Annotated in this window: 56 protein-coding genes (2 of these 56 running past the window's edge); 30 read left to right on the top strand and 26 right to left on the bottom strand. The window is 42.2% G+C overall.

Annotated elements, in window-relative coordinates; translation table 11 throughout:
- A protein-coding gene (locus ACEN2L_RS13370; protein ID WP_441744358.1) for a GAF domain-containing sensor histidine kinase crosses the window boundary here: on the bottom strand, positions 1-524 show its beginning. Its footprint begins 1,000 nt before the window's first position; 524 of the gene's 1,524 nt are visible here — the first part of the coding sequence; it begins with the start codon at positions 522-524; its stop codon lies beyond the left edge, outside the window.
- Between the two features lie 345 nt (positions 525-869).
- Here ACEN2L_RS13370 and ACEN2L_RS13365 point away from each other — a divergent pair, with 345 nt between their 5' ends.
- On the top strand, positions 870-2,306 hold the full coding sequence (locus ACEN2L_RS13365; RefSeq protein ID WP_441744356.1) for an NAD(P)-binding protein: 1,437 nt from the start codon (positions 870-872) through the stop codon (positions 2,304-2,306).
- Positions 2,307-2,320: 14 nt separating this feature from the next.
- Here ACEN2L_RS13365 and ACEN2L_RS13360 read toward each other — a convergent pair whose 3' ends face one another.
- The 5 genes from ACEN2L_RS13360 to ACEN2L_RS13340 form a co-directional block, all read right to left on the bottom strand.
- Positions 2,321-2,746, bottom strand: a complete 426-nt coding sequence (locus ACEN2L_RS13360; RefSeq protein ID WP_441744354.1) for an ion channel — start codon at positions 2,744-2,746, stop codon at positions 2,321-2,323.
- Positions 2,747-2,874: 128 nt separating this feature from the next.
- Positions 2,875-3,033: a YqaE/Pmp3 family membrane protein gene (locus ACEN2L_RS13355; RefSeq protein WP_306021796.1), complete on the bottom strand. Its 159-nt coding sequence runs from the start codon at positions 3,031-3,033 to the stop codon at positions 2,875-2,877.
- A 115-nt stretch (positions 3,034-3,148) separates the two neighbouring features.
- Entirely contained in the window at positions 3,149-3,766 is a 618-nt protein-coding gene (locus tag ACEN2L_RS13350; protein ID WP_441744352.1) for a LysE family translocator, read from the bottom strand.
- Positions 3,767-3,900: 134 nt separating this feature from the next.
- Positions 3,901-7,131, bottom strand: a complete 3,231-nt coding sequence (locus ACEN2L_RS13345) for a glycoside hydrolase family 15 protein (protein WP_306021798.1) — start codon at positions 7,129-7,131, stop codon at positions 3,901-3,903.
- Positions 7,132-7,649: 518 nt separating this feature from the next.
- Positions 7,650-8,441, bottom strand: a complete 792-nt coding sequence (locus tag ACEN2L_RS13340) for a hypothetical protein (protein WP_306021799.1) — start codon at positions 8,439-8,441, stop codon at positions 7,650-7,652.
- Between the two features lie 346 nt (positions 8,442-8,787).
- Between ACEN2L_RS13340 and ACEN2L_RS13335 the strand changes: the two genes are divergently transcribed.
- Positions 8,788-10,428 carry a methyl-accepting chemotaxis protein gene (locus ACEN2L_RS13335; RefSeq protein WP_441744350.1) on the top strand — a complete coding sequence of 547 codons (1,641 nt, stop codon included), beginning with the start codon at positions 8,788-8,790 and terminating at the stop codon, positions 10,426-10,428.
- Between the two features lie 20 nt (positions 10,429-10,448).
- Here the strand turns inward: ACEN2L_RS13335 and ACEN2L_RS13330 are convergent, their stop codons facing one another.
- The 4 genes from ACEN2L_RS13330 to ACEN2L_RS13315 form a co-directional block, all read right to left on the bottom strand.
- The gene (locus tag ACEN2L_RS13330; RefSeq protein WP_441744348.1) at positions 10,449-11,225 is read right to left on the bottom strand and encodes a substrate-binding periplasmic protein; all 777 of its coding nucleotides are present in this window, start codon (positions 11,223-11,225) and stop codon (positions 10,449-10,451) included.
- Between the two features lie 119 nt (positions 11,226-11,344).
- A complete protein-coding gene (locus ACEN2L_RS13325) occupies positions 11,345-11,671 on the bottom strand; it encodes a YdbL family protein (protein WP_306021802.1) in 327 nt (108 codons plus the stop codon).
- Between the two features lie 23 nt (positions 11,672-11,694).
- Positions 11,695-11,865: a YnbE family lipoprotein gene (locus ACEN2L_RS13320; RefSeq protein WP_306021803.1), complete on the bottom strand. Its 171-nt coding sequence runs from the start codon at positions 11,863-11,865 to the stop codon at positions 11,695-11,697.
- Between the two features lie 5 nt (positions 11,866-11,870).
- Positions 11,871-14,687, bottom strand: coding sequence for an intermembrane phospholipid transport protein YdbH family protein (locus ACEN2L_RS13315; RefSeq protein ID WP_441744346.1), 2,817 nt, complete (start codon positions 14,685-14,687; stop codon positions 11,871-11,873).
- 246 nt (positions 14,688-14,933) lie between these two features.
- On the opposite strand from ACEN2L_RS13315, the gene ACEN2L_RS13310 reads away from it, so the two are divergent.
- On the top strand, positions 14,934-15,308 hold the full coding sequence (locus ACEN2L_RS13310; RefSeq protein WP_306021805.1) for a BlaI/MecI/CopY family transcriptional regulator: 375 nt from the start codon (positions 14,934-14,936) through the stop codon (positions 15,306-15,308).
- Positions 15,301-16,527 (top strand): M56 family metallopeptidase, encoded by a 1,227-nt coding sequence (locus ACEN2L_RS13305; RefSeq protein ID WP_441744343.1) that lies wholly within the window; start codon positions 15,301-15,303, stop codon positions 16,525-16,527. The genes ACEN2L_RS13310 and ACEN2L_RS13305 overlap by 8 nt, the downstream gene beginning before the upstream one ends.
- A 51-nt stretch (positions 16,528-16,578) precedes the next feature.
- Here the strand turns inward: ACEN2L_RS13305 and ACEN2L_RS13300 are convergent, their stop codons facing one another.
- Together ACEN2L_RS13300 and ACEN2L_RS13295 are read right to left on the bottom strand one after the other, a co-directional pair.
- Positions 16,579-18,273 (bottom strand): NAD-dependent malic enzyme, encoded by a 1,695-nt coding sequence (locus tag ACEN2L_RS13300; RefSeq protein WP_306021807.1) that lies wholly within the window; start codon positions 18,271-18,273, stop codon positions 16,579-16,581.
- Between the two features lie 162 nt (positions 18,274-18,435).
- Entirely contained in the window at positions 18,436-21,066 is a 2,631-nt protein-coding gene (locus ACEN2L_RS13295) for a penicillin-binding protein 1A (protein WP_441744341.1), read from the bottom strand.
- A gap of 135 nt (positions 21,067-21,201) precedes the next feature.
- Between ACEN2L_RS13295 and pilM the strand changes: the two genes are divergently transcribed.
- The 9 genes from pilM (at position 21,202) to ACEN2L_RS13250 (ending at position 29,982) form a co-directional block, all read left to right on the top strand.
- Complete coding sequence (gene pilM, locus ACEN2L_RS13290; RefSeq protein WP_441744339.1) at positions 21,202-22,269, top strand: type IV pilus assembly protein PilM; 1,068 nt, start codon at positions 21,202-21,204, stop codon at positions 22,267-22,269.
- Positions 22,257-22,841: a PilN domain-containing protein gene (locus tag ACEN2L_RS13285; protein ID WP_306021809.1), complete on the top strand. Its 585-nt coding sequence runs from the start codon at positions 22,257-22,259 to the stop codon at positions 22,839-22,841. Before pilM ends, ACEN2L_RS13285 begins: the two co-directional genes overlap by 13 nt.
- Complete coding sequence (locus ACEN2L_RS13280; RefSeq protein ID WP_306021810.1) at positions 22,838-23,461, top strand: type 4a pilus biogenesis protein PilO; 624 nt, start codon at positions 22,838-22,840, stop codon at positions 23,459-23,461. Before ACEN2L_RS13285 ends, ACEN2L_RS13280 begins: the two co-directional genes overlap by 4 nt.
- Complete coding sequence (locus ACEN2L_RS13275) at positions 23,458-23,991, top strand: pilus assembly protein PilP (protein WP_441744337.1); 534 nt, start codon at positions 23,458-23,460, stop codon at positions 23,989-23,991. The genes ACEN2L_RS13280 and ACEN2L_RS13275 overlap by 4 nt, the downstream gene beginning before the upstream one ends.
- On the top strand, positions 23,984-25,747 hold the full coding sequence (locus ACEN2L_RS13270; RefSeq protein WP_306021812.1) for a type IV pilus secretin PilQ: 1,764 nt from the start codon (positions 23,984-23,986) through the stop codon (positions 25,745-25,747). The genes ACEN2L_RS13275 and ACEN2L_RS13270 overlap by 8 nt, the downstream gene beginning before the upstream one ends.
- Positions 25,748-25,977: 230 nt before the next feature.
- Positions 25,978-26,493, top strand: coding sequence for a shikimate kinase AroK (gene aroK, locus ACEN2L_RS13265; RefSeq protein WP_306021813.1), 516 nt, complete (start codon positions 25,978-25,980; stop codon positions 26,491-26,493).
- A gap of 28 nt (positions 26,494-26,521) precedes the next feature.
- On the top strand, positions 26,522-27,589 hold the full coding sequence (gene aroB / locus ACEN2L_RS13260) for a 3-dehydroquinate synthase (protein ID WP_441744334.1): 1,068 nt from the start codon (positions 26,522-26,524) through the stop codon (positions 27,587-27,589).
- Between the two features lie 34 nt (positions 27,590-27,623).
- Positions 27,624-29,075 carry an SPOR domain-containing protein gene (locus ACEN2L_RS13255; protein WP_441744333.1) on the top strand — a complete coding sequence of 484 codons (1,452 nt, stop codon included), beginning with the start codon at positions 27,624-27,626 and terminating at the stop codon, positions 29,073-29,075.
- Between the two features lie 82 nt (positions 29,076-29,157).
- Complete coding sequence (locus tag ACEN2L_RS13250) at positions 29,158-29,982, top strand: Dam family site-specific DNA-(adenine-N6)-methyltransferase (protein WP_441744331.1); 825 nt, start codon at positions 29,158-29,160, stop codon at positions 29,980-29,982.
- 45 nt (positions 29,983-30,027) lie between these two features.
- Here the strand turns inward: ACEN2L_RS13250 and ACEN2L_RS13245 are convergent, their stop codons facing one another.
- From ACEN2L_RS13245 to ACEN2L_RS13235, 3 genes are all read right to left on the bottom strand, one after another.
- The gene (locus ACEN2L_RS13245; RefSeq protein WP_306021817.1) at positions 30,028-30,237 is read right to left on the bottom strand and encodes a DUF2970 domain-containing protein; all 210 of its coding nucleotides are present in this window, start codon (positions 30,235-30,237) and stop codon (positions 30,028-30,030) included.
- Positions 30,238-30,244: 7 nt separating this feature from the next.
- Positions 30,245-30,532, bottom strand: a complete 288-nt coding sequence (locus ACEN2L_RS13240) for a hypothetical protein (RefSeq protein ID WP_441744329.1) — start codon at positions 30,530-30,532, stop codon at positions 30,245-30,247.
- A gap of 232 nt (positions 30,533-30,764) precedes the next feature.
- Positions 30,765-31,448: a TorF family putative porin gene (locus ACEN2L_RS13235; protein WP_441744327.1), complete on the bottom strand. Its 684-nt coding sequence runs from the start codon at positions 31,446-31,448 to the stop codon at positions 30,765-30,767.
- A gap of 322 nt (positions 31,449-31,770) precedes the next feature.
- Here ACEN2L_RS13235 and rpe point away from each other — a divergent pair, with 322 nt between their 5' ends.
- From rpe to ACEN2L_RS13195, 8 genes are all read left to right on the top strand, one after another.
- A complete protein-coding gene (rpe, locus tag ACEN2L_RS13230) occupies positions 31,771-32,454 on the top strand; it encodes a ribulose-phosphate 3-epimerase (RefSeq protein WP_306021872.1) in 684 nt (227 codons plus the stop codon).
- Between the two features lie 30 nt (positions 32,455-32,484).
- Complete coding sequence (trpS, locus tag ACEN2L_RS13225; protein WP_306021820.1) at positions 32,485-33,492, top strand: tryptophan--tRNA ligase; 1,008 nt, start codon at positions 32,485-32,487, stop codon at positions 33,490-33,492.
- A gap of 100 nt (positions 33,493-33,592) precedes the next feature.
- Positions 33,593-34,186: an anthranilate synthase component II gene (locus tag ACEN2L_RS13220; RefSeq protein ID WP_306021821.1), complete on the top strand. Its 594-nt coding sequence runs from the start codon at positions 33,593-33,595 to the stop codon at positions 34,184-34,186.
- Positions 34,187-34,321: 135 nt separating this feature from the next.
- Entirely contained in the window at positions 34,322-35,437 is a 1,116-nt protein-coding gene (locus tag ACEN2L_RS13215) for an HDOD domain-containing protein (RefSeq protein WP_306021822.1), read from the top strand.
- A gap of 259 nt (positions 35,438-35,696) precedes the next feature.
- The gene (locus tag ACEN2L_RS13210; protein ID WP_441744324.1) at positions 35,697-36,902 is read left to right on the top strand and encodes an aspartate aminotransferase family protein; all 1,206 of its coding nucleotides are present in this window, start codon (positions 35,697-35,699) and stop codon (positions 36,900-36,902) included.
- Positions 36,903-36,927: 25 nt separating this feature from the next.
- Positions 36,928-37,962 (top strand): arginine N-succinyltransferase, encoded by a 1,035-nt coding sequence (gene astA, locus ACEN2L_RS13205; RefSeq protein ID WP_441744322.1) that lies wholly within the window; start codon positions 36,928-36,930, stop codon positions 37,960-37,962.
- A gap of 2 nt (positions 37,963-37,964) precedes the next feature.
- Entirely contained in the window at positions 37,965-39,437 is a 1,473-nt protein-coding gene (astD, locus tag ACEN2L_RS13200; protein WP_441744320.1) for a succinylglutamate-semialdehyde dehydrogenase, read from the top strand.
- Positions 39,438-39,460: 23 nt separating this feature from the next.
- Positions 39,461-40,291, top strand: coding sequence for a DUF1338 domain-containing protein (locus tag ACEN2L_RS13195; protein ID WP_441744319.1), 831 nt, complete (start codon positions 39,461-39,463; stop codon positions 40,289-40,291).
- 68 nt (positions 40,292-40,359) lie between these two features.
- Here the strand turns inward: ACEN2L_RS13195 and erpA are convergent, their stop codons facing one another.
- Both erpA and ACEN2L_RS13185 read right to left on the bottom strand, forming a co-directional pair.
- Complete coding sequence (erpA, locus tag ACEN2L_RS13190; RefSeq protein WP_306021827.1) at positions 40,360-40,704, bottom strand: iron-sulfur cluster insertion protein ErpA; 345 nt, start codon at positions 40,702-40,704, stop codon at positions 40,360-40,362.
- A 67-nt stretch (positions 40,705-40,771) separates the two neighbouring features.
- Positions 40,772-41,479, bottom strand: a complete 708-nt coding sequence (locus ACEN2L_RS13185) for a DUF6776 family protein (RefSeq protein WP_306021828.1) — start codon at positions 41,477-41,479, stop codon at positions 40,772-40,774.
- 150 nt (positions 41,480-41,629) lie between these two features.
- Between ACEN2L_RS13185 and ACEN2L_RS13180 the strand changes: the two genes are divergently transcribed.
- The 4 genes from ACEN2L_RS13180 to ACEN2L_RS13165 all read left to right on the top strand — a co-directional run bounded on the left by ACEN2L_RS13180 (position 41,630) and on the right by ACEN2L_RS13165 (position 45,492).
- Complete coding sequence (locus ACEN2L_RS13180) at positions 41,630-43,309, top strand: chloride channel protein (protein WP_441744317.1); 1,680 nt, start codon at positions 41,630-41,632, stop codon at positions 43,307-43,309.
- A gap of 19 nt (positions 43,310-43,328) precedes the next feature.
- Entirely contained in the window at positions 43,329-43,757 is a 429-nt protein-coding gene (hemJ, locus tag ACEN2L_RS13175; RefSeq protein WP_306021829.1) for a protoporphyrinogen oxidase HemJ, read from the top strand.
- 96 nt (positions 43,758-43,853) lie between these two features.
- Positions 43,854-44,036, top strand: coding sequence for a hypothetical protein (locus tag ACEN2L_RS13170; RefSeq protein WP_441744315.1), 183 nt, complete (start codon positions 43,854-43,856; stop codon positions 44,034-44,036).
- Positions 44,037-44,472: 436 nt separating this feature from the next.
- The gene (locus tag ACEN2L_RS13165) at positions 44,473-45,492 is read left to right on the top strand and encodes a 5'-methylthioadenosine/S-adenosylhomocysteine nucleosidase family protein (RefSeq protein ID WP_441744313.1); all 1,020 of its coding nucleotides are present in this window, start codon (positions 44,473-44,475) and stop codon (positions 45,490-45,492) included.
- A 97-nt stretch (positions 45,493-45,589) separates the two neighbouring features.
- On the opposite strand, the gene ACEN2L_RS13160 is transcribed toward ACEN2L_RS13165, so the two are convergent.
- Together ACEN2L_RS13160 and zapE are read right to left on the bottom strand one after the other, a co-directional pair.
- Positions 45,590-46,318, bottom strand: coding sequence for a YebC/PmpR family DNA-binding transcriptional regulator (locus ACEN2L_RS13160; protein ID WP_306021832.1), 729 nt, complete (start codon positions 46,316-46,318; stop codon positions 45,590-45,592).
- Positions 46,319-46,412: 94 nt separating this feature from the next.
- Positions 46,413-47,519 carry a cell division protein ZapE gene (zapE, locus tag ACEN2L_RS13155; RefSeq protein ID WP_441744311.1) on the bottom strand — a complete coding sequence of 369 codons (1,107 nt, stop codon included), beginning with the start codon at positions 47,517-47,519 and terminating at the stop codon, positions 46,413-46,415.
- 217 nt (positions 47,520-47,736) lie between these two features.
- Here zapE and ACEN2L_RS13150 point away from each other — a divergent pair, with 217 nt between their 5' ends.
- The 3 genes from ACEN2L_RS13150 (at position 47,737) to ACEN2L_RS13140 (ending at position 50,756) form a co-directional block, all read left to right on the top strand.
- Positions 47,737-48,165 carry a ZapG family protein gene (locus tag ACEN2L_RS13150; RefSeq protein WP_441744310.1) on the top strand — a complete coding sequence of 143 codons (429 nt, stop codon included), beginning with the start codon at positions 47,737-47,739 and terminating at the stop codon, positions 48,163-48,165.
- 78 nt (positions 48,166-48,243) lie between these two features.
- Positions 48,244-49,608, top strand: a complete 1,365-nt coding sequence (locus ACEN2L_RS13145; RefSeq protein WP_441744308.1) for a DegQ family serine endoprotease — start codon at positions 48,244-48,246, stop codon at positions 49,606-49,608.
- A 98-nt stretch (positions 49,609-49,706) separates the two neighbouring features.
- Complete coding sequence (locus tag ACEN2L_RS13140) at positions 49,707-50,756, top strand: trypsin-like peptidase domain-containing protein (protein WP_441744306.1); 1,050 nt, start codon at positions 49,707-49,709, stop codon at positions 50,754-50,756.
- Positions 50,757-51,012: 256 nt separating this feature from the next.
- Here ACEN2L_RS13140 and murA read toward each other — a convergent pair whose 3' ends face one another.
- The 7 genes from murA to ACEN2L_RS13105 are packed head-to-tail and all read right to left on the bottom strand — an operon-like array spanning position 51,013 to position 55,648.
- The gene (murA, locus tag ACEN2L_RS13135; RefSeq protein WP_306021836.1) at positions 51,013-52,275 is read right to left on the bottom strand and encodes a UDP-N-acetylglucosamine 1-carboxyvinyltransferase; all 1,263 of its coding nucleotides are present in this window, start codon (positions 52,273-52,275) and stop codon (positions 51,013-51,015) included.
- Between the two features lie 60 nt (positions 52,276-52,335).
- Positions 52,336-52,593 carry a BolA family protein gene (locus ACEN2L_RS13130; protein WP_306021837.1) on the bottom strand — a complete coding sequence of 86 codons (258 nt, stop codon included), beginning with the start codon at positions 52,591-52,593 and terminating at the stop codon, positions 52,336-52,338.
- 27 nt (positions 52,594-52,620) lie between these two features.
- Positions 52,621-52,929, bottom strand: coding sequence for an STAS domain-containing protein (locus tag ACEN2L_RS13125; RefSeq protein ID WP_441744303.1), 309 nt, complete (start codon positions 52,927-52,929; stop codon positions 52,621-52,623).
- A 3-nt stretch (positions 52,930-52,932) separates the two neighbouring features.
- A complete protein-coding gene (locus ACEN2L_RS13120; protein ID WP_441744301.1) occupies positions 52,933-53,574 on the bottom strand; it encodes an MlaC/ttg2D family ABC transporter substrate-binding protein in 642 nt (213 codons plus the stop codon).
- 24 nt (positions 53,575-53,598) lie between these two features.
- A complete protein-coding gene (mlaD, locus tag ACEN2L_RS13115) occupies positions 53,599-54,063 on the bottom strand; it encodes an outer membrane lipid asymmetry maintenance protein MlaD (RefSeq protein ID WP_306021839.1) in 465 nt (154 codons plus the stop codon).
- An 8-nt stretch (positions 54,064-54,071) separates the two neighbouring features.
- Positions 54,072-54,851: a lipid asymmetry maintenance ABC transporter permease subunit MlaE gene (mlaE, locus tag ACEN2L_RS13110; RefSeq protein WP_306021840.1), complete on the bottom strand. Its 780-nt coding sequence runs from the start codon at positions 54,849-54,851 to the stop codon at positions 54,072-54,074.
- Positions 54,848-55,648: an ATP-binding cassette domain-containing protein gene (locus ACEN2L_RS13105; RefSeq protein ID WP_306021841.1), complete on the bottom strand. Its 801-nt coding sequence runs from the start codon at positions 55,646-55,648 to the stop codon at positions 54,848-54,850. The genes mlaE and ACEN2L_RS13105 overlap by 4 nt, the downstream gene beginning before the upstream one ends.
- Positions 55,649-55,982: 334 nt before the next feature.
- Between ACEN2L_RS13105 and ACEN2L_RS13100 the strand changes: the two genes are divergently transcribed.
- Entirely contained in the window at positions 55,983-56,939 is a 957-nt protein-coding gene (locus ACEN2L_RS13100; RefSeq protein WP_441744298.1) for a calcium/sodium antiporter, read from the top strand.
- 6 nt (positions 56,940-56,945) lie between these two features.
- Positions 56,946-57,671, top strand: the 5' portion of a protein-coding gene (locus tag ACEN2L_RS13095) for a KpsF/GutQ family sugar-phosphate isomerase (RefSeq protein WP_441744297.1). 252 nt of this gene lie beyond the right edge of the window; the window shows 726 of its 978 coding nt (coding positions 1-726); the start codon lies at positions 56,946-56,948; its stop codon lies off the right edge, out of view.

Below are 57,671 nucleotides of genomic sequence, written 5' to 3'. Positions count from 1 at the left end.
TTATGAATTGGCTGAGACCAGCAAGCCCGCAAATTGGCATCTAGGGCATATTGCTTAAATGGTTGCCAATTGGCATGTGTGGCAATATCTTCCACGATAACTTGGGTATTATTAAAGGCCGCAGAGCCACATGAACCGACACCGTCACCAATCTCTACTCCATTAATGGCATCGATATAAGCTTGCGGTAAGGAAACTGAAGCCACGTGAAAAAGCTGATTGGTTTGCTTATCGAGGCGTAAAACCGAAGAATGCATATCAGGGTGTAGCAATTCTGCTTGTTCACATTGTAATTGCAAAATATCTTCAATATTGTTGCGTCTTGATAAGGCTTGCAGAATTTTATTACTGCTTAAAATGATTTGTTCGCGGTAAGCTTGAGAGTGTAATTGCGCCTCTAATGCTTTTATCTGCTGTTGAAGTTCAGCAACCGTCTCATTTTTAGGTGCTCGATTATCGGCTTGAGTATTAAGAGGGGGGATTTGGCTGATAATATCAGTTGGCTCAGCATGCTTAGAACTCATATTAATAGCCTCATTTTACAAACAGCAATTTCACCATGTGGCAAATAAGCAGCCACTTAGGTTTGAATTGCTCAATGCGCAAAACGTAAGTCATCATTTGCTCTATCAGACGAGTTTCGTATCGCGATAATACAGTGTCTTAGTGTGTTCAATCTTAGCCAGATTGTCAAAGCACTTTATAGATGGGGGTGCCATGCTTTTGTGTAGCAAAATATGTCCAGTTTAACCTTACGTGGCAAATAAGTAGCCCTTGATACTCAAGAAAGATTTTGCTCATGCCCTGTATCATTTTCTGCGCGTAGACGTTAATGTCGCTCAACCAGTACGTTAAAAAAAGCCCAAGAAATGCAATTTTCTTTGTCTGAAAAGTATACAGCCGACTATGTGATTATTGGCGCGGGAGCAAGTGGTTTGGCATTTGTTGATACGCTAATTAGTGAATCAAACGCCACGGTAATCATTATTGATAATAGACATAAACCAGGTGGGCACTGGGTTGACGCCTATTCATTTGTGACCTTACACCAACCTTCTGCCTTTTATGGGGTGAATTCTACAGAACTCAGTCAGGGCAGGATTGACCATGTTGGCTTAAATCAAGGCCTGAGTGAATTAGCCACAGGTGCCGAGGTTCAGGCTTATTACGATAATGTAATGCGAGATACCTTATTAGCAAGTGGCCGAGTGATATATCTGCCTCTGTGTGAGTACGTGGGAGAAGGACGAGTTAAGCACCTCATCACGGGCTTTGAATTTACGGTGCAATACCATAGAAAATTAGTCGACAGTACGTATTATAAAACCAGTATTCCGGCTACTCATCAGAGGCAGTTTGCGGCTGCACCTGAGCTAACAGTGATACCGCCTAACGCCCTTCCTACCGTGTTACATAATGCCGAGCATGGTTTTAGCCATTTCACTTTACTTGGTGGCGGGAAAACGGCAATCGATACCTGTCTATGGTTATTGCAAAACCAAGTTGCGCCGAGCAGTATTAGTTGGTTCATGCCCAGAGATGCGTGGTTTTTAGACCGTAAGAACACCCAACCCAGCGCCGAATTTTTTAGCGACTCTATTGGCGCACAAGCGAGTCAAATGGAGGCGATTGCGGACTCGACATCTCTGACTGATCTCTTTTTACGCTTAGAAAAAGCGGGCGTATTTCTGCGTCTTGATACGGGTGTAATGCCACAAATGTTTCACGGAGCGACGATTTCCCAAGCCGAATTAGCCCAGATAAGGCGGATTAAGCATATCGTGCGTAAAGGTCGAGTCGAATCCCTCAGTACGGCCGAGATTATTTGTACTCAGGGCACAGATTCGCCTACAGCTCACAGCCTATATATAGACTGCACCGCCAGTGCGATAACAAATTTAGCTGTCGAACCTGTTTTCCAAGATAAGATCATTAAACTGCAGACCGTGCGAGCTTATCAACCAACCTTCAGTGCGGCATTTATTGCGCATCTTGAATTATTGTTTGACGACAACGAGAAAAAAAATCAATTGAGTAAAGTGGTGCCATTACCGAACAACGTCAACGATTGGATAGAAATGACTTATCGAAATATGATGAATCAATTTTTCTGGTCTAAAGAGCCTGGACTAAAAGAGTGGATAAACAACCAACGGCTTGATGGTTTTTCACACCTGATTCGAGGCGTTAAATTTTACCATTTTGAAAAGTTAAAAATATTGAATCGTATGCGCAACGCTGCAAAACCAGCCATAACAAAATTAAAAATCTACCGAGAACTGCTTAGCTCAACCAAAAATTCATAGGTTGTTGCGTAGTCTTATAATGTGCTCCAATGCTTCTGCATCTCAAAATATAAAAACGATGCGGTCCACGTTATTAACACTAGCCCTGTTAACGATTCAATGCCGGTTAAATAGCGCAGATTTCCTATGGGCTCAATATCACCGAAACCGACGGTACTGAACACGGTAAAAGAGAAATAAGCACAATCCATTAAACTGCCATTAAAATTGCCTGTTAGCTTGCCCCAGCCCTCAGCGAGATTCATCAAGTAATAGGCTATGGCAAAAATCCAGATTTCTATGACGTGCGCGATCATGGCTCCGAATACGCCAAACACGATAGTGTAACTGTGTTTGATATTAAGACGAGGCATATACAAAACAATGCGATACAAAAACTCATAATGTACCATCACCACTATCGCCACAATTAAACTGTTAATAATAAACACAGAGAGCATTTATACCTCCTGAATGACCTTAGCACACACTAGATATATTCGGCGGTACTCGCTTGGCAACCTTAAATAATTAGGGGCGCCATGCTAACGATCATGGCGCTGAGTTTCAACGCCAGTAAAGCGTCACTTTATTTTGTGCATACCCACAAGGCATGAACAATGCCTGGAATGTAAAATAAGATACAAAGCAGAACGTTGATCAACAAATCTTTACCCACACCACTTTTTAGAAAAACCGCGATGGGTGGCAAAAATATCGCCAATATAATTAACACAAGTTTATTCATTTTATTTCTCTCTTTATGTGCAATAGCCGATATGACTAAACTCAGTATAACGATCACACATTGCTTTGCCTACGAGCAATCTATGACTGAGCGCATAATAACCCATTGCAATACTTCATCCGGCAATTAACCAAAGACCCACTCCAATTAATAGCGCCCCAGCGATTCGGTTTAACCATCGAATATTGTCGCCGCGATTGAGAAATAAACGTAATGATTTACCGCCGCTGGCGTAGGCAGTCATACACAAAAATTCACTGCACATAATGATGCCAACAAATACGCCTAACTGAATACTAATTGGCTTCTCGAGGCTCAAAAATGGCGGGAGCAAAGAAATCATAAACGCCCAACCTTTGGGATTCGCGATGGCTGTAATAAAGCCTTGAGAGACCAACGCCAGATTGCTCGGTGGTTTGTGCATATACTCATTGGTAATAGGCTGAGCTTTTGCGCGCCACATCATCACTCCCACATAGGCTAAATAGCCCCCACCAGCCCATTTGAATAGCATGAATATTTGCGGGAAGTTTAGCATTAATGTAGCGACCCCCATTACTGCAGCAATTGCGACTAACGCGACACCAACAACCTCACCGAGCATCATCCACAAGGTTCGACGCATGCCAACACTCATGCCCAGGGTCATGGCTAAGGTCATGCATAAGCCCGGAGTGATAGAGACAAAAAAGAAGGTAGGAATGAAGACCGCGAGAATAGACCAATCAGGCATAAAACATAACACTGCAGAGAAAGTAGCGCTTAAGTTTACTGAATTATTTAGTAGAATCTAGAAAAAAGAGCAAGGAGTTTGCCTTATGCAAACTCCCACAATACATCCACTACAGATAGTGTTTTCCATCTGGCTTAAGCTATTGGTTCACACTCATCTGATTGCTCCATCATATCAAGCCCACCAGTACGCACAGTAAGCAAATTACTTAAGGCTGAGACAATAAACGCACTGGTTTCTAAGGGGGATAGCGCATAGAAACATTCCCATGCGTGGCTCTTATATTCAGTATAGTTAGACGCCCTTTCAGGATATTGTTTTAAATAGGCTAAGTTAACAGCATGGCCAATTGCCACATCCACCACGATGGCTTCATCCACAATTAAGCTTGGATTTTGCGCAAAGAAGCTGGCGACTGCGGTAAGCGCTTCAATGGTCAATTGACGATATTCTGCAGCTTGGATATTGTTCAGCATGTGCTCAGTCAACAAAGCAAAAGCGGCTTCACCAGGAGTCATATCACTCAAGACTATACTGCTGTGAATACGGTTGCGTTTGTCCATTTTATTGCCAATCACCAAGCCTGTTGTATGGTGCAGTATCAACCATATTTGCTCGTTAAATGCAGCCGAACGGCGGTCAATAATACCTTGGTGTTGGCGCCATGCTAACCATCCGTCAACCGGTGTCACAAGTCGCTCTAGGCCTAAATTTTGTTGCCAATGTAGGGTGTCAGAGCTGCCTTTAGCGTGTAATTGCTCCATTTTTTGCGGTAGGTCAGCCAATGATTGGTAATTTTCTAACACCGCCTCTAGACGCTCTTGAATCACTGAAGGTGGCATGGCCATTAAACATTCATAGGCTTCATCAGGTGCCATATCATCAGCGCGAGCAATTTGACTGGTGAGCAGCATAATTAAATGGCTGACCCGAATAGTCAGTAATTCACTGAATAGCTCAGGACGAGCTTTAATTAATAATCCCAAACACAACAATACTTCTTGAGTTAAAATTTGGTCTCGGGCGTCTTCACGGCAATAGGTTTGAATTTTGGTAAGTAATTCATCATCTTGCAGCGGGCGAGAAATGAGAGAATCGTCACTATAGGAACGTCCTACCTGAATAATTTTTTGTGCTACCAGCAAGGCACTCACGGCTAAACCTAGATCACCATCTGATTTCCCTAACAGACCAGAAGCAGCACGCAGTACAGACCAGACTCGTAAACGACCTGCTTGACAATATACTTCTTCAATCAAATCACGTAATGAATACACTCCGCCGTCAATATCAACCAAAGCATCTAAATTTTGTAACTTAACCAAGGCTGAGAGCAAAGCAATTTGTTCAAAGATGTTATTGGCCTGGGCTAAACGCCCGATTAAAACCTGCGACTCACTGCACAAATCGATCTCAAGTGCTTGACTGGGTGACAAGGGACTATGCTTAGCACTAACATTGAGCCTACATGACGTGGCCAACATCTGCTCTAGGGGCATATCAGGCAAACTAAAGCCATGTAAATTACCAATTCGCTCTACGCTTGCGGTAGCAGAAAGTTGTGCCATTTTGCCATGTTTGACCGCTATACCATCAACCTCACCGCCTTCGACTTGTTTCATCAATTCGAAAAACGTCGTTCGGTCGGCATCAAGCAAGTTTTTAGTTAATAGCACCGTGACAGTGGGACGGCCCAACTCAGTCCAATTTCGCTGCAAGTAACGTAATTCACTTTTAAACCGGCGCACTAAAAAGTCGATATCGTAACTGAGGAAAAAAGCTTGCTGCATAAAAGAAGGGGTCAGACACACCACTCGCGACTTTTCTAACATGTAAATACGGCTAGTGGTTAAACTCTTAGGTACGCGATAGGTCCGTCCCGATAACCCCAGGCTGTCACAACGCCCCACTTGAGAGTGTACGTTGGCAATATCTTCTGGTCGACAGACTTGAACAGGGGCAATATCACTGAGCGTTTCCGTACTCACTCCAAAGGTGGCCAACTCTTCCTGCAACGCTTGGTCTTCAGCCAAAAATATAAGCTGCACCACTGGTTGTTTTAAAGGTTGAGCATGACGACGTCCTAAGGGGTCTAAATCGCCAGGTCGTAACAAGCCGTCTTCTAGCATCGCCCCCAATAAAAACAGGCTTTGCGCCCATACCAAGGGGACGTTTTCGTTTGGCAATCGGTCTTGTGAGCCGGGATTTTTCTTTTCAAGCTCTATGGATTCTAGTGGGACATAATACAGTTCTGGTAATAGCAGGTAACCATCCTGTTCAACTAACACAGCGTCTAAACGGGCTCGGTAGTGATCAATTTGAGTGCGGTCTTCACGGAATATCGCATCAAGATAAAGATAGGCATAAAATAAGGGCCACTCTGACTCTATGTGTTCAAACTGCTTTAATTCTTGTTCTTCATAATGCAGGCGGGCTTCGTCTTCCAATTCGGTTTGGTGGCCGTCACGTAAAAAGCGCTTTAAGCCATAACGGCCTTCTAACTTGCTAATAATATCGTTACGCACTTTATTGGCAAGCTCAGAGTCAGGAACGGTAAAGGCCGGAAATCCAATAACACTGAGTAATGCCGCGTCAATTTCTTTGGTATTTGACTCTCTGGGTAACATGGCGGTTAGCGTAATGTTTGCCTGAGCAATGTTGTCAGGAATAACATGGAGTACTGAGCTTTGTGAGCCTTTAGCGCCAAACAAATTAAAGCCTGATAAAGCCTCAAGTGCTGCTTTTGCCATCCCTAATGAACTGGCATTTAATTCGACACTACCGCTATTAGATTTAGCGCCACGCTCCCAAATACCGTAATCTGGGGTGCGGTACGCCCGTTCGATGTAATAGACCAAATTCTGCACAAAGCAGACTTCTTCATCAGTCCAAATAATATTCAAGCCAGAGGTGATCATTTGGGTCATCATCAACAAAAACACGGATGTCGCATCTATTTGTAAATGGCCCCACTCATCGTCTGCCACCACATTTTCACCGGTGGCGGTGTCGTATTTAGCATGCAATGAATCGAGCGGGCTGCGACTTTTTTTAAAGGCCTCTACTTTTGCTGATTGACTCATCATTGAACGTAACAAGCCGCGCATCAGCTTAACGGTGCGCTGCTCGAGTTCAACGCCTCGTCCGCCATCATTATCAAGCTGGCGGTAGGCTAAGGCTAAACCCCATACAGCCAATATACTGTATACGTTATCTCTGACCCACGCGTCTTGGTAATTACCGTGATTAGTTATGGCGGTACTGGCTGGCAACAACCCTGATATAGGGTGCTGTTTGTCGATAATGACCGATTTAATCTGCCTGTAATACGCATCTAGGCTGGTTGTTAATTCTATGTCTCGCATAATTTATCCTGTTTACTAGCAAATGGGATGCAAGAAAAAAGTGGCATCCGAAGAGTGTGTTATCACAAGTTTGTGACAGAGCTTACTTTGTTGAAAAATCACCTAAATCTAAAATGGGTTCAGCAAAGTACGCGCCACTTAGTCCCATTAATTAAAAATAAAAACGGGCTTTGTAAAATTCCATGTAATTGGCCAATTTAATTTCAATTTTTGCATATCTGGAGCGGATAATAGCAAAAAGAATAACTTAATCGTATAAGTTAATATAAGTAAAACCTATATTTTTGAGCAACAAGCCTGATATCTGCACACTTTGAGGGCATAAATAAGCTCCGTTTATTCTAGGTGGATTTCATGAGGTAAGTAAGCAGAGGAACAGGCGTTAAATAGCATTACTGGTGGGCGCTGAACGAAAAAGTGACAAACGCATGGGTAAAATATCCCCGCAACTAGCCTAAGCATAACAAAGTAATATGCAGGTTTGCCTAGGCTAGCGGGGTAATAATATGTGTTAAAATTTATAACTTTTTGCTGATCCTGAAACGCAGATCCGTATCTGCTGCTTTATCTGTAATACCAAATAAAACCCCAGCAAACACTTGCCAACCCTCTTTACCTACTGCTCTTTGAAAGAATGGACCTATAGCGTGATTTTGATCTTTAAAATCTTGGATATCAGAGGTTCTACCGTAACTATTGTAGAGCTCGACCCCGATATCCCCGTAATTGGATTTCTTCCATACACTGCCCCTTGTAGCAAGGCCCACACCGTCAGCTGCATTTGAGCCAAATTGCACGCTCGTCATCGCAACAAGTCGAGCATTCCAATTATCTTGTAATTTAAACTGATGCATCCAGTTCACCCCAAACTGATCCGCCCGTCCAGCATCACGGTAGCGTAAATCAAAACGCAAACCGGTTTTGTAGGTGTCGGTACCTTGCAACTCCCACGTTAACTCACCTTGAATAAAGTCAAAATCGTTGTCTGATCGAGCAGTTTTGCGCGCTTGAGCCAAAATGCGCCACTGAAAATCACCGTTGATGGCTTGCTGGTAGTGGATCCTATGGGCAAAACCAACTTCGCCCGCAGCATTGTCAGGGTCGATACCGATACGATATTCAAACGAACGGTGGCCGTCGTTGACTACAGGTCCAAAAACGCCCCCAGTGTTGTCAGCTAAAGCAGAAAAGAAAAACAGACTTAGAAATAAGCCCAACAGCATTTGAGCCAGTTTGTTGATATTAAGCATAGAAATATTCTTTGCAGTACAACAGGTATTACCCTCTACAGTTAATTTATTTACGCTCATTACACTACCTCTACTCACAGAATTACCAAAAGAATTTGCAGCTTAGTACAATAAATCAAGTGACGCTAGCAACAGAAATAAAGCTCTCAATAAAGTCTGTTTATTGTGTTTTTAGCTTTTATGTTCGTTGCAATTTTTGAATTATTAACATATACCAAGTGTTGAAAAACACTTCGTTGCCGATACAAAGATATTCAACTTGATCGTATTTTGCATCATTTAGAATACGCTCAATTCGCAGTAACGAGGACACAACGAAGGGACTTGGACAATGCTACTTTTGCTAAATATCACACTGGCAAGATTATAAAATTTACCAATTATACCGATGTAAGGGGCTGTATCCGTGAATATCAACGATTTATCCATCCGCTATAAGTTTGCTATACCCTTGTTAGCCATTACGTTTATGCTAGTGCTTATCAGTGGTTTGAGCCTGTGGTCAAACAGCAATTTAACGCAAAATACGGAGCGACTTTCTGGTACCTTTCTTAATTCTATTGAAGCAGCGTTAAACGCAGACAGAGATCTTTATCAAGCCTTAACCGCCAGTCAAAACTATTTGATGAAGAAAAATCATGGGCAAATTGACACCGCTGATGATTTGCAAGATTTTAATGACAATGCGAAACAAGCTTTAGATCGGATGAATAAAACCAGAAGCTTGTTAAAGGACTACCCGCAGATAGAACAATCAATTACCTCGTTTGAAAGTGATTACAACCGTTGGCTAACATCAGCAAAAAGTGTGTTTACTTTGGCTGATCAGGGGCAGCTTAAAGAAGCGTCAAACAAGCTTAGTAATGAAGTGATGGCGGATTTTGAGCGACTCAGAGAAAACTACGATGTGATGGGGAGCAAAGCCAAAGAAGTCGCTGATCTAATCACTGAAGAGGCCAAACAGGCAAGTTCAAATCAGCAAATAATCCTCAACCTTCTTATTTTAATATCATTGATTGTATGTGTAACCAGTGTGGTTATTGGTCCGAGATTGGTTACAACACGTGTAAGTGAACTGAATAACGTGATTAAAACCATCAGTGAAGGTGAAGGGGATTTGCGCTCACGTCTAGACGCAAAAGGTAAAGATGAATTGGCTACGTTAGCGGGCACATTTAACGGAATGATGTCTAAGCTACAAGCCTTAATTGTTGATGTCAAAGATGATGCTGTAACCCTCAATCAAACCGTTAAAGACTTAGATAGTTCAGCTAAACAAAATCAATCGATATCGCAAGAGCAATCAATTAACTTGCATCAGATTTCAGACGCCCTTAATCAGATGGGTCAAGCAATCCACGAAATAGCCCGAAGTTCACAAACGGCACAAACTGAAACAGAAGCCGTGAAACAAAATACGATTGCATCAACAAAAGTGGTGGATGAATCGGTAGCGACTATCACGCAGCTATCTAAGGCAATCTCTCATGCTAAAGAAGTTATTGCTAAACTTGCCACTGAATCAAATCAAATTGTTAAGGTGTTAGATGTTATTCGCTCTATTGCTGACCAAACTAATTTGCTTGCACTGAATGCTGCAATTGAGGCTGCTAGAGCCGGCGAACAGGGCCGAGGTTTTGCGGTAGTGGCAGATGAAGTACGTACCTTGGCAAGCCGCACACAAAAATCAACCGAAGACATTCAAAAAATGATTGCTGGTTTAGAAAAAGGCGTAGAAGAAGCGGTGACTGCCATTACCAGTGGCGCATCTCAAGTAGAGGGCGTGGTAGACATGTCGCAAAAGCTGCATGACGCCTTAGAAATAGTAACGGTCTCAGTCACTACAACAACCGGCATTATTTTCCAGATAGCAACAGCTACCGAGGAACAAAGTGAGGTGGTGGATGACATCAACCGCACGATTGGTTTGTTAAATGGTTTATCAGAAAAAAGTAACGATGTGGTTAAACAAACAAATTCTGTTGCGTCCAATATTTCGAAGCTTGCTCATGGTTTAAATAATAATGTAGGGCGGTTCAAGGTTTAGATTTAACGCAAAAGGACAAGTCAAAAAACAAGGATGTTGTTACGTATTTCACTGGTCATATTGTATTTTTGAGCCAACTTAGTTTGCCACTGCTCTGAAATATTTTGCAGTTCACCATTTTTAGAAATCGTTTTAAAGGCTTGTTGCCAGTTTTTCACCAAGGTTGGATTAGAATATTTTGACATCACAATATATACCGGAGCCATATTAACCGTGTAAACAGGTGTGAAATCCCCCAGCCTAAATCCTAACGTATTTGCATGGAATCGTAAGCCTTGCTCATCATAGACAATGGCATTTACTCGCCCTAGCTTAAGCATTTGAATATTTTGTTTGTGCAAGGTCACAGAGTTTAAATTTTTGAAATGACGATTAATTAACCACTCTTCTCTGACGTCACCTCGCACCACACCGATATTTGCCAAGACTTTAAGATCGTCAAGTGTGTCGATATTCATTGCAACACCACTCAAGGCATAGACTTGCCATTTTTTGACCATCACTTGGGCGAGCCAAAAATAGTGATGCTCACGGGAAGGTGTTCTAGAAATACCAATTAAGATCACGTTGGGTTCACGTGCCATGATAGTGAGCGCCCGCCCTTCAGGAATAAAGAGGATTGGTGTGGTGTTACTCAATTCTTTTTGCATGGCTTTTACAATCGCCAGCACGTAACCATCTTGCTGCTCATATTGATTGATGTAAGCGGCTGGTGGCTCATCTACAGCGTATATTCTTAACTCTTGTGCCGTAGGACTTGAAAAATGAAAGAACAGAACAAAAAGTAAATATCTCAAAGGTTCGCTCCAGAGCTGAGATTTACTTTTAAATGTAGAAGTATTGCGGAAGTATTAAAAGCCAAACAGACATTTTTATGCCTGCTTGGCTTTATTTAAACGTTACCAATATCTCGCTTTTATTTTTTCTGCCATGAGCCATTCACCCATAGATAGTGGCCAGACAGCGTTTTTGCGTACGCTTTTTGAGCTGCCAGTTTTTCTACCTGTTCTAAGGTAATATTATTTTTTGCCGCGAGATCTACATAAATATCTCGGCGTTTCTGATTGACTTCGTTGACTAAGGCTTGCGCGTCAGCTTGCGCTACAACAACACCTAAATAGCCATTATCTTTCTCTCCTACCAAGCCTTGCTGCTTAGCATCATCTAGTTCTAAAGCAAAGGTTAAACTGCTAAAACATAAACTGATAATAAGTAGAATTTGACGGTAAAAATTTATTTTCATTGAAACGACTCCACGGCTAAGTATTAAAATAAGTTACTGTCTTCGCTAAAGACATTATCAAGTTCTTTGTCAACTTTGACCCTGATTTCGTGGTCAATTTTAACGTTAATATTTATAGTAATTGGCTCTTTGGTTTCTACTTGAACGGTGTGAGTACAAGCGACTATGAGCATACTTAATGGGACTACTATCATCTTTTTCACTGTTTACCTCCTTGAGTAATATTTTTTTCAATTTTATCTTGAATCCCGTTTGCGACCCTTAAGGCGCGCAGTAGGTCAAACATATTTTCCTGGTGACTATAATTAAAATTCACTGCTTGTTTTTTTTGTGGGTTTTCGCCAACAAAAGCCAAATCAAGATACAACCAACCGTCTGGTTTAAAGGTCACTTTGCTACTCAATTGACTAAATTGATAATTTTCTAAAAAACTTAGGCTGCTTTGCTGCTGCTTGATCGTATCGAACGCTGCATTGTTACTGATGGTAAGTTTTCCGCCACATTGACTAACAAGTCTGCCATTGTCGACTTCCACGCTAGCCCCTTGAGTTGCAATCGGAATTGCGCCCATCATTTTGCCCGTCACTCGAATGCCAGGCTGATTTTGTAAAGCTACCATTTTTTCAAGATCAAGATCTTGCAATACCACATCGAAGACTTGCTCACGTTGATCGAGCCACACCTCATTCATGCTGAATCTGCCTCCAAGAATATCACCCGAAATATTCTCAAATTTAAACGCGCCTTGCTCTGAAACTAAAATGCCTTCAATTTTTTCTACGGGTATCCCGGGATTTATCGAACTAATTTTCAGTGTAGTTTTATCTAACTGAAGTCCCGCTGAATCAAATTTAACAGGTAAGGTAAGGTCGACCCCACTGAATAAGGTATTAGCATAATGTCCCCCCACATCATTAATACTCATCAAACCGTTCACACTAAACACACCATTTTCTGGCGCTAGGGAGCTGTTAACCGTGCCCGAAAAATTACCTTGCACAAGGGTAAGGTCTGGCAATATTTGTGAGATGAGAGCCTGAATAGTGCTGACTTTCACTGATTCAAATTCAAGCTTTACCTCAGCTTGTTGTTGGCTGATATGGCCTATAGGCAGCCCTGCGTAACTGAGCTCATGCACTGAAAGGGTGGTTTGTAAGTTAAGACCGCTTGAGCCCTTATGGCGAAGAGACGTAGGCGCTAACTTCAATTGTTTTTCATTTATACTGACATTAAGTGCCGCAATATTCGACACGCCATTGAAAGTAAGCTGCTGCATATCCTGAATACGCCCCTGAATAGAACCGCTGATATTTAACGTTTTAAGCGCGGCAGATTGCACATCATTTACCTGATGCTCAAGAGAATATGTCAGGTCAGAGAGAGACTCACCTTGCACCTTAAATTGAACTCCTACTTTGGCAACACTATTCGCAGAGTCATGCACCTGATTGACAGCGGCTTTACCTGTCAAACTCAGCGCACTTATCGCTTGGGTAAGCGCATTGTATTTATCAGGATGGAGTTGACCAGACAATTGAATTTGGCTTTTGGCGCTTGCCACTTCAAGTTCAGATCTTTTTACCTTATTTACAATCCCGTCTAGCGTCATTGTAAAGTTTAAAGGGGGCATGATATTAAGATGGTATTGACTGCTAATTTCGTTCAGTGCCATATCCTTAGTCACCAGCTTGGACGTTTGTAAATCCCCGCTCAGCGCTAAACCCATGTCTTGATTGCCCTGCAACTCAAAGCCTAATTGGGCGCTGGCAATAGACAGGCTGTTGTGATGATAGTTTTCAAGAGTGAGCTGATTTTGCTTTGCACTTAACCCCCATCCACTGCTTGCTAAATCGATGCTGTCAGCCAAGGATAAGTTCACACTTCCACGACTTAGCACAGTCATCTTGCCAGTTTGTTGCATATATTGTGCTAAATCTTGGATGAGCTGAAGTTGATAATCTGCTGTCATTTCACCAGATAAAATATAGTTAAACTGCTTAAGCTCCAAGCTCAGCCATGACTCACTTTCTGCCTTATCTGGCACTTTGCTTATGATTATTTGCGGCAGGTTTACTTGCGTAGGCTGAATATCTATAGGCTGCGGTAAAGTAATAACAAACTGCTCAGCCTGCCAATCTTGCATTAACTGTGGGCGACTCGTGCAGTCAGCCAAATCAACGTGAATATTCAGCTCACTAAAATCGGCAGTCATATTATGCGCTTTAAAAATATCGCCTATGGTCAATGCACTGCTTCCTTTCAGAGACAAACCAAGGTGACAGTTGCTCAGTAATACAGCCTCTGTAAACTCTATTAAGTGAGTGCTTTGAATAGCGGCACCGTCAAAATCGATGTCACTGCTTAACGTAAACGCTTTGAGCAAATTGTCGTTGAGTAAATCAGGATACTGCTGCACAAACGCTTTCGCCGCAGGCACATAATTAACCACATCAAATGCAGACCAATTAACGTGAGCACTGACTCGATTATCTTTTAAACTTAGCTTGGCATTGATATCCCCTGCTAACGTGAGTTCAGTTGCGTTCTCAAGGTTAAGGCTAAAAGCCAAAGGCTCAGCTAATAACGAGGAAGTCAGTTGCACATGCTTAATACGCACAGAAGGAAGATTAGTGGGTATTAAGGCTAGCTCGAAGGAAGAGTCACTGGGAGTTATCTGCTCGTTTTGTGCCGTGAGGTGGTGCTTGATTTGCATAGCTTGCACAGAGATATGCCCATCAGCTCTGTTCCAAACGGCGTCATTTATTACAAGCGACAAATTGGGCGAAGTTATACATAGCTGTGTAATCAGTACATCTAATTGCCAGCTTAGATCAACCGCAATGCAATCAACGCTGATGTCTTGGTCAGCCGCCACATACTCGATGGTCGCTTTTACCAGCGCATTACGCATCAAGAATAGTGTGAGGGTAATGCCCAAAATAATGGCTACCAACCATGTCAATACACTTAAGGAGGTTTGTCCTTGCTGTTTATTTTTGCAAATCAATTTGCTCAAGCTCTGTCACCACGTGTTACAAGAATCATTCTTAAACCTCGCACTATCATATCGAGTTTATGGCTAAAGTGATGAAAAATTTTACTCCGCAAGCCCAATTATTGACTGAGTTCCTCTCAGTTTTGTTTCGTATGACTCTTCAACAGCCTGTTATTCCGCTAACTGGGGAAAAATTACACAAAAATGCTTGCGCTTTTTGATTACAAGTGTAATCTAAATCAACTGACTACAAATGTAATCAATAAAATGATTGAAATAACAAAAACTGAATTTGAAGTATTAAACGCATTGTGGCAAGGGTATCCGGCATCTGCTAACGATATTATTGCTCGTCTTAACCAGCAAAAAAGGTGGCACGAAAAGACCGTAAAAACCTTACTGAGCCGTTTGGTTAAAAAACAAGCCGTCGACTTTGATAAGCCTCAGCGCAGCTATTTGTATTTTCCCCTCATCAACAAAACCGATTATGTACGCTCTGAAAGTAGCAGCTTTGTTAGTCGCTTATTCGCAGGAAAAGTCGCCCCCTTAGTCGCGGGTTTTGCCAATACAGAAAAATTATCTCGCCAAGATATTGAAGATTTAAAGAGCGTGATTGAGCAATGGGAAAAAGACAATGATTAACTGGCTCATTTCACAGCAACTGGTGTTAAGTCTGGCGCTATTGTTATTATTAGTCGCCGAGAAAAAAGCCTTGAAAAAACTCAGCGCCAACCATGTTTACGCTTTATGGTGGCTCGTTCCACTTATATTGTTGGCCAATAATTTACCGCAAGACCTATTCAATTTAGACAATCCGGTGCTATATCAGTATGCAGTTAAAGTAAGTACATCCCATTATACCGCAGGCAATATGCTTAGTTTTAAGCTGGTCTGGTGGCTTGGTGTATTCTGTGTTTTGAGTATCGCATGTATTGCCCAAAAGCAAATTCATCAAGGAGCACAACGCCAACTTGCAACAGCACAAGTGCCGGTGGCTTTGCCTAAATATTTAAAGGTACTCGAATCACAGCACGTCCGCTCCCCTCTTATCTCGGGTATTCGCCCTGCTCGCTTACTATTGCCTGCCGATTTCACCACTAAATTTAGCCTGCAACAGCAGCAACTGATTTTACAACATGAACTGGTGCATTTTCAGCGTGGCGATAATTTGTATAACTTAATTGCACTACTGTTTGTTGCTGTGTTTTGGTTTAACCCGTTGGTTTGGCTGGCCTATGGTGCATTCCGCCGAAGCCAAGAACTTGCCTGTGACGAAACAGTATTAATCAACAAATCAACTCAAGAAAAAATGGCTTACAGCAGAGCCTTGTTGCTTTGTGTCCAAGCCCATACCCCAACACTGTCGATTTATTCACAATACGGAGCAAAACACCCTATGTTATTACGTATAGAGCGCATTAAAAATAAAACAAAAGTAAAAAAGAGTAGCCTAGTTTTTTCTATTATTACCAGTCTCGGTCTACTCGCAGGTGTCGCCATGGCGAATCAACAAGGTAATGCGATAGAAACCAGCAAGATCAATGAGGCGAGTCCGATTGTCAGGATAGAGCCTAAATACCCCTTACAAGCTGCCCAACAAAAAATAGAAGGGTCAGTGGTATTACAGTTTGATATCGAAAAAGACGGCAGTACCAGTAATATTAAGATTATCAAAGCTGAGCCCGACAATGTGTTTGGTAAAACCTCAATCGCAGCTTTGCAAAAGTGGCAATACAAACCACAAATTGTGGGCGGGCAAGCGCAAGTACAACGCAATATTTTAGTCCAGTTAGATTATCGCTTAGATGAAAATCCAGGCCCGATAAAACCATTAATTGAAACCGTAAAGGTCGTGCAATAAGCACAAAAAAGCCGGAGTCATCCGGCTTTCAACTTGAAGTGTGACGTGAGATTAAATACTGACTCGTTTGTAAGGTCGGTATTGAGGTAACCAAAAATGTTTTTCAATACGCTCAAGTAAAATTTCATCAGAGACTTCTAAGGCTAAACCTTGTGCCATAGCAACTTTACCTACCGCAAACGCTATTTTCTTACTTAACTGAGCAATATCTTGTAAAGGCGGCAATAGTGCACCTTTGCCAGTCGTCGCCAGTGGCGAAGCTTCGGCTAGGGTTGCACTCGTTGCCATCAACATTTCGTCGCTAATCAAACTTGCCTTAGCCGCAATGGCACCCAAACCGATACCAGGGAAAATATAGCTGTTATTACACTGGGCGATAGTAAATAGTTTACCCTTGTATTCTACTGGCTTGAAAGGGCTACCTGTCGCGATAATCACTTCGCCATCGGTCCATTCAATCACTTGCTCAGGCGTCGCTTCAACCTGTCTCGATGGATTGCTCAAAGGAAAAATAATTGGCAAAGGGTTATGTTGCTTCATGCCACGGACAACCTGCTCAGTAAACAAACCTGCTTGGCCCGATACGCCAATAAGAATGTCAGGCTTAGCACAATTAACCACATCCATGAGTGAGGGATATTCACCACTGTAAGACCAATCAGTTAATGCGTCATTGCTTTGACATAGGCGCTGCTGGAAATCCCGTAAACCTTGCATTCCTTCCACCAACAAGCCAAAGCGATCCACCATGAATACTTGGCTACGAGCTTGAGCATCGGTGATCCCTTCACTGCACATTTGCTTAATTATTTGCTCTGCGATACCACAACCAGCTGAACCTGCACCAACAAAGGCAACTTTTTGCTGTGATAAGGTGGTGTTTTTTGTTTTACAGGCCGCCAAAATAGTGCCAACAGTGACTGAAGCAGTGCCTTGAATATCATCATTAAAACAACAAACTTGATGACGATACCGCTCTAAAATTGGCATAGCATTGGCCTGCGCAAAATCTTCAAATTGCAACATAACCTCGGGCCAGCGGCGATATATCGCTTTGATGAACAGCTCGATAAACTCATCGTATTCCGCTTGGCCGATTCGTTTATGTCGTGCCCCCATGTACATAGGATCAGCCAGTAATTTTTCGTTATTTGTGCCTACATCTAACATCACAGGCAAGGTATACGCAGGGCTAATACCGCCACAAGCGGTATACAGCGACAATTTACCGATGGGAATACCCATACCGCCAATACCCTGGTCTCCTAGGCCGAGTATACGTTCACCATCAGTCACCACGATGACTTTTACTTTGCGTTTAGTGGCATTTCGCAGAATGTCATCGATTTGATGGCGCTCTGAATACGAGATAAATAATCCACGTGAACTGCGATAAATATCAGAAAACTGCTCACAGGCATCACCTACTGTTGGGGTATAGATGATGGGCATCATTTCATCAATATGCTGTTTAATTAAGCGGTAAAAAAGTGTTTCGTTGTTGTCTTGAATTGCTCGAAGGTAGATATGCTTATTAATAGGCTCCTCGAAGCTTGAGTATTGCATGTAGGCTCGTTCTACCTGTTCATCAATGGTCTCGTAACGAGGGGGTAATAAGCCTGTTAAATTAAAAGCAACACGTTCAGTGGCACTAAAAGCACTGCCCTTATTTAACAGCGGTGTCTCTAGTAAAGCGGGGCCTGCATGGGGAATATACAAAGCATTTGATTCTGCTTTATCTGTCATTTATTTGTCCTGTTAGGTCTTTTTAGTTCGACTAATTATGGTATTCATCTGTCGTTTATGAATACTTTTGCACAATCTATTTGATGCTGACATCAATTAATCGTCCATTGTAAACTGTGCGAGGCCGGATAATGATCCGACCTTCTTGATTATTAAGTAAAATTAAAATATTTCTTCTTCAGCTTTGCTGTTTTGCTCACTATTTTTAGATTCAATTATCTCACTTTCAGTCACAAAGATCTGGGGCTGTGACCCTTCTACAAAATACTCAAACATAGAGGTTTTATCTGTACGATTAGTTAGCTTGCCGCTATTTTTATCGATTCGAACGGTAACCAGGTCAGTTGGCATGGGTAACTGATGTTCAGTAACACCATTTAATGCAATCTGCATAAAGCGTATCCACGCAGGTTGGGCAGCCACAGCGCCGGATTCCGTTTCTGCCATCGCATTACCAATATAGTTAAATTTTTGCGGGTTTTTATTCACCAAATTTTGATTACGACTGGCCCGGCCTAAACGTCTATTGCTGTCATCAAAACCAACCCAGGTGGTGGCCACAAGGTCAGGAGTAAAACCACTAAACCAGGTATCGCGAACATCATTTGTAGTACCGGTTTTTCCTGCTAAATCGTCCCGCCTTAGGAGTAAAGCTGTACGCCAACCAGTACCACGATTATCCCAACTTCCATTAATCTGCACCGCTGAGCGCATCATCTCTGCCACTAAATAGGCATTTTCTGCACTGATAACCCGCGGCGCTTGACGCTTCGGTGGAAGATCCTTAGGACTGTTGTTGGTTTTGCCACTTAATTCGGCGGCAAGTAAGGCTTCTATATCGGCATCGCTTAACGATTGTGATAGGTCTCGCTCTTCTTTAACAGCTGCAATCTCGCAAGGATCACAGGCATAAGCAGGATTGGCTTCCCATAACTTTTTACCGTAGTCATCTTCAATGCGTTGAATAAAATAGGGCTGAATCAAAAATCCGCCATTAGCAATTGTGGCCATCGCCGTCACTATTTCTAAAGGAGTATGTGAGCCTGAGCCCAAAGAGACTGTTTCATCATTAGGTATATCGCCCAAGCTAAAACCAAAACGTGTTAAATGCCGTCTTACGGTATCTAAACCTAAGGCGCGTACTAGGCGCACCGACACGACGTTTTTAGACTTAGTTAGCGCAACACGTAAACGAATAGGCCCATCATACTCTGCGGGAGAGTTCTCCGGGCGCCAAGCAGTGCCGGTACCTGCTTCCCATTGGGTAATTGGCGCATCATTAATAATACTGGCTAAGGTGTAGCCATGATCCAATGCTGCCGAATAGATGAAGGGTTTGATATTCGAGCCTACTTGACGTTTAGCTTGCGTAGCGCGGTTAAACTGACTTTGGTAAAAACTGTAGCCACCTACCACTGACTGGACTGCACCGTTGTGTGGATTTAATGCAACAATTGCGCTACTGGCCTGAGGATATTGCGCGATTTGCCAATGAGCGTCGTCTTCACGCTGACGAATTAAAATTAAGGCACCAGCTTGCACAATATCACTGGCTAACTTGGGGTCTGGCCCTTGTTTGTTATCATTAATAAAAGGCCTTGCCCAGTCCAAGCCTTCCCAATCAATGGTGCGGTATTGGCCATTTTTATCAAACACAGTGATGTCTTGAGCATTCACTTTGGTCACAATTGCAGCATGCAATGTTTCGTAAGTAGGATAATTATTCAGTAACTCCAACATCTGCTGCTCAGACCATGCATTGCTGTGCTCATTTGCTGCTTTCACCTCACTTTTAAGCGATGTTTCAGTGCCGCTCACCCAAAGTTGTTGTAGCGGACCACGGTAACCATGACGCTCATCATAATCATGTAAATTACGACGCAACGCCTTTTGTGCGGCTATCTGTAAATCTGATGGCACAGTAGCATATACCTGGTATCCGCCTGTTTCCGCTTCATCTTTGCCGTATAATGCAATCATTTCGTTGTAAATTTGGTCGGCTAAGTAAGGGGCATCTAACTCAATTTCAGCACCGTGTTTTTTAGCAGTTATCGGCGCATTGTTAGCGCTCTCAAACTCAGCTTGGCTGATATAGCCTTCATCAAGCATACGCATTAATACGATACGGCGGCGTACAATAGCTCTGTCGGGACGACTAATTGGATTGAGCACCGAAGGTGCTTGAGGTAAACCAGCAATGGTCGCTATCTGCGCTAAGTTCAATTCATTTACCGTTTTCCCATAATACACCTGAGCGGCTGCACCAAAGCCAAAAGCTCGATGCCCTAGTTCAACTTTGTTGAGATACAACTCTAGAATCTCGTCTTTACTCAATAACTGTTCCATGTGCCAAGCAATGATTATTTCTCTTATTTTACGAATATAAGTTTTATCTCTCGTAAGAAAAAAGTCTCGAGCCAGCTGCATGGTTAAGGTACTGCCACCTTGGCCTTTTTCACCAGTTAAAACTAAATTAACCAATGCGCGCATCATGCCGATAGGATCTATACCGGGATGTTGATAAAAGCGACTGTCTTCTGTGGCGATCACTGCGTGAATGAGTTGTGGTGGCACTTCTGACAAAACAAGCGGGATACGCCTTTTGACGCCATACTGAGAAATCAGCTTCCCGTCTTGGGTATAAATACGCATAGGAGTTTGTAGGCGCACATCCTTTAATACTTCTATACTAGGCAGATCGGCTTTAATGTAGAAATACGTGCCGGCAACAAGGCCGAGGCCTAGCAGAGACAACACGGTGATACTGATAATGATGGGTTTTAAATACTTCACGAACTAAAAATACCAAGGTAACTTCAACAAAATGACTTACATTTTATACCTATGTACTGTTATTAGATCCATAAATAACAGTTTTTTAAGTAATAATAATCAAATATTGATTAACTTATTGTTGTGGAAAGGAATGTGTTGACAAACCTATTTAGAAAAAAAGCCCAACAAATGATTGGATTAGACATCGGCTCTCGTTTTGTTAAGGCCGTATTGCTCGAAAAAACCAACGGTAAATTTAGCCTGCAGGCTTTTGCGTGCGAGCCCATCATCGGCAACGCGTTTGCCGAGCGAGAAATCAAAGATTTTGAAGCGGTCAGCCACGCCTTAAAAAAGGTTAAAGCCTCCCTTAAAACCAAAAATAAACATGTGGCTATTGCTGTTTCAGGCTCCACGGTTCTTAATAAAATTGTCTACATGGATCCAGGCTTATCTGACTATGAGCTGGAGAGCCAGATAGAACTAGAGGCTGACAGCCTTATTCCTTATCCTCTTGAGGAGGTCTATATTGATTTTGAAGAAGTCGCCGATAGCACCACTACCGCCAATAAGGTCGAAGTTTTACTCAGCGCGGTACATAAAGATATCGTTGACCGTCGCATCACCTTATTAGGTGAAGTGGGTTATGAGGCCAAAATAGTTGATGTTGAAAGTTATTCGTTAGGCTCGGCTGTAGCGAACTTTTATGCCAGTGATGATAAAGACGGCATTTGCTGCCTAAATATCGGAGCAACTTATCTACAGTTATGCTGGGTTAAAGATGGCAAAGTCCACTACACCAAAGATCACAGCTTCGGGATGGATGCCCTAGTGCAAGACTTGGTCTTATTATACAACCAAGAGCGCTCACACATTGAGAAACAATTGCAGACTAATAGCCTACCGGATAATTGGAAATTAGATTCTTACCCCGTTTTTTTAGCTAATTTACAACAGAATATCAATAGAGCATTGCAAGTTTTTGTCAGTGCTACCGGTGCCAAACGTCCAACTAAATTACTGATTTGCGGCGGGGCTTGTCATGTCGCGACTGTCACTGAAGATCTTGCCAATGAATTAGCCATCGACATAGAAATGTTTAATCCCTTTGCCGATATGACAATATCAGACACCTTGCAAAATTCTGAATTAAGCACCTTTGCACCTCAATTAGCGATAGCGGCGGGTTTAGCTTGCAGGAGTTTTAGCCCATGGCACATATAAACTTATTGCCTTGGCGTGAAGCCAAAAGAGTTGAAGAAAAACGCAATTATCTCACCATGCTGGCAGGTATCGCTATTGTTGCCTTCGGATTAATGTTTGGGGTTGGCACGATTGTCGACAACATGATCACCAGCCAAAACCAACGTAATCAGTTTATCGATCAACAAATTGTCGCTTTAGACGCACAAATTGAGAAGATTAAAAATATCAAAAAAGACAAACAAGCCATCGAGCAGCGCATGGCATTGATTGAGCAGTTAGAAGCCAGTCGTAATGCAGTGCCAAAGGTACTCGATGAACTGGTTCGTCTGGTACCGCCAGGGTTGTCCTTTCGTAGTTTTTCTCGTCGTGGCAACCAAGTTGAAGTCTTAGGGGTAAGTGAATCGAACAACAGACTTGCTGACTTTATGCGTCAACTTGAGCAATCAAACGTCTTTAGCAGTGGCGTACTGTCTTCCATCGTTGCAGATACTTCTGCACTCGAAGCCGTCAGTGACTTTAAATTGACCTTTACGATCAATCCGAGTGTTGCACCAGATTTCTCTGCTGAAAACGTGGAGCCCAAAAAATGAAATTTGATGTTAATAAACTGAAAGAAATCAATGAACTTGATTTTGAACAAATCGCAGTTTGGCCATTTGAAGTTAAAACTGTTGTGGCTGTTTTTGTGGCTATTATCGCTTTAGTTGGTGGGTACTACGGTTTAGTGAAGTCTAAATTGCCTTTGTTAGAAGCGGCGCAAAATCGTGAGGCTGAACTCAAGCAAAACTATCAAGCTAAGTACCGTATTGCCGTTAATTTAAGCGCATATGAAGAGCAACTAGCTAGGTTACAAAATGATTTTTCTTCGATGTTAAAATCACTGCCTACCAGCAATGAAACCCCTGGTTTATTGGATGACATTACTTTGGTCGGCACCTCTGCTGGCCTGACTTTTAGACTACTGAACTGGCAAAAGGAAGTACCTAAAGAGTTTTATACTGAGTTACCCATACAAATGGAAGTGACCGGTGGTTACCATAACTTTGGCCAATTTGCCTCTGAAATTGCTGGTTTGCCGCGGATCGTGACGGTACACGACTTTGAAATTTCGCAAGAAGCCAATACCTTAAAACTCAAGTTACAAGCCAAGACCTATCGGACTGCAAAAGGTGATAACGAGCAAAATATTGGAAAGGAGCAAAACAAATGAGATGTATAACTGTATTTGCTCTTACATTAGTCCTTTGCGGCTGTAACGCAGGCATTGAAGATCTGCAAGTCTATATCGCCGAGGTAAAACAAAATACTCCGGTTAATATTGAGCCTTATCCCGAATTTGAAGCAAAACCCACTTTTATTTATTCAGCCTTAGAATTGAGGAGTCCTTTTCAGCATCCAAGAAATATGGGAGTAGAAGTTAAACAAATTTCACAGCCAAATTGCGCGCAGCCTGATTTTTCTCGTAACAAACAGGCACTAGAAAAATTCGGTATCGATGCGTTAAGTGTCACCGGCTTTTTTACTTCAAATGGCAAAAAATGGGCACTGATACAATCTAATACTGGTAGTTTATTCAAAGTGACAAAAGGTGATTACCTTGGGTTATTTTTTGGAAAAATTGATTCGATCAACAATGGCGTAGTTTCGTTCACTGAAATGCTGCCTGATGGTGCTGGCTGTTGGCAGAAAAAGCAGGCCACTCTCACCATGCTTTCAAAGGCAGGAGAAAAAAATGTCTAAATATTCTACTTTTAATGTTCAGTCTTTAATCGCAAAACCAGTTTTGAAATGGTCCATAGGTTTATTGCTTTCGGTTTGGACTTTTAGCGTACTAAGCCAAGAAAGCGGTGTTGTATTAGTCGACACAGACAAACAAGCCAGCAGTGTTTTTAGCTCTGAATTACAAGATATTCAGTTCAAACGTATGCCCAACGGCGGAGCACAAACTACGTTAGTTTTTAGCAACAGTAATTTCCAGATGCAGTTAAGCAAAGCAAATAACAAACTTACCCTGTTACTACCGACCACGCAATTGGCTAAAGAACAGCTGTATAAACTTGATGTCATTGATTTTGCGACACCTGTTTCAATGCTTGAAACCTATCAACAAAAAGCCAGCAGCAAAGTGGAATTTGCACTAGTAGATGAAGTGAGTTTTCGCCATCAAAAATCTGGCAACAATTTGATTATCAATATTGAAAAGATGAGCGAAAAAGTTAAAAGCACGGAAAACAGCAAATTCGCGGGCGAACCTATCTCTTTAGATTTTCAAGACGTTCCCGTCAGACAAGTACTACAAATTATTTCTCAAGTTAACGGGTTCAACTTGGTCACCACGGATACGGTTACTGGCAATGTTACCATCAGCTTATCTGGCGTACCTTGGGATCAAGCATTAGACATGATCTTGAAAATTAAAGGACTCGATAAACGCTTAGAAGGCAACATTCTACTTATCGCACCAACCGAAGAGTTAACTGCTCGTGAGACTCAACAGCTACAGGCAAAACAACAAGTAGCAGAGCTTGCACCACTGGTTTCAACCAATATTCAAATTAACTACGCTAAAGCAATTGATATGGCGAGTATTTTGAAAAATGCTGAAAACACGGTACTCACTCCCCGTGGTACTGTTTCAGTAGATGATCGCACAAACACATTATTGTTGCGCGACACACAATTATCTATTGATGAAGCCAAAGCACTGATAACAGCCCTTGATATACCGATTAAACAAGTACTGATTGAATCAAGAATGGTGACTGTTCGCGACAATGCGGGTCAACAACTTGGCGTGCGCTGGGGGTTTAGTGATAAACAAGATGACAACGGTATTTCAGGCTCGTTAACCGGTGCAGAAACGATTGCAGGCGGCACTATTCCGTCATTGAGCGACAGACTCAATGTGAATTTACCAGTGGCTAATCCAGCAGGAAGAATCGGTTTACAAGTCGCAAGATTAGTAGATGGCACGATATTGGACCTAGAACTGTCTGCTTTAGAATCGGAAAACAAGGGCGAAATTATTGCGAGCCCACGTATTACAGTGGCCAATCAGCACGAAGCTTACATCGAGCAAGGTACAGAAATCCCTTATGTGCAATCAACCTCAAGCGGTGCGACTTCGGTAGAATTTAAAAAAGCGGTACTGAGTTTAAAGGTCACGCCTCATGTCACCCCAGATAACCGTATTATTTTGGATTTGGTGGTAACTCAAGATACTCGTGGCGATACTGTTTCTACTTCTACAGGCCCAGCGGTGGCGATAGATACACAAGAAATCAGCACTCAGGTCTTGGTAGAAAATGGAGAAACTATTGTACTAGGTGGAATTTTTCAGCAAACTACGGCAGATGACATTTCTAAAGTGCCCCTTTTAGGTGACTTACCTGTACTAGGACACTTATTCAAAAACACCTCTGTTAGAAACGAAAAACGGGAGTTATTGATTTTTGTGACACCCAAGATTTTGACGGATAATTTACGTACACAGTAAACAATTGTTGAAAACGGAACTTTTAACATATATAAAACATTAAATTAGCTGTCTAAGCGTATGATTAGACAGCTTTTTTAATGCTAAATTAACAAAGCTTGCAAAATTCGGGGTAAAACTGAGATAATCACGCCCTCGAAATTTCAACGAGGTCTGGTTAATCCATAAAAGGGTAGCCGCACAAACCATTTCTACCCCTTAAATAAACATAATTGTGAATAAAGCAAAAAATGGCTGAAAAACGTAATATCTTTTTAATAGGCCCCATGGGAGCTGGTAAAAGCACCATCGGTAGGCATCTCGCAGATGAACTCCATTTAGAGTTCTTCGACTCAGATCAAGAAATTGAAAAACGCACCGGTGCAGATATCGCTTGGATCTTTGATATCGAGGGTGAAGAAGGATTTCGTGCACGCGAAGAAACCGTGATCAATGACCTGACTGATAAACAAGGCATTGTTCTCGCTACTGGTGGTGGTTCTGTGGTTAGCAAAGCGGTAAGAAACCGTTTGTCAGCCCGCGGAATAGTTGTTTATTTACAAACAACCATAGACAAACAAGTCGCCAGAACCCAAAGAGACAAACGCCGTCCACTGCTGCAAAATGATGATCCAGAAGCAGTACTTCGTCGTTTAGCGGAAGAACGCAATCCGATGTATGAAGATGCAGCTGATTATGTCGTTGATACTGATGACCAAAGTGCTCGCGCTGTGGCCAACCAGATAATCGAGAAAATCGGTCTGTAAACCGGTAGAAAAATAGAGAGCTACGCTTATGGCAACAATTTCTGTTGAGTTGGGTGAGCGTAGCTACCCCATCTTTATCAATGCTGATTTACTTAAACAACCCGATCTGATTCTTCCCTACTTGAAGACTAAAACCGTGGTAGTTGTGACCAACGATGTTGTTGAGCCGCTGTATTATCCTCTACTTTTGAATGCGTTGCAGGGCTGCCAGGTCAGTAAAATTGTTATCCCTGACGGAGAAGAACATAAAACCCTAGCAACTTTCGAATTCGTTAGCTCCAAATTATTAGAAATGTCTGCTGCGCGTGATACCACCATCATTGCACTTGGTGGCGGTGTAGTAGGTGATTTAACCGGCTTTGTTGCGGCCTGTTTTCAGCGCGGAATACCTTTTATACAAATCCCAACAACCTTGTTGTCGCAGGTAGATTCGTCGGTAGGAGGCAAAACAGCAGTAAATCATCCACTGGGTAAAAATATGATCGGGGCTTTTTATCAGCCTCAAGCCGTTTTTATCGACACTAACTCATTACATACTCTGCCAGATCGAGAATTTTCAGCAGGCATGGCTGAAGTAATTAAGTATGGCGTCATCTACGATACCGACTTTTTTAGCTGGTTAGAACAAAACCAAGACTTAATAAAAGCCAAAGATACCGACGCTCTACAATATTTAATCGCTCGTTGCTGTGAAATCAAAGCCGAAGTCGTTGCTATTGATGAACGGGAATCTGGTTTACGCGCCCTACTCAACTTAGGCCATACTTTTGGTCACGCGATTGAAGCTGAGCAAGGTTATGGTAACTGGCTGCATGGCGAAGCGGTAGCAACGGGCATCGTTCTTGCTAGTGAAGTAGCTACTAAGATGAACTGGCTCGATGCGTCAGATTACCGACGAATTGAAACCTTGATAAGCAGTTTTGATCTACCGATAAAAGCACCTCAAGACATGAACTATGAATGTTTTATGCAGCATATGCGTCATGACAAAAAAGTGCAGGCAGGTAAGCTAAACTTCATTATTCCTACTGGAATAGGCCAAGCAAAAGTCACTAATCAAGTATCTGAAGAGGTACTTCGCGCCGTTCTTTCTTAGTAAATACTACTCCCGAATCAATAAAGGGAGTTTGATGACTAATGATGAGAACAGTATGGCGACTTCCGATCTACAAGACCGATTAGAGTATTTAGTAAGCTATTCATCACAGCTAATGTTCATTAGCTCAGACGTAGCAAAACAATCAAACATACTTGATACCTTCATCGCAAAATCAACGGAACAAATTGAAGTCGCTTTAATTGCGGCTTCTACCACTACCCCCTTAGCTAAATATCGTGAGAAACTTTACCAGCAGTTGGTGAGTCAAACTAAATCAGCTGACTTCAATCGGCCACTAAATCAGTTGTTAGCCGAACTTAATCATCATGATGGTCCAATTATTATCAGTGTAAGTAAGGCCGAAAACTTGCCTGATAAACTGGTAAAAGAGTTATGGGAGCTGGTACTTCAAAGCCGCTTTACCAACAACAAACAGCACCTTAATATTTTATTATTTGCTCAAGCATCGTGGGCGAGAGATACGCAAAAATTACTAGGTGGTAAATCGGGTGACAAACCCTTACTTATTAACACCAGTACTAGCGTAGATTCGTTGCAGACTGAATTAAGCTCTGATCTCGATAAACTCATTGCTTTAAAGCGTAAAAAATTTGCTGAACGTTTACAGCAAAGGGCAAACGAACCCCAAACACAAGCAGTATTCTTAAAACGCAAAGGTGTGATTGGGGCGTTTATTCTCATCTTTATTGCCCTTTTTATGGCGATGCTGAGCTGGCAATATCCCGAGGCATTACAATCAGTTTTAGGTCTTAGCCACGATAAACCCGCAAGCCTGCCTGAGTCATCTGAAACTGAAGCACCAGCTAGTAGACAGCTAATAGCTAGTGAGGACTTACCCACAAGTAATGACATGCTAGCAGAACAGCCGATTTTGAGTGAAGAGACTGACAAAATTGAAACAGCATTGCCCCCACAGAGTGAGTCTACTGCCGATCCACTCGTGACCGATTGGCAAACGGCGATAGCCCAAGTTGAAGAGAGCTCAACACAATTTTTATACGAAAAATCAAGCCAACTTAATCGAGAAGAAAGTAGCGAGTCAATTGAGCTTGATGGCCCACTTGCCAGCCTACCTCAGATGAGTGATGTTCAGCCTTCAGTTGTGCAGTCAAATATTGCAACACAGCAAATCGCATCGCCTGAGTATGACATGGAGCAAGCCACTCTCTCTGCACCATTGTCATTACTGAGCGGCACTTACTATATTCAGCTTTTAGCCATGGCCGATAAAGACTTACTACTGCAAAATATCAGTGAACAAAATCTTGCCGCACAAACTTGGGTGTATGAAACGCAACGATTTGGTGGAAATTGGTATGTCTTAATCATGAAGCAAAGTTATGCAAGTTTTGCTGCGGCTAAAGCCGGACTAGAATCCTTACCGACAAATTTGCAAGCTCAATCTCCGTTTGTGAAGTCTGCGAATGTAATACAACAGGAAATAGCGTCAAACTTGCGATAATTTATTGGTGTTTCGCCAGATGGTCGTTACAATTCGCGGGCGTTTTATCATTTTCCTTTGTTAGGCAGCAGTATTAGTCACTATGGCGTTAAAAAAAAATAGAGCATTCCTAAAATGGGCAGGTGGAAAATACAGTTTAATTGAAGCTATAACCGCAAAGTTACCCTACGCGAATAAGTTGATTGAGCCCTTTGTGGGTGCCGGTTCAGTTTTTTTAAATACGCAATATCCTAAATATCTATTAAACGATATCAATCCGGATTTAATTAACCTCTATAAAATAATTCAGAAACGTGCTGACCACTACATCGCAGACAGTGCCAGTTTATTTGTAGCAAGTAATAATTGTGAGACGCGGTATTATGCCTTGCGTGAGAAATTTAATCTCAGCACTGATCGGTATGAAAGAGCGGTTATTTTTCTTTATCTAAACCGCTTTGGCTACAACGGACTGTGCCGTTATAATCAAAAAGGCATATTTAATGTGCCTTTTGGCCGTTACAAAGCCCCTTACTTTCCGCTAAAAGAAATCTTATTTTTTGCAGAAAAATCGCAGCAAGCGGTATTTACCTGCTTACCCTTTGAGCATATATTTTCGCGTTCTCGTTTAGGCTCTGTGATTTACTGTGATCCACCTTACGCACCGATTAGTCAAACGGCAAAGTTCAATAGCTATGCTAGCGGCGGGTTTTCCCTAAGCAGTCAAAATGTGTTAGCTAAGCTAGCCGAAAAATCAGGGTATGAGCGTAATATCCCTGTACTGATTAGTAACCACGATACCCCCTTTACCCGTGAGATATATCAACAGGCTCGATTAACAGAATTACAAGTTAGTCGTTTTATCAGTCAAAGTGGCGGCACACGTAATAAAGTAGGCGAACTGCTGGCTCTATATCAGGCTGATTAAACCTTATTGAAATAATGATTTATGCAGCGATACCGCCAAAGGACACTAGTTGGGTACGATATAAGACACTAAAAAGATAAGCCCAATTATAAACAGCAAGACAAAGATTACCCCTACCACGATATACGGAATAATGGATTGTTGTTGAAAATCTCGCTCTCTGTTTTTAGCGCTTTGCACGCCAAAAGCACTAGCAGCAACGCTCTTGACTATATCAAATAGGGAGGTTTTTTGCGGCTTGTTCGAACTTGCCATGATGGCCCTAAGCCGCTGGTTTGTTTTTAGGTGCTTCAGTTTGACGAGACAGTAGCTCAAGCAAATCTAAAAAATGGAACTGATAAGAATTTGACCGACCACTGACCCATGATAACCAACTAACTTGTTCAACATTTGATGTTGCGCACCGATTAATAGGGTGACTCATTGGTAGCTCACTCGCAAAGACAACATCTTCAGAGCAATCACAAACTGCAACACCATCGTCTGCCGTTGGAAATTGTACATAACTGAGCATCACCGTTAGGATACCAGCACTCAGGATGAATAACATTTTTGACTTCCTGATCATCACGTTAGCTCCGTTTGAAATACTTTGTTGCATTATACTGATGTACAAAACTTCAACAAGGTAACTTTACCGTAATTACATGTCCGTTCATCTCATGTTCAGTTTAGCAACTAGCATCGCCATCGTTTTGTTACAGCCCGATATTTCAGACAAAAAAAATACCAGCATCAAAGCTGGTATTTTTCTGATTAAGCCAAATTGGTTAAATCAATAATTAGAAGCTCGTGCCCCAACTTACTACAAAGTTAGTGTCATCACTGCCAGATTCTTTATCCGCTTTTGATACAGAGAAAGTGAAGTCACCTTTGGCTAGGTCAATTTGAAAATGACCATAATCTGATTCACTAGTAGGGGTGTCAAAGTCGTAATAACCATAAGTTAAACCCAAGCCAAACTCATTAGGTAAGTCAAAACCATAGCTCACGTTGTAATATAGGTCACCAGTACCGAAAGGGGCATCATTGTCAGCTTCACTGTTAATAGTATAAGCAACACCAAAGCCAAAGGCACCAAAACTACCATTGAAATAAAGTTCGCCAAAATTACTATCTTCATAACCCGTTGCTGGGTAGTAATAGTAGATGTAACCTACATCGTAACCGAAATCACCTGACTCGCCACCGTAACCCATGTAGAGATCGACTTCAGCGCCTTTGGTATCAGACGTCTCATCACTCCAATCGATAGACCCGACCCAAGTACCCGCATATACGCCACTTTCGTTTGAATAATCTAGGCCACCAGATACTGAAGGAGCATTTCCGCTTTGCGTAACACCACGCCATAAGTAGTTGCTTGTCGCGCCAAAGTTAGCACTCACTTCAGCAGAAGCAAACTGACTGAATCCTGATGCAGCTAGTAGAGAGGCAGCGATAACGCTTAGTTTTAAAGTTTTCATGTGTGTACTCCAGTTTTATTTATAATACTTTCAGTGTGTTAACTTCTGATTCTGTCGTTATTTTTGTATTTTTATTTCACTTGTAACGCAAATCTAATGCCTAAAAATAGTTGATCTAGGCTTAATAAAAAAAACAAAGTAAACTACTGATTTATATCGATAATTTATTTTACTTTTTTATTTTGGCCAGATTTTAGCCTAAACAAATGCGCCTTCTTTGCACCAATTTGCAACATAAGGGCCTTGATGGTGCAATCCTTGAGTCTAGGTAAATAGGCGTTTTTTCTGTAAAGTAGGGGTTTTAGATTTGACGAGACAAAGCATGCAAGACTATTTGATTGCTCCTTCAATTTTATCTGCTGATTTGGCCAGGTTAGGCCAAGAAGTCGACTCTGTACTTGCAGCAGGTGCAGATGTAATCCATTTCGACGTAATGGATAATCACTATGTGCCTAATCTGACGTTCGGACCGATGATGTGTAAGGCCCTCAGAGACTATGGGATCACAGCCCAAATCGATGTGCATTTGATGGTGCAGCCCGTTGATGACTTAATAGAAGGTTTTGCTAAAGCAGGGGCTAATTTAATCAGTTTTCATCCCGAGGCATCAAAACATCTTGATCGTAGTATCCAGTTAATTATTGATTCAGGCTGCAAGCCCGGTTTAGTAATTAATCCAGCGACCCCTTTAAATTATCTAGATGATGTCATGCATAAGTTACATCACATACTGTTGATGTCGGTAAACCCTGGATTTGGAGGCCAGCAATTTATCCCACATAGTTTGGTTAAATTAAGGCAAATCAAACAAATGATTGTACAATCGGGTTTTGACATCAGATTAGAAATTGACGGTGGCGTAAAAGTCGATAATATCCGCAGCATTGCTGAGGCAGGAGCCGACATGTTTGTTGCGGGATCTGCTATTTTTAACCAACCAAATTATCAGCAGGTCATCGATGCCATGCGCCATGAGTTATCCTTGGCAAAACCACATTTTTGTTAATTATCACCAACTATTGTAGACACAACTATCATGACAAAACCTATTGTACTTAGCGGCTGCCAGCCATCCGGACAACTATCTATTGGTAATTACATTGGTGCATTGCGCCAATGGGTTGGCATGCAGGACGATAATGAATGTTTATACATGTTAGTCGATCAGCATGCGATCACGGTTAGACAAGAGCCTAAAGAACTGCACAAAGCCTGTTTAGATGGCTTAGCCTTATATATAGCTTGTGGTATCGACCCCGCTAAAAGCAGTATTTTTATCCAGTCACATGTACCAGAGCATTCTCAGCTCGCTTGGATAATGAACTGTTATGCGCAAATGGGTGAGCTAAATCGCATGACCCAGTTCAAAGATAAATCAGCAAAAAATATCAGTAATATTAACGTTGGGCTTTATAGTTATCCCGCCTTAATGGCTGCAGACATTCTGCTCTATCAAGCCAATGTTGTACCTGTGGGCGAAGACCAAAAACAACACTTAGAGCTGACGCGTGATATCGCGACTCGTTTTAACAATGTTCACGGTGACATCTTTACTATCCCTGATCCTTATATTCCTGAATTTGGTGCTCGAGTAATGAGCTTACAAGAGCCAACCAAAAAAATGTCAAAATCAGATGATAATCCCAACAACTTTGTGGGTTTATTGGAAGCGCCTAAAGTCATCAGTAAAAAAATTAAACGCGCCATGACTGACTCTGATGAACAAGCTCGTATTTACTTTGACGTAGCAGAAAAGCCTGGGGTATCCAATCTACTTAGTTTGCTGTCTTGTGCGAGCAACCGCTCTATTGATTCGCTTGTACCAGAGTATGAAGGGAAAATGTACGGTCATTTAAAAACCGACGTTGCTGATGCAGTCGTCGCTCTATTAGAGCCAATTCAACAACGTTACGCTGCTTTGCGGGATGACCGCACAGAGCTGGATCGAATCATGCGCATTGGCGCTGAAAAAGCCCGTGAAAAGGCAGCAACAACCTTGGCAAAAGTATATGAAGCAGTGGGGTTTGTTGCCCGTCCTTACTAAATACTCTTAATGTAATGGCTGCCGCCCAAGTAAGAACTCATCTTTTTTGCTTGGGGGGGTATTCAAGGCTTTCATTGACATGCACTAGGGCCACTTAGCAATGCTACTGTTAATCGATAACTATGATTCGTTTACGCATAACCTAGCCCGTTACTTTGTTGAGTTAGGGCAACATGTGACGGTTGTACGAAACGACGAAATAAGCTGTTCAGATATCGCGAAATTAAATCCCAACTATTTAGTTATTTCTCCCGGGCCGTGCACCCCTGATGAAGCCGGAATTAGCCTAACAGCAATTGAGCAATTTGCCGGCAAAATACCTCTGTTGGGGGTGTGTTTAGGGCATCAAGCCATTGGTCAAGTATTTGGCTGCCATGTCACTCGCGCGCAAAATATTAAACACGGTAAAACTTCGCTGGTTCAGCATGGTAACAGTCCCATGTTTAAGGGGATTCCTACCACGTTTACGGCCACACGCTACCATTCACTGATCCTAGATCAGGCCAGCATTAGCCAAGAATTTGCGGTAAGTGCGTGGTGCGAAGAACAGGCTAATCTGCAAGAAGTGATGGCGATTGAACACCGGTCTATGCCCCTAGCGGGTGTGCAATTTCACCCAGAATCCTTGCTGACTGAATTTGGTCATGAAATTTTAGCGAATTTTCTGGCATTCAGTGCCACTAAAAGCTTTTAGTTGGTGCTTTTTTCTAGCACAATGCCTAGTAACAAAAAATTTACAGACATAAACCCTAACATTTACCAGTAAAAAAATAACAATAAAATGACTGACTCCACCAGCATACAAGCGCTAGTAAACCAACGATACCACATGCTTTTTTTAGATGTTAAGGCAGCGCAAGCAAGTTTACTCAATATAGACAAACCGACTTTAAGTGTTATCGAAATTGAGCAAAGTAAGACAGCGCGAAGTTTATTAAGAGTTGAAAAGCAAGCTATCCGAGAAAAAGATCTCAATCAAAAACAAACACTCAATTTTTTAAAAGAAAATTTAGATCGTCTGAACCTTAAAATTGAACAGCGGCTGGTAGAAGAATTAAAGAACACTGAAAATCTGTATCAAAAAATAGTGGGCGTTGATGCGTCAATACCCGAGCTCTTAGACTTTCTCAGTGCAAAAGCCGCTACGATTTCTCGGGTAGAAACCTTGGCCGGTCAAATTCCCTGGTTTTATCAAGAATTACTGAAAGTAGCTAATCAACCTAAATACCGCCGCACAGATAGCAAAGGTAAAACGATTTTAATCGATAGCTTGCGTGTGGCATTAAATATGTTCGGTATCGAAAACTTAAATCCTGTGGTGTTGTCCTTAGCCATACGTCGCTGGTTACCACAGATCACGGATCCCTATCCAAAAATCAAAAATAGAATTTGGGAGGAGGCCTTAGCAACAGCACTAAGTGCTAAAAGGCTCGCCCCACTGTATGACGTCAATGAAGACAATGCCTTCAGTTTAGGAATGTTACACGTTATCGGTACTATTGTTGTGGTAAGACTCTACTTTAGACTATTCGATACTGTACAAAGAGAAGCTCTTGTGGATGCACAAAACCAGCAGCTACATGAGCAACACAATGCCATCTCTCGTCTAGAACCATCTGGCGAATTTTTAAATCAGTTAATTGATAAGTATGCTTTAGCAGTTAGTGCTGATCTAATTAAGATGATGGATTTAAAACGGATTTTCATTGCTGACGCCATGCAAGAAGTCGCGAATAACGCGCCTTTAGCGGAAATCACGCCATTGGCACTCATACTCACACAAGCGATGGGCTACAGTCGTTATCGCTTACTTAAAATGAACAGTTTAATTAACGTTGATGAAGCTAAGACCTACGTAGCCAGCCTCGGCTTACCCAAAGGCGCGCTGGCATTATTAAAAACAACCGACATCAGAACCTTGAATTTAGTCGTATTAAATAAATAATTTTTTTCAGCATAATCATTCATCCCCTTCAATTTTATTACCAAAGCGCTGATTCACTTAACGAATCGGGCTTAGCTAATGGCAAATGTCAGACATTCTATGCAGCTTATTAAATAGTTATTCACTATTAGTGCAAAATTACATGAAAGCCTTTAAATATAAGGATTTGGTCTTTGCTGAGGTGCAGACAAGCGTTGTTTTTCCTGTAATACTACAGCACTTTTTTTAGCCAATTGGCCGCAATTTTAAAGGTAGCACTATGAATGTCACACGCGATTTATTTAATGAAGTGATGGTACCCAACTACAATCCAGCAGCAATGATCCCAGTCAAAGGGCTTGGCTCTCGAGTGTGGGATCAAGAAGGCAAAGAGTATATTGATTTTGCTGGCGGTATTGCAGTAAATGCCTTGGGTCATTGTCATCCAGAATTAGTTGCCGCGCTGACTGAACAAGGCAATAAGTTGTGGCACCTAAGCAACGTATTGACTAACGAGCCAGCCTTACGGTTAGCCAAAAAACTCACTGATGCCACCTTTGCTGAGCGAGTTTACTTCGCCAACTCAGGCGCAGAAGCCAACGAAGCCGCGTTAAAGTTAGCTCGTCGGTATGCCCTTGATGTTTATGGTGAACACAAACAACAAATCATCGCGTTTAAACAAGGTTTTCACGGCCGTACATTTTTTACTGTTACAGTGGGCGGCCAAGCGGCCTATTCAGATGGTTTTGGACCAAAACCCGGTGGCATTGATCATGTCGATTACAATGACTTAGCGGCGCTTGAAGCCTTAATGTCAGACAATACCTGTGCAGTCATGATGGAGCCCTTACAAGGCGAAGGCGGTATTATCAGCCCATCTGACGAGTTTGCTAAAGGTGTCAAAGCCTTATGTGAAAAGTATCACGCCTTGTTGATATATGACGAAGTGCAATCTGGTGTAGGTCGTACTGGCGAACTTTATGCGTATATGGGCTTGGGTATCGAACCGGATATTCTAACCACAGCTAAAGCCTTGGGTGGTGGTTTTCCCATTGGTGCGATGCTCACCACTGCTCGTATTGCCGAGCATCTCAAAGTAGGTACGCATGGCAGCACCTATGGTGGAAACCCCTTGGCCTGTGCAGTAGCTGAACGGGTGCTTGACGTGGTTAATACGCCGGAAGTACTTAACGGTGTAAAACACAAAGAACACATATTCCGTCAAGGCCTTGAAATTATCAACCAAAAATACGCTTGTTTCACTGAAGTTCGTGGCCAAGGTTTACTGCTTGGTTGCGCATTAAATGAAAAATATGCAGGTCGTTCACGAGACTTTCTTGTTGCCGCTGCTGATGAACAGCTAATGTGCTTAATTGCAGGTGCTAATGTTATTCGTTTTGCACCTTCTTTAATTATCCCAGATGAAGACATCAAAGAAGGCTTAGCTCGATTCGAACGTGCTGTCGCGAAAGTTGTTAATGCTTAAGTAACAATGAAGTGAGTAAGCGAACATGAAAGTTATTCGTCCAATCAAAAGCAGTGACTATGATGCATTGTTTGATATTGCCAATGAGTCTGGAATAGGGTTCACCTCATTACCAGTCAATGAAGCGCTGTTAAAGCGTAAAATTGAACAGTCGCAACTCTCATTTGCCAAAGACATCAATGAGCCTTGCGACGAAAGTTACTTGTTTGTAATGGAAGAAACAGACACTGAAGAAGTGGTTGGAACAAGTGCAATTGCGTCAACCGTAGGTTTAGATGATGCCTTTTATCACTATCATTTGAGCAAAGTGGTTCATGCGTCTCGCGAGCTGAACATTTACAACACGGTCGATATTTTGACCTTGTGTAATGACTACACCGGTGTATCTGAAATATGCACCCTGTTTTTACGTCAGTCAGCCCGCGAAGGTAGTAACGGCAGACTACTGTCTAAATTTCGCTTTTTATTCATGATGGAACACGCACAGCGTTTCTCTGATACCGTGATCGCCGAAATGCGTGGCATCAGTGATGAAAATGGCCAGTCGCCTTTTTGGCAGTGGCTTGAAGAGCACTTTTTCTCAATGGACTTTCCTACCGCTGACTACCTTACCGGAATTGGTCAAAAGCAATTTATCGCTGAATTAATGCCCAAGTATCCCATCTACGTAAGCTTACTGAGTAAACAGGCGCAAGCCGTTATCGGTAAAGTGCATGAAAAAACCAAACCTGCCCTGCAGATGCTTGAAAAAGAAGGGTTTATCTGTCGAGGTTACGTGGATATTTTTGATGCAGGCCCTACTGTTGAAGCTAATTTAAAGCACATACGCACAGCACAAACTAGTTGCAAGATGGCCATTAAAATTAATGATAAATTAGCCACTCAAGGCCGGGAGTATTTCGCGATTAATACCAAAGTTGCCGATTTTAGAGGTGTATGTACACGACTCAGTATTGATGAAGAGCATGAGATTGTGTTCATCAATCAAGCGGCAGCTGATGCGCTTGGTTTAGAAAATGGCCAACAAATCCGCTTCGCCCCAACCACATTCAGGACATAATAATGAATAACCATACCCATTTTATCGATGGACAGTGGCTTGCAGGCCAAGGTCATCCAATCCAATCTGTCGATCCTGCAAAAAAAACCGTTATTTGGCAGGCCGTCAGTGCAGATAAACAACAAGTTGAGTTGGCAGTAACATCAGCTCGAGCCGCGTTTATTGGCTGGAGCCAACTCAGTTTTGAGGCTCGTGTGACCATTGTTAAAAAGTTTGGCGAGTTACTGGCTACCAACAAAGATGCCTTAGCCCTGGCGATAGCGCAAGAAACCGGTAAACCCTTGTGGGAAACCGCAACAGAGGTTGCTTCTATGATAGGCAAAATTGCCCTATCTGAAAAAGCTTATCAACAACGCACCGGTGTTACTGAAAACCCAATGCCACTGGGCAAGGCCTTTATACGCCATAAGCCTCATGGCGTTGTTGCAGTTTTTGGCCCCTATAATTTTCCCGGCCATCTGCCTAACGGTCATATCGTGCCCGCGTTGTTAGCAGGCAATACCGTGGTATTTAAACCCAGTGATCTGACGCCCTTAGTCGCAGAACTAACGGTTGAACTATGGCAACAAGCCGGTTTACCTAATGGGGTATTAAATCTTGTGCAAGGTGAAGTTGAAACAGGTAAAGCCTTAGCGGCCCATCCGGGTCTTGACGGCTTATTTTTTACCGGTAGTTCACGCACAGGAAAAATATTGCATGAACAATTTGCCGGTCACCCGGGTAAAATTTTGGCGTTAGAAATGGGCGGTAATAATCCGCTTGTGGTGAAAGACGTAGCTGACATTGACGCGGCCGTGCATGATATTATTCAATCAGCGTTTATTACCTCTGGACAACGCTGCACTTGCGCTCGACGTCTATTTTTGGCTGATAACGCCCAAGGTGATGCCATACTTGCCAAGCTTATTACGGTAACTAAAACCCTAACAGTTGGCCAATACGACGCACAACCTCAGCCATTTATGGGGGCGATGATTTCAAGTAATGCTGCTGCCTCTATGCGTAAAGCACAACAACAATTGCTGTCGTTGGGTGCCGTCAGCCTAGTTGAACTCACACACGCAGACACCGAATCAGGTTTTGTTACCCCGGGCATTATTGATGTAACTGAAATACTTGATAGCCTGCCCGACGAAGAACACTTTGGCCCCTTACTTAAAGTCATTCGATATAGTGACTTTGAGGCTGCCATTAGCGAAGCAAACAACACAAATTTTGGTTTATCTGCCGGTTTATTGGCTGATGATAAAGCCGATTACGAGTATTTTTATCAACGTATTCGTGCCGGTATCGTTAATTGGAATCGGCCTATCACCGGTGCAAGTGGGGCCGCGCCATTTGGTGGTATAGGCGAAAGCGGTAATCACCGCGCTAGCGCATTTTATGCAGCAGATTATTGCGCGTACCCCGTGGCATCCGTTGAGTTGGACAAGGTTGCTTTACCCAGTAGTTTAAGCCCTGGTTTACATATTTAATTTTCAGTTGGGATTTCATTATTATGCATAGCAAGGTTAAAGATTTATTCGCTAATTTGTGGGAAAACTATGTGGCTATTACGCCCTCGGCTGAAAAAATTCATGCTTTGTTAAACACCTTTGAAAAAAGCCATAGCAGTAGCGAAGCGCCGATAATTAATGATCACATTGCGCTTCGAACGTTTAACATTGACAAAATTAGTCTAGATAAACTGGCTCAGCACTTTTTAGCGCTAGGTTATACCGAGCAGGGCCAATATGAGTTTAAACAGAAAAAACTCGTCGCTAAACACTTTGAGCACCCAGATGATACCCTACCTAAAGTATTCATCAGCGAATTGTTAGTTGAAGAAATGCCCGAACATATTCAGCACATCATTTATTCGTTAGTGGACTCAGTAGCGAATAATGCCGCTGACAAACCAGACTTTTTATATTCAGGTGCACATTGGCAAATATCAGCGGCTGACTACGCTAGTTTGGTTGCTGAATCAGAATATGCTGCCTGGATGTCAGTTTGGGGATTTAGAGCTAACCACTTCACGGTAAGTGTTAACCATCTTTCTCATTTCACGGAGCTAGCAGCGTTAAACGCTAAACTTATCGAAGCGGGGTTCGTATTGAATCAATCAGGAGGCGAGATTAAAGGGGGTCCAGAAGTTTTACTGGCACAATCTTCCACCATGGCAGATAAAATAACCGTTAAGCTCAGTGATGCAGAATTGAGTGTACCAAGCTGTTTTTATGAATTTGCCCAACGCTACCCCATGGATAACGGCAAGCTGTATCAAGGATTTGTTGCTGCGTCAGCTGATAAAATATTTGAAAGCACAAACGCTACTACTACCATGTAGTGATACGTTAGTGATAAAAAAACCCGCTTTAAATGAGCGGGTTTTTGCTTTTAGGGATTATAAAGGAATTAAACCGTAAAAGAAGAGCCACAGCCACAGGTCGTAGTGGCATTGGGGTTATTCACTAAAAAGCGGGAACCTTCTAGACCTTCTGTGTAATCGACTTTACCCCCTACAAGATATTGTAGGCTCATAGGGTCAACCACCAAAGTCACCTCATCATTGTCGATAGTGGTGTCACCTTCATTGACTTTCTCATCGAAAGTAAAACCATATTGAAAGCCTGAACATCCACCACCAGTAACGTACACCCGTAGCTTTAGATTCGGATTTTCTTCTTCTTCAACTAAGGCCTTTACTTTTTTGGCAGCAGCGTCGGAAAATTCAATTGGAAAAGCGGTTTGCGCCGACATAACTAGCCTCAACTTTCATTAACAAAAAACTGGGGAGTATTATCCAGTACTTGAGTAATATGGTCAACTATTCACTGATATTAGACACCACCCAATTAAAGGTAGAGTGCAACTCACCTTTTTTACTGTTGAATTGATATATTTCAGACAAAATCGTGACTCTTTCTACCTGAAAATTTTCAGGTAATTGCAACTCGCCATCTACCACCTGAAAATATTTAAAACTAAATACTAGCTGCTGTTCCGGATTAACCAACACCTCTTTTAAGGCATATTGTTTAGACTGCCCCGCTTCACTCCCCACTAAAGTAACTTCTAGATTACCTTTGATAGTGCTTTTAATCTTTTCTCGCTGCAGCATCACAATTTCAAAACGATAAGAGCGTTCACTTAAAGACTTTTCAACATTAAAAGCTTCGATCGCGAATCCCTCTTGGGTCAATTCTGGCGCCATAATTTGCTGATAAAAGGCAAGGTCTTTCTGCAAAACGCTTTCTCGCTCTATGCCCTGCTTAATTTCAGTAAAGTTTTTTTGCTGGGCTAAATTGAGTACATCGAGTTCAACCCGAAGGATATTAAGCTGCTTCACCACTTTTTCATTTTCTGTTTTTAGGTTTTGCAGACTCTGATGCAAGCTCGAAATTTCGTTTTGCTGCTCGTTATACGCATAATTTCCTAGGTAAAACCCTAAATAGAGTAAGCCGCTACAGCCTAGCACTAAAAAAACATAGGTTCGAAATGCTCCCCATTTTTGTTTCAAACGTGACAATCTCAAAAATTCATTTCCTTTTTACCTTGTTAACTGCCGACAGTGTTAGATGATGTTTAAAAGTACTATCGACTATCAGACAAAATTTACATAAGCTCAAGTATTACAATAAGTTGTGATAAAATCACTGCTTCATACTCGCCAAATGGTAACAGCATGATAACGCTAGCTGCGTTTAGACAAGAATTAGCGTACCCCCGCACCTCAATTCAGTTATGTATACTGGGTATTGTTGGTGGGGTCAGTGCCGCTACATTGATCATTTTGTTTCGCCTGTGCATAGAATGGTTACAATTACAGTACTTGTCTGAAGTTGATCACTTTGCAGAGTTGTCACCTATTTATCGCTTAGCCATGCCTATCATTGCCGCTGTGGCCATTATCTTTATTGCTTACCTCACCGGCTTTAAACATTACCGAATGGGTATCCCCTTTGTTATCCATCGTATTAAATATTATTTTGGCCAAATACCAAGCCGCACCACCATAAACCAATTTTTGGGCGGCACAATCGCCTTAGCCTCTGGATTTTCAGTTGGCCGTGAAGGGCCTTCCGTGCATCTAGGCGCCGCAGGAAGTAGCTTTTTTGGTCAGTGGTTAAAGCTGCCCTACAACAGTATTCGCATTCTCTCAGGTTGTGGTATTGCAGCTGGGATATCAGCATCGTTTAATACACCTTTTGCCGCCGTTATCTTTGTCATGGAAGTCGTACTGCGCGAATACAAAATTCATATTTTTATTCCAATTATGTTAGCAGCAGCCTGTGGCAGTGTTATGACCCGTTTAGTTTTTGGCAGTACCCATGAACTCTCTTTTATTCAGTTTACTGAATTTAGTCATTGGATTTACCTATATCTAATCCTGTGTGGCATCATTTTGGGAGGTTTAGCGAGCGTGTTTAATAACCTTTTGATGCAGGTTATCCGTGGATTTAATCGATTTAACATGATTAGACGTTTATTAATTGCTGGGGTCATCACCGGTATTGTAGGTTTTTATCTACCTGAAGCTTTAGGTGCTCATTTTAACTCTGCGGACACGCTCATCTCTAATCAACAGTACTCGGTATTAATCGCCGTGTTAGTTGCCAAATTTATTCTTACTATTGTTGCCATCGGCCTCGGTATACCAGGCGGTATTATGGGCCCCGTGTTTGTCATTGGCATGTTAAGCGGTGCGTTGCTCTCCAGCCCTTTGGGCTTATTTATGGCTGACAGTAGCGAGTTAACCGGCAGTTTTTCACTGTTGGGCATGGCCGGTCTAATGGCTGCAGTGGTACATGCGCCTTTGGCAGCATTATCGGCTGTGATGGAGCTTTCTTTTAGTCCTGAACTTATCTTGCCTGCTATCTTAGTTATTGTGCCCGCTTATGTTACTTCGACCCAATACTTAGGTAATAGCTCTATTTTTATTCGCCAACTCGACTATCAAAAATTACCTTATACAAGCTCGTCAGTCATTGAATCCTTGCAAAAAACCGGCGTTCTGGCGGTCATGGACAAAGAATTTAAATTATTCAAAGACGCTGAAAAAATGCACATTATGACGTTTTTAGAACAGGCTCCTACCCACCCTGTTATTTATTGCACAGACTCCAGCATTGATGTGCAATACTCACTTGTCCACTTTAACGTCAGCCTAGAAAAAAACTCTGAGGCCTTAATTTATAGCAAAATAAGTGGTGTGGGTGCGCAAGCCACCTTAGCGGAAGTCTATGAGTTATTACAATCAGCCAGAGATGGCGCAGTGTACGTATATGGCAGAACGCATTCTGACATAATCGGGGTGATAACCTGGCACAAATTACGTAATTATTTGCACCAAGCAAGTTACTAAGAAGGAGTAAAACCACGCTATGTCGATTCTTTGGATAAAAGCGCTGCATGTGTTTTTCATGGTCGCTTGGATGGCCGGAATTTTCTACTTACCGCGTTTGTTTGTTTATCATGCGCAAACTGACAATCAAAATGTCAAAGATCAATTTAAGATCATGGAGCGGCGTTTATGGATGTTTGTCACCCCCTTTGCCGCTTTGACTTTATTCTTTGGAATCTGGCTAATTTATAGCTACGGATTGGCATGGTTTAAAGTCTCTACGTGGTTACACATAAAATTGATATTTGTATTTGCTTTATATATTTACCACTTTTATCTCTTAAAACTGCTGAAGCAATTTGCGCAAGACAATAACCAACACTCAAGTCGTTTTTATCGTTTTTTGAACGAAGCACCGGTATTGGCTCTATTAGCGATTATTTGTCTTGCAGTAGTCAAACCAATTTAGAGATTTTTGGCATAACACAATGATTTACTTATTGTTGTATTAATAATTCCTTGTGCTAAGTTTGCTGTAAGACAACACGTTAAGTTGAGAATAGATATGGATATCTCCCAGCACCACTTAAGATTATTGTTAAAAAACACTGATACCGCCTTCGAGTTACTCAAAGAGCATCCTCAATCTCAAGAGTCTGCGCTTAACTATGAACAAGCTAAATTTGAATTAGATAATTATTTAGTGGATATGCGCCTATCTTTAGGCAATAAAATCAAACACCGTTAAGCCTAATTAATCTGCTAAACAAACACGATACTAGGGCGTGTTGACGTTTGCGGTTTGAAGATTGGCCGTAATGGATGTAAAGCGTTTGTGCTGCATTGCTACAGCTTCATTACTCTCTCATGCAGAATAACTAGACCCTACTCATGCTTTATCCTACGAATTCCGCCCAATTCGCTGTAAAAACAAATACTAAATCTTAGCATGCTCTTATATCTCAGCTTCCGCTACGCCAGATAACGATGGGATTTGTGAAAATTGGCGACGCCATTCTCTAGACGCTGTAAAGTTGGCATGTATTTATCATACTCACATTAATCTTAGGTATTTCGCCCTAAAAACTGACCAAATAGTCAAGGTTTTGTACAAATACATGCACTAAGTCAGCCCAATGCTCTAAAACAGAGCAATTTAATCGCCATGATGAGATGAAAAAACGATGAACGTACCGCTAATAAAAATCCTAGCTCCCTTTGTATTGTTGATAGTCACTTTGAGCGCGCCAGGCCATGCTGAAAACTATGCGCAATACGGACCTAAAACCTTCACTACCACTAACAAGTGGACGGCTATTGTGGCTGCTTATGAGCCTGAAATTCAGGCGATAGATGAGGCCTTCGCCCAACTTACCGATGCTAAAATCGAACAAACCCTAACTATCAAGGGCGTCAAATATCAGGTAGGACAGTATAAGGGTGAACCAATCGTCATTTTCACTACTGGGATCAGTGTACCCAATGCGGCAATGACCATTCAAATGGCGCTTGATTATTTTCCTATTGAAAGGGTGGTGATGATGGGGATTGCTGGCGCGGTTAACCCTGAATTTCATCCTGGCGATATCGCTATTCCCGAGAGATGGTACTTTCATGATGAGTCGGTGTACGTTAATCCTGATCCAAAAAAACAGGGCGAGTTTGTTTTACCGGATTATTATGAAGCCGCTTTAGACCGCTATAAAGCGCGAAGAAAACACGATCCTCACTCTCCCGCTTATGAAAATTTTGGTTACATTCACCCTGAAGAAATGGCAGTTATTAAAGAAGGTTGGGACGAACCAAAGCAAATGCCCTACTTCAGTGCCACCCCCAAATTAATTGAATTAACCAAACAAGCGATTGCTAAAATTGAGCCGATCAAAATGCCCTCTGGTCATCCAATTAACATTAAGGTAGGTGGTAATGGCGTGACAGGTTCAGTATTTTTAGATAACGCGGAATACCGCCAATGGTTACAACGCGTATATGACGCGCAAGTTACAGAAATGGAGTCAGCGGCAGTGGGGCAAGTCTGTTTTGTGAATGACGTAGACTGGGTCATCATTCGTTCAATCAGTGATTTAGCAGGTGGTCAACAAGGTAAAAATGTTGAAAACGTGTTTGATGGCATCGCCTCAGGAACGGGCACAAAATTACTCTTAGGTTTACTCGACCAAATTATTCTGGCTTATCCTAACTAAGTTGCCACAGTGTGGGCTAAGTATTATTAAGACGAAAAAATACCGAGCTCAAAATGACTCGGTCTTTTTTTGTAAGGTCTAAGCTACTGAGTGCTTATTATTCTGGACGCTCTACGGTGGCGTTATGATAAACATCTTGAACGTCATCACAGTCCTGTAACATGTCCATGAACTTATCAAATACCGGCACATCGTCGCCACTAACGATAGTTTCTGTTTGAGGTAAAAAGGTGATCTCTTCTACATCAAACTCAATGTCAGGATTATTGTTGGTTAATGCCGTTCTAGTATTGTTATATTCAGTGTGCGGTGCATAAACCGTGATAACACCGTCTTCACATTCCACTTCAGTAACATCCACATCCGCTTCCATTAAAATTTCAAGTACGGCGTCTTCATCATCACCCTTAAAGGCAAAAATGGCTTGGTGATCAAACATGTGGCCAACTGTACCGGCGACACCTAATTTTGAATTAGTTTTAGTAAAGCAGTTACGCACGTCAGTGATGGTGCGGTTATTATTGTCAGTCAAACAATCAACAATTACCATGCATCCACCGGGTCCAAACCCTTCATAGCGAGCTGGCACATAATCTTCACCAGCGCCGCCAGCGGCTTTGTCTATGGCTTTTTCAATAACGTGACTGGGTACTTGATCTTTTTTTGCTTTATCCATCAACCGTCGCAGAGCAAGGTTTGCTTGTGGGTCGGTACCACCATTTTTAGCACATACGTAAATTTCTTTACCGTATTTGGAATAGACTTTGGTTTTAGCACCCGCCGTTTTGGCCATGGCCACTTTACGAACTTCGAATTTTCTTCCCATAAGATTCTCTTCTAATTAACTATTAGATTTCAATTGGCGCGGATTTTACCCACTTTCAGTCAAGAGTACAAAAGCTAAACCGCATAGTTTGCAATTAAGGAATATGCTGAGTCGCTAAATATTCATGAGACTGCATTTCTTTTAAACGACTCAAACACCGCCTAAATTCAAAGTTCAATCTGCCTTCTGAGTACAACGAGGTCAACTCAACAGCACCTGACATAATGAGTTTTACATTTCGCTCGTAAAACTCATCCACCATTGCAATAAAACGTCGAGCTACATCATCACTCGCTTGGCCCATTTGCTCTACATTAGCAACCAGTACGGTGTGATAACAGCGGCTGATTTCAATGTAATCCGATTGGCTTCTGGGGCCATCGCAAATCGCTCTAAACTCAAACATCACCACACCATCAGCAAATTGAATTGTAGGGATAAGACGCCCTTCGATTTCAATGCTTTGTCTTTCGACACCTTGCTCTGGTGCCAATTGTCTGAAATATAAATGTAAATTTTCCATGGCTTGAGCATCAGCCGGGAAATGATAAATTTCTGCCTGTTTCAATGTTCGTAAACGGTAATCTATACCGCTGTCAACATTCACAATGCGAGTATTTTGATTGATAAGCTCAATAGCAGGCAGAAAACGGGCCCGTTGCAAACCATTGCGGTACAGTTCATCAGGAACGATATTTGACGTAGCCACTAAAACAATACCATGACTAAACAGCTCTTCCATTAAGGTACCAAGTATCATTGCATCGGTAATATCCGATACAAAAAACTCATCAAAACAAATAACACGGGTTTCTAATGCCAGTTTTTTAGCGATGATTTTTAAGGGGTCTGACTGACCGTGCAAACCTTTTAATTCTTGATGTACACGATGCATAAAACGGTGAAAGTGAATGCGCAGTTTACGACCAAAGGGCAAACATTCATAAAACGTATCAACTAAATACGTTTTGCCGCGGCCCACTCCTCCCCAAAAATATAGCCCTTGGATACTTGGCCGTTTTAAGCTTTTGCCAAACGCAGTTTGTAACTTAACCCGCCACGTGAGTTTTTTTTCAGGTTGAGTAAGCTCTTCATACAATCGTTGTAACTCTTTAACCGCATACTCCTGCGCGGGATCGTAATGAAACCCTTCGTCTTTTAGATCGTTTTGATATTTTTGCCAGGGACTCATACTTAACATAGAGCGATTTACTTCCTTTGAACTTTTATTAATAGCGAACAGTGCATACTTGATAACAAATAAAATGACCGCATTAAAACGGCAGAGCGTATAATATACCTAAACCACTAGGTTAGTTAAAAAACTAAGTGATTTGCGCCCTTGGAAATAATACCCAGAGTTAACCTCTGGTATTGCACTAAGTTGTGCCGAATCTTTTTATTATTAAGGAGTTAAGATGGATTGGTTGATTGGTATTTTGTTGCTTTTGGTAGGTGGGATCATAGGCTATTTTGTTGCAAAGTTTGTCAATGAGAGAAAATTATTAACCAAAGCTGACGCAGCTTCTGAGCAAACGGCCAAAGAATTAATGATTCAACAGGCCAATAACCATATTCAAGAGTCGAAACAAATAGCGCAGCAATTGGTGCAACAAGCCCAAACTCTGAATGAACAAATTAACGCTTATGAACAGCTCATTATTAACATGAACACCGCAGAAGACGGGACTTCACTCAGTTATTTTGGTGAACATGCTGCGGCCTACTTACGTCACAATTCAACTAAACAAAGCAGAGATAAAGCCGTAACCGAATTTCAACCTTTGGATTTTGCCTCTCAGGGCTCTGGCCTGTTTTCGGGCACAGAAGAGAAAAAAGCCAAATAATTAGGTTATGAACTTTTTTATCTGTCGGATAGTCACTGTAGTGTTTATAAATTAAGGCTAAATTGGAGATTCAAATCGATGAATAAAGTAGTTAATCGTTTTTTTGCTGCCTGCTTGGTTGTAACGTCAACGGTTTCAATTCAAACGTCAGCCAATGCTGCATTACCGTTTTTTTCAGATGATAAAACAGAGGTGCCTAGTTTAGCGCCTATGATAGAAAAGGCGACGCCAGCAATCGTGACAATATCTGTAGAAGGCACACAAGTTTCTCGCCAGCGAGTACCAGAAGTATTTAAACACTTTTTTGGTGCACCTGATGAGCAAGTGCAAGAACGTCCGTTCAAAGGCTTGGGGTCGGGAGTGATTATTGACGCTGACAAAGGCTATATTGTTACCAATAACCACGTCGTAGATAATGCCAGTGAAATTACTGTTACTCTTACCGATGGCCGTGAATTTAAAGCCAAAAAGATGGGCGCTGACGCTCAAAGCGATATTGCCCTCCTCAAAATAGAACCTGAAAAACTCGTTGCCCTGCCTTTGGCAGATTCAGACAAAGTGCGAGTAGGAGACTTTGTTGTGGCGATTGGTAATCCGTTCGGCCTCAGCCAAACGGTAACGTCGGGCATTGTAAGTGCTTTAGGTCGTTCGGGCCTGAATATCGGCGGTTTAGAAAATTTTATTCAAACCGATGCGGCGATTAATAGAGGTAACTCAGGTGGCGCACTTGTCAGCCTTCGTGGTGAGCTTGTGGGTATTAACACCGCGATCTTTGGACCTAACGGTGGAAACGTCGGTATAGGTTTCGCCATTCCTTCTAACATGATGAAAAGCTTAGTTGACCAAATTATTGAATTTGGTGAAGTACGCCGCGGATTATTAGGGATCTTAGGTCAGGATGTTGACTCTGGTTTAGCTGAAGCAATGAACCTGAATGTGAGCAAAGGAGCCTTTGTTAGCGAAGTATCTCCAGATTCTCCCGCTGAAAAAGGTGGCATTCAAGCTGGCGATATCATCACTGATTTAAACGGTATTGCAGTAACTAGTTTTCAGGAGTTACGCGCCAAAGTAGGCAGCAAAGGAGCCGGCAGCAAAATAAGACTGGGTTTATTACGTAAAGGTAAAAAAGTAAACGTTGACGTAGTGCTAGGTGATGCAACTCAAACGGTGGTTGCAGCTAAAGAAATTCACCCTGCCCTCGAAGGCGCAACCTTAACGAATGGCAAAACCAAACAAGGTGATGAAGGCGTGATTATCTCTGAAGTAGTCGCTCGCTCTCCCGCCGCTATGATTGGCTTACAAGACGATGACGTTATCATTGGGGTAAATCGTCAAAAGATTGATAATGTAGTGGCTTTACGCGGGGCACTAGACAGTGCCAAGGGTGTTATTGCTCTGAGTGTGATACGCGGCAATTCGTCTCTGTATTTAGTCATTAGGTAAATTAAAATTGAGTTGATAGTAATCAGTTGATTGCTATCAACTCACTGATTTCAGTGCTATTCTTGCCAGTATCTCTGTGAAGAAAAAATTATCAGTCCGTGCTTAAAACAATCTCCTTTATTTTTAAATCAATTCTCATCGGTGTAGTTGTCTCAAGCATCATTCTACTGTTAGTCCCTGATCTGCGTAAAGGCAGTGACATTTCTTGGGCTTTATTTAGTAAACAAACAGTCACCCAAGAAAAACTCTCATTTAATCATGCGGTTAATGCGGCTGGACCTGCAGTAGTCAATATCTACAGTATCGACAGTACTGTAAGCTTTAACCGCCGTCAGCCGGTAGAACGTATCAGCATTGGTTCTGGTGTGATCATGACCGAATCAGGTTATATCTTGACCTGCCAACATGTTATCGAAAATGCCAACAGTATTTTGGTTGGCCTGCAGGATGGTAGACGAGTAGAAGCACAAATTATCGGTAAAGATCCTATTACAGATTTAGCCGTGTTAAGAATTAATGCCGACAACCTGCACGTTATTCCACAGCAAGACAACCCTGACATGCGAGTGGGCGATGTGGTGCTTGCAATAGGTAACCCTTACGATTTAGGACAAACCATCACTCAAGGTATTGTCAGCCGCTTTAGTCAGAGCTTATTAGCCAATTATTTTGACTATATTCAAACTGATGCGGTATTGAACGAAGGCAATTCTGGCGGCGCATTGGTTGACAGCAATGGCTATCTAGTGGGGATCAATAACGCGAATTATAAAACCCTAGACAGTCGACGCAGAGTAAAAGAGGTAGAGGGCGTATCTTTTGCGATTCCTTACGATCTCGCTAAAAAAGTCATGGATGAAATGATCACTAATGGCAAAGTTACCCGTGGCGTATTAGGGTTTGGTGGACAAGAAAATCCACTTGGTGATGGCATTTTAGTCACATCGGTGACACCTAGCTCGCCTGCAGAAGTCTCTGGTTTGCACGTTGGCGACATCGTGGTTTCTGTCGACACTTTAGCGGCCAATGATCTGAGAAAAACGCTAGATTTTATTAGCAATACTCTGCCAGGTAAAACTATGGAGCTGAAGGTTAATCGCAATAAAACGCTACTGACAATACCCATTGTGGTGGCAGAACTTAAATAAACACGAACCTGCACAAGAAATAGCCATTAAACTAATATTCTCTTTTTATAACAGAATATTACCTCACATTTTATATTCAAATTTAGGTCAGTGATGCCCAATAAAGATGTTTTAACAGAGCAATGCGCGTATCTAATTGCAGAGCAATACCAACGCATCTCATTACACAATTAGGCTCATCGAAAGGTTTAGCTACTCTATAGTTGAAGTTAAACAGTAGCCACTGGGCTCAGTGACCACTATTTAGTTGAACGTCTTAATAATTGACGCGTTTGATATTCGCCCCTAAGCCATTTAGCTTGGATTCAATATGTTCGTAACCTCTGTCTAAATGGTAGATACGATCAACAATCGTTTGGCCTTGAGCAACTAAGCCGGCAATTACTAAGCTCGCTGAAGCACGCAAATCTGTTGCCATTACCTGTGCACCTTTTAATTTAGATGCCCCTTCACATACGGCGCTATTTCCTTCTAAGGTAATGTGCGCCCCCATGCGCTGTAGTTCAGGTACATGCATAAAACGATTTTCAAAGATATTTTCAGTGATAACCCCTACGCCTTGCGCAATACAATTTAACGCAACAAACTGTGCTTGCATGTCTGTAGGAAAACCAGGATGCGGTGAGGTCTTGATATTGACACTTTTGAGTTGTCTGTCACGCATATCCAGTTCAATCCAATTATCGCCCGTTGTAACTAAGGCTCCTGCTTTGGTGAGCTTATCCAATACGGCATCAAGTGTGTGAGGCGCGGCATTTTCACAGCGCACCTTACCGCCAGTCATGGCTGCTGCCACCAAAAAGGTCCCTGTTTCAATACGATCAGGTAAGACGCCGTAACGACACCCAGAGAGCTGCTCAACGCCTTGAATTACAATTCTATCACTACCAGCATGTGTCACTTTAGCGCCCATGGCGTTTAAGCAATTTGCTAAGTCGACGATTTCTGGCTCGCGAGCTGCATTTTCCAGAATGGTTTCACCCTCTGCCAAACTAGCCGCCATCATCAAATTTTCAGTGGCGCCAACACTTACAATATCCATAACGATATGAGCGCCTTTCAGTCTTCCATCCACCGATGCTCGAATAAATCCTGAATCAACATCAATTTTAGCGCCCATTTGCTCCAAGCCGCTTAGATGCAGATTAACCGGCCGTGCGCCTATGGCACATCCGCCAGGTAAAGAAACATTAGCTTGTCCAAATCTCGCCAACAAAGGTCCCAACACAAGGATAGAGGCGCGCATGGTTTTAACTAATTCATAGGACGCAGTGAAGTTATTAATGTTACTGGGATCTATGACCACCGATTGACCATCGGTGCGTTTTGCAATTGCGCCCATTTCATTTAATAAGGCCAAACTAGTTTGGATGTCTCGCAGTTCTGGGACATTATCAAAGTAACAGGTAGTATCAGCTAAAATACTGGCCATCAATATCGGAAGGGCGGCATTCTTCGCCCCAGAAATGTTTACGCTACCACTCAAGGGTGGGCTCGTTTCTATAATTAATTTATCCATAAACAGACTCTAAGTTGACGGAGGAAATACAGCGAAAGAGGAGAGAAAACTAAAAACGGCTTACTGCGGCATATTAAATAATTTTTCACGTTTCCATTGAGACTCAGTAAAGGTCTTAATCGATACGGCGTGCATGCTTCCCTCTGCAATAATACTGGCAAGTGGGGCATAAACAAATTGCTGTTTTTTCACTCGACTCATATCAGCGAACTGATCGCTTATTGCGATGATCTGAAAATGCGAACCATCACCAGTAACGTGAACTTCACTAAGATCAAGTGAGTCTTTCAGTAATGCCGCTATTTGTTGGTTTTCCATATTAACTCTCAAACGCAAAAATGGCGCTTATTGTAGCGGTATTAAACCTTCTACGTCGCTTATTTTTGCTAAATTTATTAAAGTTTGTGGGACATTTTTTAAGGTAAAGCTGACGTTTTGCGCCTTACAATCGCGAAGTAAGTTAATAATCCACGCTAAACCTGCGGTGTCCACCTGTTCAATCTCTCGTAAATCCAGAATCACAGGCTGCTGTTTTGCCGCTTTTTTAATTTCCTCAACTCGATGCGGCCAACCATCATTGACCGTTATCCGATTGAGTTCACCACTGAGTAAAAATACGTTGGGAGCGTCATTAGAAACCTTTAAAAGCTGCACAGCTTATCCTTTCGCTTCTGGGTTTAAATTAATTGGACGGCTAATCGTATTATTCATTGCGTCAATCACAGCTTGGATGCCATCTTGACGTAAAATACCTTCAAATTCGCTTTGCTTGCTTGATAGTAAACTGATCCCTTCGGCGACCATATCATAAGCTTTCCATTCATCGGTTTTACTGCTTTTACGCAACTTAAACGCAATATTGATGTCAGGACGACCTGGCTCTTTCACTATGGCGCGTACAGTTACTGTGCTGTCGTCACCTACATCTTTGCTCGGTTGAAAAATGACTTCCTGACCATTGTAATACGATAAGGCAAGCGCATATGTCGTAATTAAATAAGAACGAAAGACTTTAATGAACTCTGGGATTTTCTCCTTTGGCACGGTTCTAAAATATTTGCCAAGTACCTTCAGTGCCGCAAAGTTGTAATCAACGTAAGGCAGTAATTCTTCTTCCATTACTGTACGCAATAATTCGGGATTAGCTTGAATATCGGCGTGTTCAGTTTTAATACGAGTAAAAGTTTTAGTCGCAACTTGTTCGAGCATATCGTAAGGGTTGACTTCTTCAGCTCGTACAACGTGACTCACTAATAGAGAAATACTGATAGCCACCGCTTGTAATAATTTAATTTTCACTTTACGTCCTCGCCAACGTTTGGCTTATTGCCCTTTACTAAATAAAAACTGCCCAATCAAATCTTCTAATACTAAAGCGGACTTTGTATCTTCAATAAAATCACCGTCAGACAGATTTTCAATTCCTTCAATTTCAAAACCCGGTTGAAAACCAACATATTGTTCGCCCAATAAACCAGAGGTTAGAATCGATACTGAACTGGTTTCTGGAAACTTGTCGTATTCTTTAGAAATACTCATGCTGACCACAGGGGTAAAGTCCTTCGGACTCAGCGTGATACTGTCTACACGACCAACGGTAACACCCCCCACTTTGACCGCTGAACGGACTTTAAGGCCACCGATATTGTCAAATTTGGCGTTCAATGTGTAGGTTTCTGCCTGCCCTGCCATATTTTGGTTTACCACTTTTAAGGCTAACATCAAGCCTGCGGCAAAGGCCAATACTACAAAACCACCCACTAGAATTTCTGCTTTCCTAGAATTCATATTTCCTCCTACTCAATTCCAAACATAAGTGCTGTTAACACAAAATCCAAACCTAAAACGGCCAGAGATGAATAGACCACTGTTTCAGTCGTCGCCTTACTTATCCCTTCCGATGTTGGAATAGAGTCGTAACCTTTGTACGTTGCAATCCACACAATGACGAAGGCAAACACCGCACTTTTTATAATGCCATTGACGACGTCTTTGTCCCAATCCACGGTAGATTGCATAATTGACCAATAACTGCCCGAATCAACACCCAGCCAGTCCACACCAACAACATGTCCGCCCAATATGCCCACCGCACTAAAAATGAGCGCGAGCATAGGCATTGATATCATTCCCGCCCAAAAACGTGGTGCAATAATTCGGCGTAGAGGGTCAACAGCCATCATTTCTAAGCTGCTTAACTGCTCAGTTGCCTTCATCAAACCAATCTCTGCGGTTAGTGCAGAGCCAGCTCGACCGGCAAAAAGTAAGGCGGTTACCACGGGTCCAAGTTCACGCAGTAACGACAAGGCCACCATGGGTCCTAAGCTACCTTCAGCGCCATAACCCACTAATATGGTATAACCTTGTAAGGCCATCACCATTCCGATGAACAAGCCTGACACAACAATTATGAGCAGAGACTGAACGCCAACTGCATAAATTTGTTTAATGGTTAAAGGCACGTTTTTTATAAATTGTGGCTTGGCGATAATTGCCCCAAATAACATTAGGGTTGCCCGGCCAAACGAACTCAATTTACCAATGGTGACTGCACCGATACCTGCTAGCCAATTCATGAGTTACTGCCTAATAAGGCTTGTTTTATATCACCTGCTGGATAATGGAAAGGAACCGGGCCGTCAGCTAAACCTTGCAAAAATTGCTGTACCAAGGGTGAATCACTGTTTTTGATTTCTTCAGGCGTACCGCTACCGATCACTTTTTTCTCTGCCAATATATAAATGTAGTCAGCAATGGTCAGGACTTCAGTTACATCGTGAGTTACCACCACACTAGTCAACTTAAGGGCGTCATTTAAGGCTTTAATCAGTTTGACCAAAACACCCATTGATATTGGGTCCTGGCCGGCAAAAGGTTCGTCGTACATTATAAGTTCAGGATCTAAGGCTATAGCACGAGCAAGCGCCGCGCGGCGCGCCATACCACCAGATAATTCAGCGGGCATCAAATGAGCGGCACCACGCAATCCTACTGCTTGTAATTTAAGTTGCACCACTGTTTTGATAAGATCTTCTGACAAAGACGTATGCTCACGTAAAGGAAAAGCTATATTGTCGTACACCGTCATATCGGTAAACATCGCACCACTTTGAAACAACATGCTCATTTGCCTGCGCACTTCAAACAATCGTTTACGACGCATTTGCGGAATCGACTCACCTTTAAAGCGAATGTCGCCACTGTCTGGTGTTAGCTGACCGCCCATTAAACGCAACATGGTCGTTTTACCGATACCACTTGGGCCCATTATGGCTGTCGTTTTACCCTTTTGAATGCGCAACGAAATATCGTCGTAAATTAAACGACCGCTGCGACTAAAGCTCAAATTGTCGATCTCTATCAAATTTTCCATTTAATGGACAAGATTCCTATAGATTCAGAGAATTGGAAAAATACCAAGTCACGCTAAGTTGTGCCTATTTTACGTTTTTTCAAGGCCTAATAACAAAGAGAAAAAGTAACAAGTTATATTCGATTTTATCGAATCAAATACAAATTCAATTTTCACCCACAAATAAGCTTGATATACATACGCTTAGGCTTAAAAGAAGATTACAATATCGATGCATTACCTCTAGACCTGAGGAATAGCAAAAAGTTGCCAATTAATTAATATAGGCAGATCGTAGGAATTAAGCGTGGTTTTTGCGACAATCTGACCAAGTGACATTGATAAGTGAGTGTTCGTGTTTTTTGAAGTTTTCCTCTTTCTCGTTTGGTTAGCTGTACTCAGTTTTGCTGCAGATCGATTTGTTTATGGTGCAGCCGCCATGGCCAAAAACTTTGGAATATCGCCTATGGTGATCGGTTTAACTATTGTTGCCATGGGCTCGTCTGCACCCGAGATAGTCGTATCTGCAACGGCCTCTTTAAATGGCAATATTAATACCGCAATCGGCAATGCTATTGGCTCTAACATTACCAATATCGCTTTAGTGTTAGGCTTAACCGCTTTGTTAAAGCCTTTACTCATTTCTTCTTCTACGTTAAAACGCGAAATGCCAGTACTGCTGTTTTTTTCGCTACTGGCCACTTACATGCTGTCAGATTTATTTTTAAGCCGCACCGAAGGGTTGATTTTAATCGTGTTTTTCTTTGCCGTAATCGGCGCACTTGTTTGGATGTCGTTTAACTTAGAGAGCAACGACCCCCTTATTGCTGAAACGGAAAGTGAAATTCCAACTAACGTCCCCACTTCTAAGGCCATATTTTGGTTAATCATGGGGTTAATATTATTGCCATTAAGCGCAAATTTTATGGTTGACTCCGCCGTAGTTATTGCTAAAGCCTTTGGCCTTAGCGATCTTGTTATTGGGTTAACTATTATAGCCATTGGCACCAGCTTACCAGAACTTGCTGCCAGTATTGCCGGCGTACTTAAAAACGAAGACGACATGGCCTTAGGCAATATTATCGGCTCAAACATTTTTAATATCTTGGCGGTGATGGCAATGCCAGGATTAATTGCTCCTGGCCTTATCGATGAATTTGCAGCGCATCGTGACGTCTACATTATGCTTGGATTAAACATCTTACTCATTTTAATGAGTTTCAACCTCAGAGGCATACGCCGAATTAATCGAATTGAGGGCTTAGCCTTAATTGCCTGTTTTGCTGCCTATCAATTCGTTCTGTTCGGTTAAAACGACATGCAAAAAACTAATTTGAATTTTAAACAATCAGCCTTAAGGGTTATCAACATTGAGCAACAAGCCATTGCTGATCTTAGTCAATATATTGATGAAAACTTTGTGGCTGCCTGTGAACGTATTTTAGCGTGTAAAGGCAAAGTCGTGGTGTGTGGCATGGGTAAATCTGGCCATATTGGCCATAAGATATCAGCCACCTTAGCCAGCACTGGCACACCCGCTTTTTTTATGCACCCCGCTGAGGCAAATCATGGTGATTTGGGCATGTTAACTGAACAAGATATCTTGTTAGCGATATCAAATTCGGGCGAAACAGCAGAGCTATTAGCCCTACTACCGGTAGTAAAACGCTTAGGCGTGCCTATTATTGCGATGTCTAACAGCACCACGAATACCCTCGCAAGCTACGCTGAAGTTAATCTTTGCATCAAGGTGCAACAAGAAGCATGCTCTTTAGGTTTAGCGCCAACATCAAGTACCACTGCAACGCTGGTCATGGGTGATGCTTTAGCGGTAGCATTGTTAAATGCGCGAGGCTTTACCAGTGATGATTTTGCCTTGTCTCATCCGGGTGGCTCCTTGGGTAGAAAATTATTACTTACGCTAAACGAAATTATGCTGACCAATGAGCGTTTGCCTTTGGTTACCCCTGAGCAATCCCTCAGCCAAGTCTTACTCGAAATATCCCGCAAGGGACTGGGTATGGCAGGCATCATTGATAAAGAC

The organism is Flavobacterium sp. W21_SRS_FM6 (genome assembly GCF_052119645.1).
GTDB lineage: Bacteria > Pseudomonadota > Gammaproteobacteria > Enterobacterales > Alteromonadaceae > Paraglaciecola.
Note: the sequence above shows the minus strand (reverse complement) of the source record. Positions and strands in the feature narration are given on the sequence as shown.

Coding starts and splice junctions, on each gene's coding strand:
- ACEN2L_RS13365 (WP_441744356.1), top strand. CDS start 870: ATGCAATTTTCTTTGTCTGAAAAGTATACAGCCGACTATGTGATTATT.
- ACEN2L_RS13360 (WP_441744354.1), bottom strand. CDS start 2,746: ATGCTCTCTGTGTTTATTATTAACAGTTTAATTGTGGCGATAGTGGTG.
- ACEN2L_RS13355 (WP_306021796.1), bottom strand. CDS start 3,033: ATGAATAAACTTGTGTTAATTATATTGGCGATATTTTTGCCACCCATC.
- ACEN2L_RS13350 (WP_441744352.1), bottom strand. CDS start 3,766: ATGCCTGATTGGTCTATTCTCGCGGTCTTCATTCCTACCTTCTTTTTT.
- ACEN2L_RS13345 (WP_306021798.1), bottom strand. CDS start 7,131: ATGCGAGACATAGAATTAACAACCAGCCTAGATGCGTATTACAGGCAG.
- ACEN2L_RS13340 (WP_306021799.1), bottom strand. CDS start 8,441: ATGAGCGTAAATAAATTAACTGTAGAGGGTAATACCTGTTGTACTGCA.
- ACEN2L_RS13325 (WP_306021802.1), bottom strand. CDS start 11,671: ATGAAAATAAATTTTTACCGTCAAATTCTACTTATTATCAGTTTATGT.
- ACEN2L_RS13320 (WP_306021803.1), bottom strand. CDS start 11,865: ATGATAGTAGTCCCATTAAGTATGCTCATAGTCGCTTGTACTCACACC.
- ACEN2L_RS13310 (WP_306021805.1), top strand. CDS start 14,934: ATGATTGAAATAACAAAAACTGAATTTGAAGTATTAAACGCATTGTGG.
- ACEN2L_RS13305 (WP_441744343.1), top strand. CDS start 15,301: ATGATTAACTGGCTCATTTCACAGCAACTGGTGTTAAGTCTGGCGCTA.
- ACEN2L_RS13300 (WP_306021807.1), bottom strand. CDS start 18,273: ATGACAGATAAAGCAGAATCAAATGCTTTGTATATTCCCCATGCAGGC.
- ACEN2L_RS13285 (WP_306021809.1), top strand. CDS start 22,257: ATGGCACATATAAACTTATTGCCTTGGCGTGAAGCCAAAAGAGTTGAA.
- ACEN2L_RS13280 (WP_306021810.1), top strand. CDS start 22,838: ATGAAATTTGATGTTAATAAACTGAAAGAAATCAATGAACTTGATTTT.
- ACEN2L_RS13275 (WP_441744337.1), top strand. CDS start 23,458: ATGAGATGTATAACTGTATTTGCTCTTACATTAGTCCTTTGCGGCTGT.
- ACEN2L_RS13270 (WP_306021812.1), top strand. CDS start 23,984: ATGTCTAAATATTCTACTTTTAATGTTCAGTCTTTAATCGCAAAACCA.
- aroK (WP_306021813.1), top strand. CDS start 25,978: ATGGCTGAAAAACGTAATATCTTTTTAATAGGCCCCATGGGAGCTGGT.
- aroB (WP_441744334.1), top strand. CDS start 26,522: ATGGCAACAATTTCTGTTGAGTTGGGTGAGCGTAGCTACCCCATCTTT.
- ACEN2L_RS13255 (WP_441744333.1), top strand. CDS start 27,624: ATGACTAATGATGAGAACAGTATGGCGACTTCCGATCTACAAGACCGA.
- ACEN2L_RS13250 (WP_441744331.1), top strand. CDS start 29,158: ATGGCGTTAAAAAAAAATAGAGCATTCCTAAAATGGGCAGGTGGAAAA.
- ACEN2L_RS13245 (WP_306021817.1), bottom strand. CDS start 30,237: ATGGCAAGTTCGAACAAGCCGCAAAAAACCTCCCTATTTGATATAGTC.
- ACEN2L_RS13240 (WP_441744329.1), bottom strand. CDS start 30,532: ATGTTATTCATCCTGAGTGCTGGTATCCTAACGGTGATGCTCAGTTAT.
- ACEN2L_RS13235 (WP_441744327.1), bottom strand. CDS start 31,448: ATGAAAACTTTAAAACTAAGCGTTATCGCTGCCTCTCTACTAGCTGCA.
- rpe (WP_306021872.1), top strand. CDS start 31,771: ATGCAAGACTATTTGATTGCTCCTTCAATTTTATCTGCTGATTTGGCC.
- trpS (WP_306021820.1), top strand. CDS start 32,485: ATGACAAAACCTATTGTACTTAGCGGCTGCCAGCCATCCGGACAACTA.
- ACEN2L_RS13220 (WP_306021821.1), top strand. CDS start 33,593: ATGCTACTGTTAATCGATAACTATGATTCGTTTACGCATAACCTAGCC.
- ACEN2L_RS13215 (WP_306021822.1), top strand. CDS start 34,322: ATGCTTTTTTTAGATGTTAAGGCAGCGCAAGCAAGTTTACTCAATATA.
- ACEN2L_RS13210 (WP_441744324.1), top strand. CDS start 35,697: ATGAATGTCACACGCGATTTATTTAATGAAGTGATGGTACCCAACTAC.
- astA (WP_441744322.1), top strand. CDS start 36,928: ATGAAAGTTATTCGTCCAATCAAAAGCAGTGACTATGATGCATTGTTT.
- astD (WP_441744320.1), top strand. CDS start 37,965: ATGAATAACCATACCCATTTTATCGATGGACAGTGGCTTGCAGGCCAA.
- ACEN2L_RS13195 (WP_441744319.1), top strand. CDS start 39,461: ATGCATAGCAAGGTTAAAGATTTATTCGCTAATTTGTGGGAAAACTAT.
- erpA (WP_306021827.1), bottom strand. CDS start 40,704: ATGTCGGCGCAAACCGCTTTTCCAATTGAATTTTCCGACGCTGCTGCC.
- ACEN2L_RS13180 (WP_441744317.1), top strand. CDS start 41,630: ATGATAACGCTAGCTGCGTTTAGACAAGAATTAGCGTACCCCCGCACC.
- hemJ (WP_306021829.1), top strand. CDS start 43,329: ATGTCGATTCTTTGGATAAAAGCGCTGCATGTGTTTTTCATGGTCGCT.
- ACEN2L_RS13170 (WP_441744315.1), top strand. CDS start 43,854: ATGGATATCTCCCAGCACCACTTAAGATTATTGTTAAAAAACACTGAT.
- ACEN2L_RS13165 (WP_441744313.1), top strand. CDS start 44,473: ATGAACGTACCGCTAATAAAAATCCTAGCTCCCTTTGTATTGTTGATA.
- ACEN2L_RS13160 (WP_306021832.1), bottom strand. CDS start 46,318: ATGGGAAGAAAATTCGAAGTTCGTAAAGTGGCCATGGCCAAAACGGCG.
- zapE (WP_441744311.1), bottom strand. CDS start 47,519: ATGTTAAGTATGAGTCCCTGGCAAAAATATCAAAACGATCTAAAAGAC.
- ACEN2L_RS13150 (WP_441744310.1), top strand. CDS start 47,737: ATGGATTGGTTGATTGGTATTTTGTTGCTTTTGGTAGGTGGGATCATA.
- ACEN2L_RS13145 (WP_441744308.1), top strand. CDS start 48,244: ATGAATAAAGTAGTTAATCGTTTTTTTGCTGCCTGCTTGGTTGTAACG.
- murA (WP_306021836.1), bottom strand. CDS start 52,275: ATGGATAAATTAATTATAGAAACGAGCCCACCCTTGAGTGGTAGCGTA.
- ACEN2L_RS13130 (WP_306021837.1), bottom strand. CDS start 52,593: ATGGAAAACCAACAAATAGCGGCATTACTGAAAGACTCACTTGATCTT.
- mlaD (WP_306021839.1), bottom strand. CDS start 54,063: ATGAATTCTAGGAAAGCAGAAATTCTAGTGGGTGGTTTTGTAGTATTG.
- mlaE (WP_306021840.1), bottom strand. CDS start 54,851: ATGAATTGGCTAGCAGGTATCGGTGCAGTCACCATTGGTAAATTGAGT.
- ACEN2L_RS13105 (WP_306021841.1), bottom strand. CDS start 55,648: ATGGAAAATTTGATAGAGATCGACAATTTGAGCTTTAGTCGCAGCGGT.